Here is a 57,671-nt window from a genome sequence, read left to right on the forward strand (position 1 = left end):
CCTTGCGGCGGCCGGCCGGCGCCGGCTTGATCGCGGCGTCCTGCGCCTTGCCGTCGAGTTGGCCATAGAGCGGGACAATGTCGGTGTCGGCGCCGACCTTGCCGGCCAGCCGTTCGGCGGTGCGCTCGATCTCGCGCTGGCCGGGCAGGAAGGCAAGCACGCTGCCGCTCTCGCCGGCAAGGGCGGCGCGGATCGCCCTGGCCATGGCGTCCTCGATCGGGACGCCGGCCGGCCGTTCGTCGTAGCTTATGTCGACGGGGAAGGCGCGGCCTTCGCTTTCGATCACCGGCGCGCCCGACAGGAGTTTCGCGACACGGGCGCCATCCAGCGTCGCCGACATCACCAGCAGACGCAGGTCCGGCCGCAGTGCGCCCTGCACGTCGAGCGCCAGCGCCAGACCGAAATCGCCGTCGAGCGAGCGCTCGTGGAATTCGTCGAAGATGACTGCCGAGACGCCGGGCAGTTCGGGATCGTCGAGGATCATGCGCGCCAGCACGCCCTCGGTGACGACCAATATGCGGGTCCTGGCCGAGGTGCGGTTTTCCATGCGCATCGCGTAGCCGACCGTGCCGCCCGGCTCCTCATCAAGCAATTGCGCCATGCGGCGGGCCGCGGCGCGGGCGGCGAGCCGGCGCGGCTCGAGCAGCACGATCTTGCCCGCACCCAGCCACGGCGCATCGAGCAGCGCCAACGGCACCAGCGTCGTCTTGCCGGCGCCGGGCGGCGCCACCAGCACGGCGCTGTTGCCAGCGCCAAGCGCTTCGCTGAGCGCCGGGAGCACGGCGGATACCGGAAGCTCCGGCAGGGATCTTTTCGTCATCGCGTCCGCATATCAGCGGTCACGGTCGCCGTGCAACCGGCGCCGGCTCAAAGCCGGGTGCGCGCAAACGGGTTCCAGCGCACGGTGCCCAGCCGCACCTCCTCGCGCACCATGGTCAGCAGGCCGGAACCGCCGACCACCGCAAGGCCGACCAGCGTCAGCCAGTCGGGGTATTCCTGGAAAAACAGCGCGCCGAGGATGACCGCCCAGACGATCTGCGAATAATGCGTCGGCGCGATCCGGTTGGCGGGAGCGTATTTGGCCGCGAGCAGTTGCATGAATTGCCCGCCGGCGGTGAAGGCGCCCGCCATCGCCAGCCAGACGAACTGCATGGCGTTCGGAAGAGTGAACGACGCAGCGGCGCCGGCCCCGTTGAACAGCAGGCCATAGCCGACAAGCACGCCAAGCATCGAGGTGCGCTTCTCCTGCTGGGCGAGCGAGCGCAGCAGGATGACGCTGGTCGCGGCGAGGAAGGCGTTCACGAAGGCGGCCAGATGGCCGAGGTTCAATTCGCGAAAACCCGGCCGCACCACCAGCATCACCCCGGCAAAGCCGGCGACGACGGCCAGCCACCGCCACGGACCGACCTTTTCCTTCAGGATGACGGTGGACAGGATGGTGACCAGCAAGGGCGCCAGGAAGATCAGCGCGTAGACCTCGGCCAGCGGAATGTGGGTGAAGGCATAGACGCTGAGCACGCCGGACGCGATGCCGGCCCAGGCGCGCGCCTGCACCGCCCATGGCCGCTTCATGCGCCAGAAATCGCGCCAGCGTTCACCCGCCGGGCGGGTGAAGAACAGGAAAAAGCCGGCAAACAAGGTAACGAAGAAGCCGATCTCGAAGACGGTGAACTGTCCGCCCAGGCTCTTGATAACGGCATCGCTGCCCGAATAGCTTGCATAGGCGATCAGGGCGAGCAGGATTCCGTTCGGCACGTTTTTCATTTCCGGGAGAGAGTGGTTTGAAAATATTGGCGCTCGGTGCGCATCCGGACGACATCGAGATCTTCATGTTCGGTACGATGGCCGCCTATGCGGCGCAAGGCGCAGAGCTGACTTTTGCCGTGGCCACGGATGGGGCCAAGGGCGGCAAGAGCGATGCCACGGTCCTCGCCGGCGTCCGTCGCGAGGAAGCGACAGCCGCGGCCGCCCTGCTTGGTGCCGCGCCGCGCTTCCTCGACTTTCCCGATGGCGCGCTGGTGGCCGATGCCGCGCTGATCGGCGCGCTGAAAACGCTGATCCGCGAGACCGGGCCGGAGCTGGTGATCACGCACGCCCCCAACGACTATCACGCCGACCACCGCGCCCTGTCGGACGGCGTGCGCATCGCGGCGTCGTTCGCGGTTCCGGTGCTGCATGCCGACACGATGGGCGGCACCGGATTCTCGCCGACGCACTATGTCGACATATCCGCCTACCGGGACATCAAGACACAGGCGATCCGCATGCACCGGTCACAGCGGCCGGAGCAATATGTCGAGAGGGCGCGCATCCAGAATGAATTTCGCGCCGGCCAATGCAACGCCGTCCCCGGTTCTCTGGCCGAGGCTTTTCGCTTCGAGCCGACATTTCCCTTCGCCGACATACGCGCTTTGCTGCCGCCGTCACCGCCCGTGCGGCCGGTGACGCCACAGACGAACGTCGTCGGCGAGGCCGGCTGAGAGGCAGCCGGAGAAACATCCGGCGGTCATTTCCCAACGATTTCAATCATCCGTTTCGTCATGCTGCGACGCAGCAACGAATTCGCTTGCGTTGTTTAGTAAAAATTGCATCACTAAACAAATTACTAAACATCTGCCGCGCTCCGGCGCCGCCATGTTTGGGCCTCTGAGGAGAGAGGTTGAGGGCTCTTGAAACCGTCATCCGGGCGTGTTTCGCAAATGGGAGGAAGGCATGAAATCGAGCTTGAAACTGGCGTTGGGACTGACCTCGGCGATTGCAGCGTCGACAGCCGTCTCGAACGCCGCGCACGCTGAAGACCTGACGCTTTGCTGGGCCGCCTGGGACCCGGCCAACGCGCTTGTCGAACTGTCCAAGGATTTTACCAAGGAAACCGGCATCGGCATGAAATTCGAATTCGTGCCATGGACCAACTATGCCGACCGCTTCCTCAACGAGCTGAACTCGCACGGCAAACTGTGCGACCTGATCATCGGCGACAGCCAGTGGATCGGCGGCGCGGCCGAGAACGGCCACTACGTCAAGCTGAACGACTTCTTCGACAAGGAGAAGATCAGCATGGACGACTTCGTGCCGGCGACCGTCGTCGGTTATTCCGAATGGCCGAAGAACACGCCGAACTACTGGGCGCTGCCGGCCATGGGCGACGTCGTCGGCTGGACCTACCGCAAGGACTGGTTCTCCAAGCCCGAACTGCAGAAGGAATTCAAGGAGAAGTATGGCTGGGATCTCGGCCCGCCGGCCACTTTCGACCAGCTGAAGCAGATCGCCGAGTTCTTCCAGAAGCGGCAGATCGACGGCAAGACCGTCTATGGCGCCTCGATCTACACCGAGCGTGGCTCTGAAGGCATCACCATGGGCGCCATGGATGTGCTCTACAGCTACGGCTTCCAGTATGAGAATCCGAAGAAGCCCTATGAGATGGAAGGCTTCGTCAATTCCGAGAAATCGGTGAAGGGGCTGGAATTCTACAAGGCGCTCTACGATTGCTGCACGCCGCCCGGCGCCTCCAACAGCTATATGGGCGAAGGCGTCGACGCCTTCAAATCCGGCCAGGTGGCCATGCACATGAACTTCGCCTTCACCTGGCCCGGCTTGCAGAAGGACGAGAATGTCGGCGGCGACAAGATCGGCTACTTCGTCAACCCGAAGGGTCCCGACGGCGACCAGTTCGCCCAGCTCGGCGGCCAGGGCATCTCGGTGGTGTCCTATTCCGACAAGCAGGAATCGGCGCTGAAATACATCAAGTGGTTCGCCAACAAGGACGTGCAGGCCAAGTGGTGGTCGCTCGGCGGCTATTCCTGCCTGAACGCCGTGGTGAAGGACCCGAAATTCCCGGCCAGCCAGCCCTACGCGCAGACCTTCCTCGACTCGATGGCGATCGTGAAGGACTTCTGGGCCGAGCCGAGCTACGCGCCGCTGCTGCAGGCCTCGCAGAAGCGCTTCCATGACTATGTCGTCGCCGGCCAGGGTTCGGCCAAGGATGCGCTCGACGGCCTGGTCAAGGACTGGACCCAGGTGTTCCAGGACGACGGCAAGATGTAACCGGCTCCTCCCGAGCTAGGACCGAAGCGTCCCGTGCCACCCTTGGCACGGGACGCAGTTCAGATAAATTCCATCACAGAGACGACCCAAGTGACCGAAGCAGGACTGACCATGCTCAATCGGACCGCGGAGAACGTTGCCCGGGCGACCCCGGAACCGTTGGCCCGCAAGGTCCGGGGCATTAGCGACAAGGGCCTCGCCTGGCTGTTCATCTCGCCGACGATCCTGTTGCTGCTGGCCATCAACATCTTCCCGCTGTTCTGGGCGATCTATCTGTCCTTCACCAACTACCGCGCCAACCGACCGAACGAGGTGGTGAAGAATCTCGGGCTCGCCAACTACCAGCGCATCCTTGGCGACCAGGACATCTGGATCGCGATGCAGACGACGGCGCATTTCGTGTTCTGGACCATCATGTTGCAGACGCTGATCGGCTTCACGCTGGCCTGGCTGATCGACCGGAAGTTCCGCGGCCACGCCTTCTGGACGACGCTGATCCTGGTGCCGATGATGCTGTCGCCGGCGGTGGTCGGCAATTTCTGGCGCTTCCTCTACGAGCCGCAGATCGGCCTGTTCTCCTATGTCATCTCCTTTGTCAGCGGCATTCCGCCGACAAGCATCCAGATGCTCTCCAACGTGTCGCTGGCGCCGTGGTCGATCATCATCGTCGACACCTGGATGTGGACGCCCTACGTGATGCTGATCTGCCTCGCCGGGCTGCGCTCCATCCCCGAATACATCTATGAGGCGGCCGAGGTCGACCGCGCCTCCAACTGGCGGCAATTCTGGTCGATCACCCTGCCGATGGCGCTGCCCTTCATCATGCTGGCGGTGCTGTTTCGCGGCATCGAGAACTTCAAGATGTTCGACATGGTCAATCTGCTCACCGGCGGCGGGCCTGGCTCGACCACCGAGGTCGCCTCGATCACGCTGAAGCGGCAGGCTTTCGAGAGCTGGCGCACCGGCTATTCCTCGGCCTTCGCCATCATCCTCTTCGTGGCGGTATTCGGTCTCGCCAACATCTACGTCAAGGCGCTCAACAAGGTGAAGCAGAGATGAGCCTGACCACTGCCCATTCGGTCGTCGCCCCTTCGGCCAACTCGAAGCGCATCGCCGGTGCGATCATCATCGCCTACGCGCTGATCTCGATCGTGCCGCTCTTGTGGATCTTCGCCACCAGCTTCAAGACGCCGCCGGACTCGATCGCCTATCCGCCCAAGATCGTGTTCCAGCCGAGCATCGAGGGCTATTGCAATCTGTTCACGACACGGACGCGGCAGACGCCGGAATATATCAACTCGCTGGGGCCGGCGACCGGCTTCTGCGACGAGACCGTGCGCAAGCGCAACATGGTGATCGCCGGCCCTTCCAACTTCCTGCCGCGCTTCGTCAATTCGCTGATCATCGCCTTCGGCTCGACCTTCTGCGCGGTCTTTCTCGGCACGCTGTCGGCCTACGGGTTCTCGCGCTTCAAGGTGCCGCTCGCCGACGATCTTCTGTTCTTCATCCTGTCGACGCGCTTCATGCCGCCGATCGCGGTCGCTATCCCGATCTACCTGATGTACCGCGAGCTCGGCCTGTCGGACACCGCACTTGGCATGATCCTGCTCTACACGGCGGTCAACGTGTCGCTGGCGGTGTGGCTCTTGAAAGGCTTCATCGACGAGATCCCGCGCGAATATGAAGAAGCGGCGATGATCGACGGCTACACCAGGCTGCAGGCCTTCTGGCGCACCGTGTTGCCACAGGCGACCACCGGCATCGCCGCGACCGCCATCTTCTGCCTGATCTTCGCTTGGAACGAATATGCCTTCGCCGCGCTGCTGACGTCAGGCTCGGCGCAGACCGCGCCGCCCTTCATCCCGACCATCATCGGCGAAGGCGGCCAGGACTGGCCGGCGGTGGCGGCCGGCACGACGATTTTCCTGGTGCCGATCCTGGTCTTCACCATCCTGCTTCGCAAGCAATTGCTGCGCGGCATCACCTTCGGTGCGGTGCGCAAATGAGCATGACCAATCCCGTTAAACGCAAATCGCGCTGGCCGGTCTGGGCCCGGCGCGGCCTGATGGAAAACATCGCGACGGCACTGATCGCCATCGGCTTCCTGATGCTGTTCCAGCCCTTCGCGCTGTCGCTCTACACCTATTCCTTCATCACCATGCTCGCCGGCACCGTGATGTTCATCGTCGTCTCGAAATTCCCGGAATAATCATGGCCGAGATCCGTGTTCAGCACCTGAGAAAGGCCTTCGGCGATTTCGTCGCCGTGCAGGATTCCAACTTCGTCGTCGAGGATGGTGAGTTCTTCGTCATGCTCGGACCATCCGGCTGCGGCAAGACGACGACACTGCGCATGATCGCCGGGCTCGAGCTGCCGACGGGCGGCGAGATCCTGCTCGGCGGCGAGGACGTCACCATGTTGCGGGCACGCGAGCGCGACATCGCCTTCGTCTTCCAGCTGTTCGCGCTCTATCCGCACATGAATGTGCGCAAGAACATCGGCTTTCCCTTGCTGGCGCAAGGCATGCCGTCGGCCGAGATCCGCACCCGCGTCGAGGAGACGGCGAAACTGCTGCGCATCGACCATCTGCTCAACAAATCCGTCTCCGGCTTTGCCGGCGGCGACCGCCAGCGCGTGGCGCTCGGCCGCGCCATCGTACGGCGGCCGAAGTGCTTCCTGATGGACGAGCCGCTCGGCACGCTCGATACCGAATTCCGCGACCTCATGGTCCACGAGCTGCGCGAGCTGCACAACCGCATCCACGCGACCACCGTCTACGTCACGCACGACCAGATGGAAGCGATGTCGATGGCCGACAAGATCGCCGTCATGAACCACGGCGTCATCGAACAGTTCGGAAGCCCACGCGAAATCTACGACCGTCCGGCGACCATGTTCGTTGCCGACTTCATCGGCTCGCCGCCGATGAATTTTCTGGGCTTTGGCGGCGGGCTCGCCAAGGGCGCGAAGGAGGTCGTCGTCCAGGGCGCGAAGGTCGCGGTGCCGGAGGTGCGCGAGGATGTAGCACCGAGCGACATGGCGCTTGGGATCCGGCCCGAACACATCCGCTTCGACGATGCCTCGAAGCTGCGCGGCGCCATCTATGGAACGGAATATCTCGGCACCACGCAGATCGTCGCCGTGGAGACGGCGGACGGCATCATCAAGGCGCGGGTGCCGGCCGAAATCCGGCTCAATGCCGGCGATCATGTCGGTCTCGCGCTGAACAGCGCGCGGCTGTCGCTGTTCGACAAGGGATCGGGCCGCGCGGTGAGAACCGCGGTCCACGACACCGCCTCTCAAGGGAGAGCGCAGCATGGCTGACGTGCACATCAAGAACGTGACCAAGAGCTTTGGCGAGAACGTCGCTGTCGACGGTCTCGACCTGCATATCGCCGACGGCGAATTCGTCGTGCTGCTCGGGCCGACAGGCGCCGGCAAGACGACGACGCTGCGGCTGATTGCCGGGCTGGAACGGCCGGACAGCGGCACGATCGAAATAGGCGGCCACAACGCCACAATGCTGTCGCCGGCCGAGCGCGACACGGCCTTCGTGTTCCAGCAATACTCGCTCTATCCGCATCTGTCGGTCTACGACAACCTCGCCTTCCCGCTGCGCTCGCCGGCGCGGAAAATCCCGGAGGACCAGATCCGCCGGCGGGTCGAAGAGGTGGCGAAGATGGTGCGCATCCATCACAAGCTCGCCAACCGCTCCACCAAGCTGTCCGGCGGCGAAATGCAGCGCGTCGCCATCGGCCGGGCTCTGGTGCGCAAGCCCGCCATCTATCTGATGGACGAGCCGCTGTCGTCGCTCGACGCCAAGCTGCGGGCGGATTTGCGGCTGGAGTTGAAGCGCATCCAGTCCGAACTCGGAGCCACCATGCTCTATGTCACGCACGACCAGATCGAGGCGATGACCATGGCCGACCGCATCGGCATCCTCGCCGAGGGCGTGCTGGTGCAGATCGGTTCACCGAGAACCATTTACTCGGAGCCGGCAAACCTGCATGTCGCGGCAAGGCTCGGCCAGCCGGCAATCAATCTTCTGCCGACCGGCCTTCTGCCCGATGGGGGCGCGCCGGCCGGGACGAAGACGATCGGCGCGCGCACCGAACATCTGTCGATCGAGAAGGCCGCCAATGCCCACGCCGACGGTGTCGTCGATTGGGTCGAGCATCTCGGCGACCAGAACCACCTGCATGTGACGGTGGGGCCGAAGAAGCTGGTGACGCTGACCGACCCCGACACCGATCTCGCACAGGGCGACAAAGTGGTGATCCGCTACCGCTCGCCGCTCTATTTCGGCGCCGAGGGACAAAGATTGATGTGAACGGGTTTCGGCGTTTCCCGCCAAGGGTACGCCGCTTGTGATTGACGATCGCGAATACGGGACGAATTCGATGAAGCACTTTTTCAACCGCAGGGAAACGATCGTCACCGAGGCGCTGGACGGCCTGTTGCGCACCATCGGCTCGGGTGACCTCGCGCGCCTCGACGGCTATCCCGAGATCAAGGTCGTGCTGCGCGCCGACTGGGACAAGACGAAGGTCAGCGTCGTCTCCGGCGGCGGCGCCGGGCATGAGCCTTCGCATGCCGGCTTTGTCGGCAAGGGCATGCTGACGGCGGCGGTCTCCGGCGAGATCTTCGCCTCGCCGAGCGTCGAAGCGGTGCTTGCGGCGATCCGCGCGGTCACCGGTCCGGCCGGCTGCCTGCTGATCGTCAAGAATTATACGGGCGACCGCCTCAATTTCGGCCTGGCGGCCGAGAAGGCCCGCGCCGAGGGCTTTCGCGTCGAGATGGTAATCGTCGCCGACGACATAGCTTTGCCTGATATCAACCAGCCACGCGGTGTCGCCGGCACCTTGTTCGTGCACAAGATTTCAGGCCATCTGTCCGAGGCCGGCCACGACCTGGCCGATATCGCGGCGGCGGCGCGGGCGGCGGCGAAGGACATCGTTTCGCTCGGCATGTCACTGTCGTCGTGTTCGATCCCCGGCCAGCCGCATGAAGACCGGTTCGGCGAAAATGATGGCGAGCTTGGCCTTGGCATCCATGGCGAGCCCGGCGTCGAGCGCATCGCGGTGCAAAGCGCCGACCGCCTGGTGGCGATCATGGCTGAGCGCCTGGCGCGGCTCGATCCCCAGGCCAGCCATGCCTTGCTGATCAACAATCTCGGCGCGGTGCCGCCGCTCGAAATGTCGCTGATTGCCAATGCGGTGCTGGCCTCGCCGCTGGCCAGGACCGTCAAGCTGACGATCGGTCCAGGCCCGCTGATGACGGCGCTCAACATGAACGGCTTCTCGCTGTCGCTGATCCGGCTCGACGCGGCGCGCGAGGCCGCCTTGCTGGCGCCGGTCGGCCCGCATGCCTGGATGCCGGCCAAGCCGGTCGCGGCGCCTGTCATCGTGCCGATGGCGAAAGCCGTCGGACCAAGTGCGGCGCACAGGGCCAGCCAGGATGCCGGCACCAGGCGCCTGATCGTCACGGTCTGCGAAAGACTGATCTCGCTCGAAGCGACATTGAACGGGCTCGACGCCAAGGCCGGCGACGGCGACACCGGCTCGACGGTGGCGACCGGCGCGCGCAGCGTCCTCGAACGGCTCGACACGCTGCCGCTGGCCAACCCGGCGGCAACCCTGGGCGCGATCGGCGACATACTCAGCGCATCGATGGGCGGCTCCAGCGGCGTTCTGCTGTCGATCTTCTTCACCGCCGCGGCGCAGGCCCTCGGCAGCGGCGCCAGCTTGTCCAAGGCACTGCTTGCCGGGCTTGAGCGGATGACTTTCTACGGCGGCGCAAAGCCTGGCGATCGCACCATGGTCGATGCGCTGGAGCCAGCCCTGAAGGCGCTCGACGCCGACGGTCTGGAAGAGGCAGCGGCGGCCGCCCGGCGCGGCGCCGAGGCCACGGCCGCCATGGAGAAGGCCAAGGCCGGACGATCCGCCTATGTCGGCACCAAATTGCAGGGCGTGGTCGACCCCGGCGCCCATGCGGTGGCCGAGGTGTTCGCGGCCGCCGCCACGCTGCTTGTTTCGGCCTGACGCATGCACCAGTTGTCGAATGACCGTTCTTTCGCTACTGCCGGCAGACTGGAAACTAGGATTTTGGGCGACATGGCGGCGTTGAACCTTGCCAGGCTGATCGCGGTGGCCGCCGATACGATTGCCGCGCACGCCGGGGAATTGACGGCGCTCGACCAGGCGATCGGCGACGGCGACCATGGGCTGAACATGAAGCGCGGCTTCGAGGCCGTGCGGGCCGAGGCTGATGCGTTCGCGGCAAAGCCGCTGCCCGACGCCCTGAAGGCGATCGGCACCAAACTGGTGATGACGGTGGGCGGCGCGTCCGGCCCGCTCTTCGGCACGCTGTTCATGGCGCTAGGCAAGGAGATCACGACGGATCCCGATCGCGCCGGCCTGACGGCTGCCTTCGGCAAGGCGATCGACGCGGTGGCCGCGCGCGGCAAGTCGCAGGTTGGCCAAAAAACCATGCTCGATGTGCTGCAGCCGGTGCGTGACGCCTTGGCCGGCGGCAAGACGGCGGCGGAGATCGCCGACATCGCCGATGCCGCCGCCGAGGCGACCGTGCCGATGAAGGCGCTGCGCGGCCGCGCCTCCTTCCTCGGCGAGCGCTCGATCGGCCATATGGATGCCGGCGCCCGCTCGACCGCGCTGCTGGTGCGCTCGGTGGGGCAAGCGATCGGGGAAAGCGCATGAGCAATGTCGGGATCGTGATCGTGTCGCATTCACCGCTGGTCGCGGAGGGCACGGCCGACATGGTACGCCAGATGGTGGGCGACGAAGTGCCGCTTGCATGGTGCGGCGGAAACGGTCATGGCGGGCTCGGCACCAGTGTCGAGGCGATCATGGGCGCAATCGACAAGGCCTGGTCGGAAGCCGGCGTCGCCATCCTCGTCGATCTCGGCGGCGCCGAGACCAACTCGGAAATGGCGGTGGAGATGATCGGCGAGCCGCGTGCGCAGAAGATCATCGTCTGCAACGCGCCGATCGTCGAGGGCGCGGTGATGGCCGCGACCGAGTCCTCCGGCGGCGCCACGCTGAAGGAAGTGGTGGCGACGGCGCATGAATTGTCGCCGTCGTGAGTGAACGGGATTTCTGAAAAAATGTCCGCAGCCGCCGAAGCGACCGTCCTGATCACCCACGATGTGGGCCTGCATGCGCGTCCGTCGGTGAAGTTCACCAAGCTGGCCAAGACGTTTGCCGCCGATGTGGAAATTGCGCTTGCCGCCAACGGGCCGTGGTTCGACGCCAAGAGCATCGTCAAGGTGATGGCGGCCAAGGCGCCGAAGGGCACGGTGCTGCATATCAGGGCCAGCGGCGCTGGCGCCGAGGATGCGGTCCGCGCGCTGATCGACCTGGTGCAGCGCGATTTCGACGAGGACGCCGGTCATGTCCGCTCGGCGTGAGGCTGGCGCGCGGCTTCGTCGGCCCACAGGGAATGCGAGCCATGCGGATTGAGGGTGTTCCGGCCTCGGCCGGCTATGCCGAGGGGCCGCTGTTCGACCTCGACCGGCCGCCGGCCGTCTACGCAGGCAAAGCCACATCCGCGGAGGAGAAGACATCGCTGCAAGCCGCCATCGGCAAGGCGGTAAAGCGGCTTTCAGCAATGGTCGACACTGTCGACAGCGACGCCGCCGGCATACTCGAATTCCACATCGCCATGCTGGAAGACGACGCGCTGAGCGGGCCGGCCTTCGCATCGATCGCTTCGGGGCGGACCGCCGACATGGCCTGGCGAGAGGCGCTCGATGCCGAGATTGCCGGCTACGAGGCCTCCGACCAGGATTATTTCCGCGCCCGTGCCACGGACCTGCGCGATATCAGGGACCAGGTGCTGCGTGCTCTGACCGAGGACGGCGACAACACAGCGCCGTCCGGTGCCATCCTGTGTGGTGAGGATATCGCGCCGACGCGCTTTCTCGAAACCGATTGGAGCCATGGCGGCGGCATCGCATTGAAGGCGGGCAGCACGGCCAGCCACGTCGCCATGCTGGCACGCTCGCGTGGCGTGCCGATGGTGGTGGGGCTGCGCCAACCGCTTGCCGATCTCGCCGGCGTGGCGCTGCTTGACGCCGAGCACGGCAGCATCGTGCTGGCGCCCTCGCCGGCCGAGATAGGTTCGTTCCGGCAGTCGTCGTCTTCCTTCGCGACCCGCCAGGGCAAGGCGCAAAGGTTTCTGGCGCGGCCGGCGGTGACCAAGGCCGGCACGGCGGTGCGCGTGCAGGTCAACATCGCCGACCCGTCCGATGTCGACGGCATCGACATCGCGACCTGCGACGGGGTCGGCCTGATGCGCACCGAATTCCTGTTCGGCAAGACATTGCCCGATGAAGAGACGCAGTATCGCGCCTATCGCAAGGTGCTGGAATGGGCCGGGGAAAAACCGGTGACGATCCGCACCGTGGATGCCGGCGGCGACAAGCCGGTGCCTGGCTTCACCATCGAGGAAGGCAATCCGTTCCTCGGGCTGCGCGGCATCAGGCTGTCGCTGGCCCGGCTCGACATTTTTCGCGTACAGATCAGGGCATTGCTGCGCGCCGCGCCACACGGCAATCTCAGGGTGATGTTTCCAATGATCGCCGTGGCCGAGGAGTATGAACGCGCAGCCGCCCTGTTCGGCGAGGAACAGGCGGCCCTTGCCGCACGCGGCGTCGCGCACAAAATGCCGCCGCTCGGCATCATGGTCGAGGTGCCTTCAGTCGCCATCGCGCCGGAGGCGTTCGCCGGCGTCGCCTTCTTCTCGATCGGTTCCAACGATTTGACGCAATATGTGATGGCGGCCGCGCGGGACAACGCTGCCGTGGCCCACCTCAATTCGGTCCGCCATCCGGCGGTGCTGCGGCTGATCGGCTCGGTCACCGCCTTTGGACGGGAAAACAACATTCCCGTCAGCCTGTGCGGCGATGCCGGCGGTGATCCGGCCGCGATCCCTTCGCTGCTCGAGGCCAGCCTGCGCGACCTGTCCGTCGCGCCGGCGCAACTCGCCATGGCCAAGGCGGCCATATCTGATGTTTCGGTCTAGGCGCGGCCGGCATGGTTGACATCAAACCCGAACCCGGCTCCGAAGAGGCGATCCGCGCCTACAAGACGATCCTGTCGCAGGTCATCGATCAGCGCCCGTCCGGCATGCGCCAGCGCCTGGCCGACGCGCTCGGCAAGCACCGCAGCTTCGTGACGCAGATTTCAAGCCCGGCCTATACGGTTCCGATACCGTCAAAGCATTTGCCGGCCATTTTTTCCGTCTGCCATTTCAGCCCGGCCGAACGGGATCAGTTCCTCGCCGCCTACCATCAGGCGCATCCGGGGAAAATGTCGATCGCCGCGGGCATGCGCAAGACGCGGCATGTGTCGCTGGTCGTGCCGGATTTCGGCGACGACAAGCAGAATGCGGCGCTCGACCGGGCGATCAACGAATTCATCCAGAAGATCACCAGCATCGCCGGCAAGGGTGGCAGCTGACCATCTTGCCGGGCTGTTTGGGAGGACGCCATGAAGAAATTTATGAACGCGGTGGACACGGTGCTGACCGAGAGCCTCGACGGTTTCGTGGCAGCCCACGCCGATATCCTCGCGCTTGGCGACGAGCACAAATTCGTCCGCCGCAGGACACTGCGGCCGGGCAAGGTGGCGCTGATCTCCGGCGGCGGCTCGGGCCACGAGCCGCTGCATGCCGGCTTTGTCGGCCACGGCATGCTGGATGCCGCCTGCCCCGGCCAGGTGTTCACCTCGCCGACACCGGACCAGATGCTGGCGGCGGCGCAGGCCGTCGACAGCGGTGCCGGCTGCCTGTTCATCGTCAAGAACTACGAGGGCGATGTGATGAACTTCGACATGGCGGCCGAGATGTCGGAAGGCGTGCTGCAGGTGGTGACCAATGACGATGTCGCCGTCGAGAATTCGTCCTACACGACCGGCCGGCGCGGCGTCGCCGGCACGCTGGTGGTGGAAAAGATCGTCGGCGCGGCGGCCGAGCATGGCCTGGCGCTGCCCGTCCTGAAGACGCTGGGCGAGCGCGTCAACGCCGCCACCCGCTCCATGGGCGTGGCGCTGACCAGCGGCACCGTGCCGGCCGCCGGCAAACCGACCTTCGACATAAGCGACGGCGAGATGGAATTCGGCGTCGGCATCCATGGCGAGCCCGGCCGCCGGCGCGACACGTTGAAAAGCGCCGACGCGATCGCCGAGGAGATCTGCACCGCCATTCTGGGCGATCTCGGCGACAAGGCGAAAGGCCCGGCGCTGCTGTTCGTCAACGGCTTCGGCGGCACGCCGCTGATGGAGCTCTACCTGATGTACAACAGCGCGCGCAAAATCTTCGAGAAGCGCGGCGTGACGATAAGCCGGTCGCTGGTCGGCAGCTATGTCACCTCGCTCGACATGGCCGGCTGCTCGATCACGCTCACCATGCTCGACGACGAGACGACCGGCTGGTGGGACGCGCCTGTCCACACGGCGGCGCTGCGCTGGGGCATGTAGCCGTTCGAGTGCAAGGCGATTTCCCTGGAAAGAGCCATAGGGCTTTCGTTGAGATTGTGCACGGCGATCGATGCACCATCACCCGCTCCCAACCGAGATCACCCCAGAAATAGTCGTCACCATAAGGCCTCCGGCAAGCGCGTCGACCCGCCGGGCCGTTGCTTTTCTTCCCCTAAGTAAGGTAAGGACTCCCGGGGTTTTGGGGAGATAGCGTATGCGTTACAACTGGGAGCGGGCTCCGACGACTTTCGAACGTCATCGGAAAGCCCTGGCGGCGGCCATTTTGATCTTCGGTGGCGTAGGCCTCATGCTTGTGGCCCTGCCGATCTAGTGCGGTCGACATTTCGTCCAATGAATACCGTTTGTTAGACGGCTATCGGCCAGTCTCTCAGCGAGGCTGACCGGTCACGGCGATGAAGCGTCGGTCGCGTCCTTCAAAGCCCTGGCTGAAGCGCTGCACCAGCACGACGATCACCGCCGGCTTGCCGGACGGCGTGTATTCATAGGCTTCCGACAGGCTGTAGGAGGTCGGGGCAGTTTCTCGAGCCCGGCACGGCCTTGTCCTCGTGCAGTGTCTTGAACGGCTTGCCGTCCTGTCCCTGCAGCGTCAAGCGGAAGCCGAGCGCCTTGCCCGTCCTGTCCCCTTGAAGGGCCTTGTCACCTTGCTGGCTGTCTTCGAAACTCGGCGAACAATCGGTCGTACTATTGGCCAGGATTTCGTCGAGCTGAATGGTCGAAATCCCGGTCTCATCATAGAGCGGCGAAAGCCACTTTTGCGACACCTGTTCGAGGCGGGAAATGTCGGCATAGGCGACCATCTCGCCCGGGAAAGTGAACTTGTCGGAGGCCGTCTGCTTGCCGCGCGGGGCGATGGCATATTTGGCGAGGATGGGTTTTGCCCTGGCGGTCGCTTGCGCCCTCGCCTGGTCGAGGGTCAGCGTCGCCTCCTCGGATTCGTCGACGACCAGGATCGGCTTGCCGCCGACGAACTCATCGGTGCGCGTGTCGATGATGTCGATCTCGGAATAACCGGACGCCGAGGCGCCCGCATCGAGCTCACCATATTGCTCGAAGGCGAAATAGGCGCCATCGGGCGAGAAGCCGATTATGCGCCTGGCCGCGGCGTCTCCGGCCAGGGCGGAAGCGGTGGAGATCGCGAGCAGCGCACCGATCGCCAGCGCAAACACCGGTTTTGCCGTGATCGACGCTGGATGGCGCACTGCTCAGACCCTCCCCCGAGAAGACCTCACTTCACGATACGGTGCGCCAAGGGTCAAGCCGTGACGGGTTCATACGAAAATCAGGGAAGACAGCGCCGGAAAAAACAGCATAGGCTGTTGGCAAAGACGGCAAATGGTTTCCTGGGGAGGTTACGGATGGCTTCACGCTATCACGAGGTCTATGACGGCTGGAAACGCGACCCGGAACAATTCTGGGCGGACGCGGCCGGCGCCATCGACTGGTATTCGCCCTGGGACAAGGTGTTCGATGCCAGCGCCGGCGTCTATGGCCGCTGGTTTACGGGTGCCACCTGCAACACCTGCTACAACGCCATCGACCGGCATGTCGCCGGCGGGCGCGCCGACCAGATCGCGCTGATTTATGACAGCGCCATCACCGGGACGGTCAAAAAATTCACCTATGCCGAGCTCAAGCGCGAGGTGGTGGCGCTGACCTCGGTGCTGAAGAACCAGGGCATCGCTAAGGGCGACCGTGTCATCATCTACATGCCGATGGTGGCGGAGGCGGCCATCGCCATGCTCGCCTGTTCCCGCATCGGCGCCGTGCATTCGGTCGTCTTCGGCGGCTTTGCCTCGCATGAACTGGCCACCCGCATCGATGATGCCAAACCGAAGCTGATCATTTCGGCCTCCTGCGGCCTGGAACCGGGCCGGGTCGTTGCCTACAAGCCGCTGCTCGACAAGGCGATCGAGATGTCGGGCCACAAGCCGGACGCCTGCCTGATCCTGCAGCGCGACCAGCTGCGCTGCGAACTGAAGGAGCATTTCGACATCGACTATGCCGACGCCGTCGCGCGCGAGCGGGCTGCCGGCGCCAATGTCGACTGCGTGCCGGTGCTGGCCACCGATCCGCTCTACATCATCTACACGTCGGGCACGACCGGCCAGCCCAAGGGCATCGTGCGCGACAATGGTGGCCACATGGTCGCGCTGAAATGGACGATGGAAAACGAGTTCGGCGTCAAGCCGGGCGAAGTGTTCTGGGCGGCATCCGATGTCGGCTGGGTGGTCGGCCATTCCTACATCGTCTACGGACCGCTGCTGCATGGCTGCACCAGCATCCTGTTCGAGGGCAAGCCGATCGGCACGCCCGACGCCGGCACCTACTGGCGGGTGATCTCGGACCATGGCGTGGTCGCGCTGTTCACCGCGCCGACGGCGTTCCGGGCGATCAAGGGGCAGGATCCCAAGGGCGAATTCGTAGCCAAATACGATCTGTCGAAATTCCGCACGCTGTTCCTGGCGGGCGAGCGCGCAGACCCCGAAACCATCAAATGGGCGGAGCAGAAGCTCAGCGTGCCGGTGGTCGACCATTGGTGGCAGACCGAGACCGGTTCTCCGATGACCATCAATCCGGCGGGGCTCGGCCTGCTGCCGGTGAAATACGGTTCGCCTGGCGTGCCGATGCCCGGCTACGACATCCGCGTGCTCGACGATGCCGGCCACGAAGTGCCGCGAGGGACGCTCGGCAATGTCGTGGTCAAACTGCCGCTGCCGGCGGGCTGCCTGCCGACGCTGTGGAACGCCGACCAGCGCTTCCGCCAGGCCTATCTCGACGAGTTCCCCGGCTTCTACAAGACGGCCGACGCCGGCATGATCGACGAGGACGGCTATCTCTATGTGATGGCCCGCACCGACGACATCATCAATGTCGCCGGCCACCGGCTGTCGACCGGCGCCATGGAAGAGGTGCTGGCCGCCCATCCCGATGTCGCCGAATGCGCCGTCGTCGGCATCGCCGATGCGATGAAGGGGCAAATTCCGCTCGGCTTCGTGGTGCTGAACGCCGGTGCCGCGCGCGAGGGCGACGCCATCGAAAAGGAGGTCGTGGCGCTGGTGCGCGAGCGCATCGGCCCGGTCGCCGCCTTCAAGACCGTGGTGACGATCAAGCGCCTGCCCAAGACGCGGTCGGGCAAGATCCTGCGCGGCACCATGCAGAAGATCGCCGACAAGGAGGAATGGACGATGCCGGCGACCATCGACGACCCGGCCATCCTCGACGAGATCACCGCTGCCATGAAGGCGCGCGGGATCGGAGTCTGACAGGCATGCGGGGCGCCCGCGGCGCGCCGCCATTCGCGTATGTTGCGGCGCGGCGACGTTTGTGATCGCCGCATTGCTTGATCGTTTGTTGTGCGGCGCAGCATGACACCCTACACTTGACGCGGGGGGCCATCCGATCGGGATCGCATGGCTCAGCAAAAGATTTCATTCGGCGGTGTGGACATATTGCGATTCCTCGCTGCCGTGCTCGTCATGGTCTACCATTACGGATTCTGGGTCTGGGCCTATCCGGACGGCATCTCGGCACAGGCCACGGGCGGCGTGCCGGCGCAGCCCGTTATAGGCGCCTGGGTCGGGTCCGGCTGGGTCGGCGTCGAGATCTTCTTCGTCATCAGCGGCTTTGTCATCGCCTTCAGCGCCGAGAAATCGACGCCGCTGCGGTTTTTCGAGGCCAGGTTCAAACGGCTGGCACCGGCTGTCTGGATCTGCGCGCCGGTGACCGCCGTGCTGCTTCTTGCCATCGGCCTGAGCTGGCCGACCGACGCGGTGGTCCGGCTGGTCCGTACCGGCCTGTTCGCACCCTATGGTCCCTGGGTGGACAGCGTCTACTGGACACTCGGCATCGAGATCGCCTTCTACGCCGTCGTCTGGGCCTTGCTGCGGCTCGGCCGTTTCCATCTGATGGAGGCGGTCGCCATCGTCATCGGCCTGATCAGCACGCTGTTCTGGTGCCTCTATTATCCGCTCGGCTGGGCGGACTTCGCCGAGACGCGGCTGCTGCAGCTCACTTTGGTGCATCACGGCTGCTTCTTCGCCGTCGGCGTGCTGCTCTGGCTGATGCGGTTCAAGGCACTGACGGCGCCTCGCCTTGGCTTCTGCCTGCTGTTCCTTGGCGGCGGCGTACTTCAGATCGCCAGTTCGGTCGACGTCCACAGCATCAAGGTCAATACCGTGATGCCCTATGCGCCGCCGATCCTGATCTTCCTCTTCGCCATCGCGCTGATGGCATGGTCGCTCCGGCTTGACCTCAGCTGGAGCGGCTGGCGCCGGATCGGCCTGATGACCTACCCGCTCTACCTGATCCACGACGTCGTCGGCGCGGCAATGCTCGGAGCGATGGTGCGTGCCGGAGTGCCTTATCTCCTGTCGATGGCAGTGGTCGCCGCGACCATGATCGCGGCAAGCTGGCTGGTGGCCGCCGAAGCCGAACCGCGCATCCGGCTGCTGCTCGACCACACCGTCTTCCGCTACCGGCTCAAAGCGGCGTAGGCGTCTGGACATCGCCTGCGGCGCGATCAATGGCGTCGGTCAGCCGTTTCCGCTCCTTGTTGATCCACTGGCCTTCCAAGTAGTTTTGGAGAAACGCCTCGGCGAACCCGACAGGGTCCTGCCCGACGATCGCGCGGACCGGGGTTCCGTTCGCCGCGCTCTGGTCGCAAATATCCGCGAGATTCTCCAGCCGTGGCAGCCTCACCGCCACCCTTCTCATGATGTGTGCGGATGTGATTGGCGTCCGGCAGGCCAGCTTGGAAACTTAAAGCGCAATAACGGCTACCGAGTTGACCACCAATTTACCGTTTTCCGGCGGGAGTCCGAAAGATGCCAGAGCGAGCAACTCGCTCGACAGCCTCTCGGCGAATGGAAAGCGTTGCGGCATCCAAAAGTCGCACGACATTTCCAGCCTTGCCTGAGGCAACGCCGGTCCTTTGGCCGTTGCCGTTCCAGACGAATTCCAATTGATCGGAACGACCCGAGACATCCTTGCGCTTCGACATGTCACGCCCCTTTGCCAATTGGTGTCTTTTCCTTATCGGTGAGATCGGCAATCACTTTAGACTCATATTCGGCTGGCGAATCAAGCGCCATTCGAAAGACAGGCACAGCCTTCATATGATCCACTGACACCACGTGTCCGCCCTTCTTTCTCTCCCCAGCTTGCTGGAAAAGCCTGAGATAATTTCTAGGCGCCACCCCATCGAACTGACTAAAAATCACTTTTCCCTTTTGGTCGGGGTCTTCAGTGATGGCGTCCGAGTGGAGTACGGTTGCTAAGCTCTTTCGATATGGCTGGATATACACAACCGATTGGATTCCGGCGGCCACTATGTGACGAGCGCAATTGTGGCACGGATAGGTGTTCGTATAAAGGGTTGATCCAACCAGTGAGTGCTTCCCCTCTCTCGCAACCCCAAGTATTGCATCCATCTCAGCGTGGATTGACCTAGAGAATTCTATTAAATCATCAATTCCGGTACCGTCGAGTATCTCTTCTGCCTTCTTCCTTTTCACGCCATCCTTGACTATCACCGATTTTAGGATGCGGTCGACAATTGTGTCCTTGATAGCATTGCGCCGGATCTCGTTGTGGCAAATCTTTTGCTGCCACTTAAAGCATCGGTGATCACTGTCCTCTATCCGATGCTTATCTTGACTCCAAACTGACTGATCGTCCTCGCGATACAAGCCGCCCCCGAACTTTGGAACGTCATTCCAGCCGACCGATATTAATTCACCGTTTTTCGCAACGATTGCCGCTCCAACCTGCCGAGACATGCACGCTGAGTTCGACGCAGCTGAAGTAGCCTCATACATGGCGGACTCAGCACGAGTGGGCGTTCTAATCCTAGTACCGAATATAATATCGAGAAGTCGTTCTACGCTTGAATGCAGTTCCTCAGGCTTTTTATCATTACAGATAAAGAAATCTGCTTCAACGAATACCTTTCGCGTTTTCTGCCCAAACGTAGGATATTCATTCTGATCTCTATCAAGTATGGCATCAACTTCCTGGTGGCCCGCACCATCGTCTAGCAACCGTTGCCTCCGCAAATTGTCCGGAGCAAACACGCCAAATAGGCAAAGGGTCTCGCCATATATCTGCTTCAGCAGAATAGACTCTTCGGGATTCTTGATAGAATCTATAATGTATGCCCGTCGGCCAGGAAGCGGCAGGCCTTCAGCCGTATACCCCTTCCTCTGCTTACGGAAGAGCACAATCTGCTCGACGGCTTTTTCGGCCAGATAATCACTTCCAAACTCTGAGCGAAGTTTATTTCCAATATCTTGCATTGCGGTAATGTACGCACCCAGTGGTTGCTTATCAGTAGGCGCTCTTCCTACTCTATACGCTTCGGCTTTAATAATTGTACTTGGCTTGATCGTCTGACAGACATCGTACCCGTATTTCTGAGAAAGGAGGTCCGATAGAAATTTTGCTGTAGTCGAGACGCCCGAAGCCACCGGGCCGACCAATGCTATGACAAGCTCTTGCGAAAGCCTATCGCCGATGGTTGTGGCAATTTTCTCGGGCTCGCTGTTGTCTTGCTTTAATACTGTGGCCGATTGGCTCACGATAATATCCCCCACCATGTCCCCTGAGGTTACATAGCATAAGGCTTCTAAGCTGTTAACCGGCTCTGCATTTTCATGGTTTGAAAATCTTCAATTGGATTTTCAGACATCAGGTATGGCAAATCTCGCAGAACACTCGGAACCGCAAGGCCATTGGCGACGGTGTAAAGAGGTGAAGACGAGTCAAAATGGATGGTGGACAAAGCACGAGGGACCCGCTGAGGTCACCTTGTTGACGGCATTAGAATTTTCGCGGTCAAGCGGCGCCTCAATTTCCTGACCGGCGACCTGACACTGATCAGAACCGCCGACAGGCATGGAGATTGAAGCTGCTTGGGCAGCGGCCTACCGCCTAGACCGTCGCCTTGCTGCGCACTTCGGACTTGTCGAGATAGTAGCTCGAATATTTGTCGAAGAATTTCTCCGACGCGCCGAACGATCCGTATTTGGCGAGCTTCTTCAGGTCGACCTTGTTCAGCACCGCGCCGACGATCTTGTTGGCGACATAGGGTTCGGATTCCAGCATCGACCGCACCATGGCGCGCGGCGTGCGGCCCCATTCGGTGACGAGCACGAAACCGTCGACCAACGGCGCGAAGGCCTTGGCGTCGACCACCGGACCGAGCGGCGGCAGGTCGACGACGATATACTCGAACGTCTCCTTGGCGTTCTCGATGAAGCGCCGCATTCCCGCCGAGGACAACAGTTCGCTGGTGTGCGAGAAGTTGCCGCGCAGCACGGCGGGGATGATGGCGAGCTTGGTCTGCCGGTCGATCTTGCCGACGGATTGCCAGGTCTGGCCGTTGACCACGGCCTCCATCAGGCCTTGCTCGGCCTCCATGCCGAGGCTGCGGCTGAGGCCCGGATTGCGCAAGTCACCGTCGATGAGCAGCGTCCTGGCGCCGTTGGCGGCCAGCAGCCCGGCGAGATTGGCCGCGACCGTCGACTTGCCTTCGCCGGGAAGCACCGAGATGACGCCGACGACGCGGCTGCCCTGTCCTTCCATGACGACATCAAAGGCGATCTTGGCGCTGCGCAGCGTCTCGGAGAACATCGACGCCGGCGCGTCGATGCTGACCCGCATGCGCGCCCGTCTTTCGATGGCCGCCGGCGACCTGGCTTTCTTGGCATCCGGCAGAGCCTCTGCCTGCTTGTCCTCCTTGGCGGGCCTGCTGCCGACGGTCGGCAAATAGCCGAGGAATTTGAGGCCGACGCGGTCGCGGACCTCCTCGCCGGTCCGGAAGAACCGCTCGTTGAACTCGTTGAGGCCGCCGAAGCCGGCGCCCATCAGCACGCCGAGCACGAGCGACAGGCCGAGCACGATGACGGTGCGCGGGCTCGAGGCGGAGAGCGGCGTCGAGGCGTCCGAGATGATACGGATCTTGCCGACCGGGAAGGATTGCTGCTGCGCGGCTTCCTCATAGCGGCCGAGGAAGGTCTGATAGAGCGTGGTGAGCGCGGTCGCCTTCTGGTCGAGGTCGCGCAACTGGACCTGCGACTGGTTGTCGATGGAACTCTTGCCCTGAGCGGCGGCAACATTGGCCCTGAGCGCCGTCTCGCGCGCCAGCGCCACCTCATATTCGTTGCGATAGCTTTCGGTGAGCTGCTTCAGCTCGCCGAAAATCTGCTTCGATATATCGGCCTTCTCCTTGGCAAGCGCCACGGCCTGAGGATGGTTGGGTCCGAAATTCGCCTCGACATCCTGCTGCCGCTTGGCGACGGTGAGGTAGCGGGTCTTAAGCGCCGAAATGACCGAACTGCTCGGCTGATCGCTCGAAATGGCGGCATCGTTGAAGGCGTTGTCGGAGCCGCTTTCGACGATCGACTTGTACTGCTGGTAGCGGGCGCTGGCGCGCGCGGTGTCGGCCTGTGCCACGATCAGCTGGGCGTTGAGGTCGGCAAGCTGCTTGTCGCTCATCAGCTGACCATCGCTGTTGGCGGACAGGCCGTGTTCGGCCCTGAATTTCTCGACCGCCAGCGATGCCTGCTGCGAGCTTTCGCGCAGTTCCGTCAGCCGGCCCTGCAGCCAAACCGCCGCGCGCTCGGTGGCGTCGAAGCTGGCATCGAGCTGATCGGCCAGGTAGGCGTCGGCATAGGCCTTGGTGATCGCTTTCGCCAGACCGGGATCCGTCGCCTGGTAGCCAAGCGCGATGACGTAGCTTCGGCCGACACGATCCGCCCGGATCTCGTTCTGCAGCTTGAGGATCGCATAGTCGCGGCGCGACGTGGCGATCAGCGCATCGCGCGTAGCCGGATCAAGCTTGCTGATGTCACCCATGCCCGGCATGGGTGAGCTTGGGTGAACGTACTGGATCAGGCCGCGGATCAGCCCGACGCCCTGGGCGAGCGCGGATTGCGGCGGGTTCATGAACGCGTCGTTCTGGTCGAGCTTGAGCTTGTCGACGACCACCGCGGCGAGCCGCGTCGAGGTCAGGATCTCGATCTGGCTCAGAATTGCGGAATCCGTCTGCATGGTCGTCGACGCCGCCGAGATGTCGTCGACGATCTTGTTCAGGCCCTCGTCGATCAGAACGCTCGAGACCGACACATATTTGGGCGGCGTTGTCTGCAGATAGAGCATGCCCAGGAAAAGACCGATGGCGGCGCACACGGCAACCACCTTGGCCTGCCGCGCAGCCATGCCAAGCAGCCGCTCGATATCGATGAAGTCTTCGCCGTTTCCTGCGTCCGAATTCGGCAATGGCATCCTCTTGTCGAGAGGAAAGTTGGCATAATTCATCGTCGGTCCAATCCCAGAGCCCGTTGCGTTCCCGATCATCGGGTTGAGGCTCTATCTCTTTGTTCGGGCATGATCTTTTCCGTAAACTTTCGGGATCATGACCTGTCTCAGTTTTAAGCATGATCTTTCCGGAAACCGGGATCCACTTTCCGGGATCATGCTTTGGCTTGCAGGCGCCTCAACGATCGGGAGCATTGCCGGGAAGCAACGCAAGCTTCATGCCAGACGACGGGGGCCTGTCGGCCCCTCGCCGCCAGCCATTCGGCAATACTCCCGAAAGATGGGCATTATGCGGCTTCTTCCTGGCGTTCATGCGACCGGACGAACTCCTGAAGCATCTCGAAAACCGGGCCCTTCATGTCGTTGCGCGCCAGCGCGAAGGCGATGTTGGCCTGGATGAAGCCTTCCTTGGATCCGCAGTCGAACATGCGGCCCAGGAAAGGCTGGGCGAAGAACGGCTGGTCCTTCGACAGGCGGACCATGGCATCCGTCAGCTGGATCTCGTTGCCGGCGCCACGCTGCTGATTGCCCAGCAGCGCGAAGATCTCGGGCTGCAGGATGTAGCGGCCATTGATGTAGAAGTTCGACGGCGCGTTGGCCGGGGCCGGCTTTTCGACCATGGCCGTAACCTCGAAACCGCCGCCGATTTCGGCGCCGCGGCCGACAATGCCGTATTTGTTGGTCTCGCTCGGATCGCAGCGTTCGACGGCGATGACGTTGCCGCCGGTGCGCTCATAGAGATCGACGGTTTCGGCCAGGCAGCCGCGCCCGCCGAAGGAGACCATGTCGGGCAAAAGCAGGGCGAAGGGCTCGTTGCCGATGACCTCGCGGGCGCACCAGACGGCGTGGCCCAGGCCCTGCGGCGACTGCTGGCGGATGAAGGAGGTGGCGCCGGCCACCGGCAGCATGCTTTCGAGCGCCTCCAGTTGGGTCTTCTTGCCGGTCTGCTCCAGGGTTCCGATCAATTCCGGATGCAGGTCGAAATAGTCCTCGATGACCGCCTTGTTGCGGCCGGTCACGAACACGATGTGCTCGATACCGGCTTCGAAGGCCTCGTCCACCGCATATTGCACGACTGGCCTGTCGACGACGGGAAGCATCTCCTTCGGCATCGACTTGGTCGCCGGCAGGAACCGTGTTCCAAGCCCCGCCACCGGTATCACGGCTTTCCTGATTTTCTTCATCGCAAATTCCTTCTGAGGAGATCGACTTCAGTCCATTCACAGGCCACGAAAAATCCCTCCATGTGCCTGCATCTTCACCTCCCCGCCCCCACGGCAAACTGTGCCGCTACTCGTCGCAACCGCACGGCGATCGGCATGCCCATATGCCTGACCGCAGCCGGGTCGCTTAGTGCCGTCCGGATCGCCTTGAGCGGGGACCGCGCCTTGATGTGCTGGACCATCGCCAGGAAGGAGGCCGCCTTGCGCAGGCTGCGGCCGCGCCGGGCAAAGGCCGCCTGGGCCGCCTCGTCCATCCGATGGGTTCGAGCGAATACGGCATCCGCGTCGCGCATCGCTTCGACATGGTGAAGCTCGAGCACACGCGAGATGGAGCCACTGCGAATATGGTAGGCGTAGCCGATCTCCGGCTCGACCACGCATTTGCCGCCCTTGGCGAGCGCCTCGGCAAACAGGATGTAGTCCTCGCCGATCCTCAGCTTCTCGTCATAGCGAAGCCGGTTCTCATCGAGGAGCCGGCGCTGGAAGATCGGCTTGAGGTAGCCGAGGTTGAACTTCGATTCGAAGACGATGTTGCCGGCGATGTAGGTGGCCAGCGAAATCTCGCGCAGGCCTTCCAGATACAGCCGCGGGAACATCGCATCCTCGACCACACCGTCCTCGCGGATGACCTGGAGGTTGTCGACGGCAATCTGGGCATCCGCCTTTTCGGCGCGGCTGATCATGGCGGCGAGACGGCCGGGAAAGACGGCATCGTCGGAATCGAGCACCGCGACCCACCTGCCGCGCGCGACGTCGAGCCCGGCATTCCGGGCGCCGCCGGGACCGCGATTCCTGGCAAGCGCCACAACGCGCACGATGTCTCCGGGATAGGCTCGCGCCACGTCGAGCGTGGCGTCGCGCGACTGGTCGTCGACGACGATTATCTCGACGCTGACACCCTTCTGCGCGATGGCGCTGGCAATCGCGCGGTCGAGCGTCGCCTCGGCATTGTAGGCGGCGATGACAAAGGAAACATCGGGGGCTGAAGCATCGGGGGTTGGGGAGACGTCAGGCTGCACGCTTGCCTCCTTCCCCAGGTGAGGATTGACCGTAGAGACGGAGTTCGCGGACGCCGACAAGGCCGCTGACGACACCGACATGCATGATGCCGCGCAGCACGCTGCGGTTCCTGCGCACCGGGCTGGCGACGACGGGCAGTGCCGCTACGAAACAAAAGGCTGCCTTGGCGGAGGCCAAGCCGACATGCTTGATCAGCCCGATGCCACGCGCGGTGCTGCCCAAGAGGTGACCGTGCGTCTGGCCGACACGGAAGCGACGGCGGCCAAGCCAGTCGAACGCGGCCCTTGAGCGCGGCACGACCTCATCCACCCAAGCTTCTCGAGCGAAGGCGATGCGGCCACCGGCCCTGACCATCTGGTCGAAGAATTCGGTGTCTTCACCGCCGGTCTGGCCGCGCGCCAGGCTGAAGCGGCGGCCGCGCAGGCTGTCCGATCCCATGCGCAGCAGGACGTTGCAGGTGTAGCCGGTGCGGATCTCGCCGCGCACCCAGACCGGCAAGGTCGAATGGAAATCGCCGCGCCGCATCCAGTCGGGCGCATCCGGGCGGTAGAGCGCCCGCACCGGGCCGAGCACGGCTGTCGCACCACTGTCTTCGGCCGTCGCCACCAGCTCGGCCAGCCAACGGGCCGAGGCCGTCTCATCGTCGTCTACGAAGGCGAGGAAATCCGCCTCGCTGGCATCGAGGCAAGCGTTGCGGGCGACCGAAATGTTGCGCGCCGGGGCATGCCGGTAGCGGACCGGCAGCGCCAATTCCTGCGACAGCGCCGTCACCAGCGCCTCTGCGCTCGGCGTGTCGTCATTGTCGGCGACGATGACGCTGACATCGAACCCTTCAGGCATGTCCATGGCGGCGAGCGAGCGCAGCGTGTCGGCCAGTTCCGGCCGGCGGAACGTGCACACACCGATGTCGATACTGCGGTTCCTGGACTGAACCACCATCACGCCACCCCGCGTCGCGCGCCGAGGCCGAAAAGCTGCAGCCAGAAGCCGACGGACCAGCCGAAATGCATGACCATGGCCGAGACGCCGGCCAGCGCGATGTCGGCATTGCGCTGGCGAATGGCCGTCACCAGGCCATAGCCCAGGCAGACCGAGGCCCAGATCAGCAGCGGCACGGCCGCGATCCAGTGCACGAAGGAGAAGGCCGCCAGAAGCACCACCGGGAAGACCGCCAGCGGCACCATCTGCCGGACCTTCGGGATGACGCGGTGTTTCAGCACATTCTTGGCGCGGCCGCGGCCATAACCGAGATACTGGAAATAGAGGCCTTTGAGCGAGGCGCGAGGATAGTAGACCATCTGCGTCTTGCCGCTCATCCAGATCTTGTAACCGGCCTGCCGCAGCCGGTAATCGAGCTCGGCATCCTCATTGTGGCTGAAGGTCTCGTCATAGCCGCCGACAGCGCCGAAGGCCGATATCCGCATCAGCGCGTGATGACCGTGGTCGACCCATTCTCCGGCGGAGAGGTGACGATGCTTGGAACCACCGGTGCCGAGTTTCGAATTCTGCGCCGCGGCGACCGATTTCTGCACAGTGCCGCTGCCGCTGGTCAGCATCGAAACCACGACCGAATCGGCTGATGTGGCCAGCGCTTCCTCGAGCAGCCGGTCGCAATAATCGTCGGGATAGCCGCCATGCGCGTCGATGCGGATGAGATACTCCGCGCCTTCACCGAAAGTGCCAACGGCGAGATTGATCGCCGCGCTCTGGATGCGGCGCTTGTTGTGGAGCAGGATGACGCGCGGGTCCTTCGCGGCGATCTCTCCGACAATGGCCAGCGTGCCGTCGGTGCTGCCGCCATCGGCGACGACGATCCGGGCGCCAAGCCTTGCCGCCGCCGGGCAGAGCTGGCCAAGCAGCGCACCGATATGGGCTGCCTCGTTCAGGCAAGGAATCACGATCAGGCTGGAGGGAAGCGCTTGCGTCATTGGGCGATGGTTCATCCTATGCCAGGGCCTCGGCCGCGAGGGGTTCGCGCACGGTGGTCAGGCGGCGCAGTTTTTCGACCAGCGCGCTGCAGTCGCTGCGATCGTAGCTCCACGTCCTCGGATTGCGGGCCAGCACGCGCGCCTTCAGCCTGCCGAAGCGATGCTCGTCCATCGTGCCGAGTGCGGTTTCAAGCGCGTCGGGCGTCGCCTTGGGCAACAGGACGCCGATGTGCTGCCGGCTGAGGAACCGTCCGGTTTCGGTATGGCCCATCGAGATCGGCACCGCCCCGAAGCGGCAGCCTTCATAGAGGCGGTTGGGCAGCAGCCATTCCGAATTCTGCCCCTCCTCGAAGAAATCTATCGCCCAGGAGAAATGCACGTCCTGATAGATCCCCGCCATGTCCTCCGGATTGCGATAGGGTCCGCGAAACGACAGATAAGGTTCGGCATCGACGAAGGCGTGGAAATCCGGGAATTCGGAGAGCGCCGGACGCCCGCGCAGCACGACTTCGAAACGTCCATCCATGCGATGGGTGAAATCGGCCAGAAGCTTGAGCGAACGCCGGCAGCGCAGCGCTCCGAACCAGCCAATTCGCCATGGCGGGGCGGCAGGCGCTTCCACCGGCTCACGCTCGCCGGGCAGGATCGCCGCGGCCTCGAAATATTTGTTCTCGACCAGCTCGACGGGGGCGGCGACCTGGCGGAAGGGCTTGAAATAATTGGCGATGAAGGCGGGCGAACTGGTCACCAGCAGCTTCACGTCGCGCGCCAGATGGCGTTCCGTGGCGCGCAGCGCCTTGCCCAGCATGTCGTCGCGGAGCACAAGGCGGTGGATGTCGAGACATTCATAGACGATCGGCACAGCGGAGCCGAAAGCCGACCTGGCGCGGCGCGCCAGCGCCAGCATTTCCAGATTGCGCGCGATGATGAGATCGGGCCGCGGCATGCCTTTCAACTTCGCGCCGATCGAAACCGTCGCTTTCGCCACCGCCGCCAGACGCTGGGCGAATCGGCCGTCGCGCGTCGCGCCGAGGTCGATCGGCTGCAATCCTTCTATATCGGAAATCGGGGTTGCGGTGCGGCGAAAGCCCGCCAGGGTGACCCGGGCGCCGCCTGTCCTGAGCATTGTGACCCGTCGGCGAACCGCCGGATCGGAAACATCGTGCACCAGGTACAAGACATGCAGCATGAAAACTCGACCGCTGTTTGACCCCACCCACAGGGATGCTAGTACAGCTCTTGCTGCATCGCAACATTTTTGGCGCCGCCATGGACATTTTCTGTTGCACTGCAAAATTATTGCCGTAGTTTGGGGCTGGCGGCGGGCGTGGATTTTCAAGGTACGGAAATCCGCGCAAAAATCAGGAATCCTGAATTTGGAAGCCAACCCATTCGATCCGCCGGAAGGCTCGCTGCGCAAATCCGTCGGGCGCGGCGCGGTGGTGACCGCCATGTCGCAATCGGTGCGGGTCGCGACACAGATCATATCCGTCATCGTGCTGTCGCGGCTGCTGTCGCCGCAGGATTTCGGCGTCGTGGCGATGTGCGCGCCGGTGCTGGCCTTCATCGCGCTGTTCCAGGATTTCGGCCTGACCCAGGCAACGATCCAGAAATCGGGCATCCGCCACGAGGAGGTGAACTACCTCTTCTGGATCAATGTCGCGGTCAGCGCGATCCTTGCCTGCGTGCTCGCGGGCGCGGCACCGCTGGTCGCCGCCTTCTATGGCGAGCCGCGCGTGGCCGGGCTGGTCGCCGCGTTCGGGCTGCAGATCATGGCCTATGGGCTCGGCGCCCAGCACCTGGCGCTTTTGACGCGGCGCATGCAGTTCGGCCGCCTGGCGGTCATCGACGTCGCCAGTGCCGTCGCCGGGTTGGTCGTATCGATCGCCTGGACCTTCATCGACCGCTCCTACTGGGCGCTTTTTGCCGGCACGCTGACCGGCGCGGTGCTGCCGACGCTGTGCTACTGGGCAAGCTCGCGCTGGCGGCCCGGCCTGCCGCGCAAGGTCGCCGGGATCGGCGAGCTGATCAATTTCGGCGCCGGCATTACCGGCTTCAACTTCGCCAATTTCTTCGCCCGCAACCTCGACAATGTGCTGATCGGCAAATACTGGGGCGAGCAGCAACTCGGCCTCTACGACCGCGCCTACAAGCTGCTTCTGTTCCCGCTCAGCCAGATCACCAATCCGCTGTCGAAGGTCATGGTGCCGGCGCTGTCCAGGCTGAAGGACGAACCGGACCGCTACCGCAGCGCCTATCTGCGCGTCATGCCGCTGATCCTTCTGGTGGCGCTGCCCGGCGTCGCCTTTGCCACCGCGATGTCGGATGTGCTGATCCCCTTCGTTCTCGGCGAACAGTGGCGCGCAAGTGCTGCGATCTTCCTGGCGCTCGGCTTTGCCGGGCTGCTGCAGCCGCTCAACAACCCGGCTGGCTGGCTTTTCGTCAGCCAGGGCCGCTCCGGCGACTTCATGCGCTGGGGCATCATCACGGCCGTGACCTCGGTGCTCGCCTTCGCGATCGGCCTGCCCTATGGCGCGCTCGGCGTGGCGATCGCCTATGCGGTCAGCGAATATCTGCGCACGCCGTTCCTGTGGCTCTATGTCGGCAGGAGCGGACCGCTGCAAGCCAGCCATGTGCTGCGCGCCGCAACGCCGTTCGTGCTCGGCGCGCATCTGGCGCTGGCGGCGGTCTGGCTGATCAAGCCGATGCTGCCGCAGCAGCATGTCGTCGCCTTGGCCAGCGGCGCCGTCCTTGCCTACCTCATCACCATTGTCGTCGCGCTGGCCTTCGCATCCGGCCGCGAGGCCTTGCGTGAGGCCGTGAAAATGCTGCCGGCAAGACAGCCGGCGGCAACGCCGCGCGAGGCGCAATAATTTCGGCGCCTTTGCCGGCTAACCCATCCACACGAACATCAGGTCTGATCCATGCACTACCGATCGATCTCCGACATGAACGACACCATCGTCGGCAACCTTCACCGGCTGCCGCGCGACATCGACCTGGTGGTCGGCGTGCCCAGAAGCGGCGTGCTGGCCGCGACGCTGGTCAGCCTTGCGGCGAACATTCCTATGACCGACCTGGATAGCTTCCTGGAAGGCCGGGTCTACACATCAGGCGTCACCAAGCGGCGCGCAGCGCTCGACCGTAAGGTCTCGGACATGCGCAAGGTGCTGGTGATCGACGACAGCGTCGCCGGCGGCAACGCCATGCGCGACGCCCGTGCCCGCATCCAGGCCGCCGGCATCGAGGCCGACTTCACCTATGCCGCCGTGTTCGGCCTGCAGCCGCAGCATCAGGAAATCGACGTCGTCTTCGAGGTCGTGCCGCATCCGCGCATGTTCCAGTGGAATTTCATGCATCACAAATTCCTGGGAGAGTGCTGCGTCGACATAGACGGCGTGCTGTGCCTCGATCCGACCGAGGCGGAAAACGACGATGGTCCGGCCTATGAGAAGTTCCTCAGCGAAGCGCGGCCGCTTCACGCGCCGACCCACAGGATCGGCTGGCTGGTCACCAGCCGGCTGGAGAAATACCGCGCGCTGACCGAGGCGTGGCTGGCCAAGAACGGCATCCTGTACGACCAGCTGATCATGCTCGACCTGCCGAGCAAGGCGGAGCGCCAGCGGCTCGGCGCGCATGGCAGTTTCAAGGCCGATTTCTACCGCAAATCCAATGCCATCCTGTTCATCGAAAGCGAGCATGCGCAGGCGCTGAAGATCACGGAACTGTCGGGCAAGCCGGTGCTGTGCGTCGAAACGCATATGGTGAGCTTCCCCGACGCGCTGTCGCTGCCGGCGCTCGGCCAGGCAGCGCGCAACCTGCCGGCCAGGCTGCGGCAGATCAACTCGCAGCAAGGCCGCAAGGGCGCCGCCAAGGCGCTCGCCCGCGCCCTGCTTGGCGCCCGCGGCTACGAAACGCTGAAAAGCCGGGTCAAGCGCCCGGCTTGATCGGGCGGCCTTCCCGAACGCTGGCTACGCCGCCTGCAGCGCGCGCTGCCGCACCGCCCTGTCCAGGATCGAGAAGAAGGTGACGAACTGGCGATCGGGATCGAGTTCCGGACGCGCCGCGAAGCCGCGCGCCAGACCCGAGACCCGCTCATATTCCTTGTTGTCGTTCCACAGCAGCCTGACGGCCGCGACCCAGTCGATGAGCGGCGCGTCATAGTCGAGCACCGTGCCGCCGGGGCCGATGGCCTCGGGCAGGCCGCCGCGCCGTGAGCCGACGACCGGGATGCCGCTGCAATGGGCCTCGGACGCGACGCGGCCCCAGGCCTCCTCCCATTTCGAGGGCGCAAGCAGGATCCTGGTGCGGCCATAGATCGTCTTCATGTCGTTGGTGCGGCTCTCCAGCGTGACATTGCCGAGCGGCGCGATCGTCTCTTCGATGCGCGCGCGATGATCGTCCTCGAGCTTCCAGCTTTCAACGAACAGGAACGGGATTTCCGGGCAGGCGCCGGCAATGCGCACCGCCAGTTCGAAGCCCTTTTCCTCATAGGGATTGATCAGGGTGACGAACTGGCCCGTGGTCGGCGTGCTGTACTGCGTCGGGTTGATGGTCGGCGGGATGACCGTCGCCTCGATGCCGAATTCCCGTTTGTAGCTGCGCGCGGTGAATTCCGAATTCGCGATGTAGAGTGCGGAACCCAACTCGCGCAAATCACCGCCCAGCTCGTGGAACTCGACATTTCTGAGATAGACGACCAGCGGCACGCCCTCGGCCTGCAGCGCTTTGCCGAGCGGAACCGATTTGTGGCACTGGACCACCGTCACGTCCGGCTTCAGTTTCTTGACGGCAAACCCTGCCGCCTCCCAGGGAAACCATGTCCTGATCACCGGGTAACCGGGAAAGCTGTCGACGACCGCCGGTTGCCGCATGAGCTTCATCTTGGCGCGCGCCTTGAGGCCGAACATGCCGTCGCCGAACAGGGCGGCGAGCACCGATGCCTCATGGCCATGTTCGATCAGCTGCTGCACCAGATGATGCGTGCTGGATTGGACGCCGCCACCGAACTCGGGCGGATAGCCGTTGCCGCTGGCAAAGAGGACTTTCATGATCCTGGCTCCTGGTCTTCTCGCGTTTCAGTCATGCGGCCGATGAAGAGCCGCGTCGAAGGCGCCTCAAGCGCTCTGTGGCGGATGAAGCGTCGCGAACGGATTGGTGCATGAGTTCCATCCGGTGAACCGGATGGGGTCGTCGGGCGAACTGCGCCAGGCATAGTCCGTCAGCATATGGAACTCGGCGACGGCCCAGCGATCGAAATGCCTGAGATCATGCTGCTTCTGCCGCGGCAGCAATCCGCGCGCCTGGCCGAGCTTGGTCTTTTCAAGCAAGGTGACGGCATCGCCCAGCTTTTGGCTCGGAAATATCCAGGGATTGCGGTTGCGGAACTCCAGCACGAACTGCTGCAGATGCTCGATGCGCATGTTCAGCCTGCCGAGATATTTTTCCAGCGTGACGCGAACCAGATCCTCGTCCGAAAACGAGGAGACGGCCGCGTAGGCGACGCCTGTCGAGGCAACGCCGCCCGCCAGGATGGCCAGTGCCGAACGCCGTGTGACTTCGATCATCGGCCCGCTCCTCTCACGCGATCCGGCTCGCCGCCCGCAGCGACAAAGCCGCCGCGGTCAGGCTTGGGTTGGCGCAGGAGCAGCTCGGATAGGTGCTGGTGCCGACGACAACCAGGTTTCTCAACCGGTGATGGATCATGTTGCTGTCGATCACCGAATCGGCCGGGCCGGTGCCCATCCTCAGCGTGCCCTGGACATGCGATTCCGTCGGCCTTATGCCGCGATCAAAAAGCCGTTTGACCGGCAGCGGGGCAAGCAGTCCCGGCAATTTGTCCAGCGCCCGGGCCATGCCCTTGACCGCATAGTCCGACGGCGCCTTGAAGGAGACAAAGGCATTGTCGTCCTCGTCGAGGGTGACGAAATTCTCGTCATCGAGCAGGTTTTCGGTGACCACGACCAGCGGCAGCGTCTGGCGCAGCCGCCCCTTCTCGGCGCGCATCCCGTGCTGCCAGCGGTTTTCGAAATAGACCAGTGCGGCCGCGTGCTCGGACCGGTGCGGACCGTCATAGAGGCCGAAATTCAGGCCTGTCGTGATGGTGCTGCCGTCGAAATTGTCGACGCCGTCGAGATAGACCTCGAAATTCCAGCCATAGGATTCATGCAGGCCGCGCCCGACGAATTCGTCTCCCAGGCCGGAGCGCAGCATGATCGCAGCGCTCTGGATGGCGTTGGCGCCGAGAATGAAGAGGTCGCCGCTGACCTGATACTCCTTGCCGTCATGAACGAAGGTGACCGAACGGACCGTGCCGCCGACCTGATCGAGCCTGCGCACTTCCGCGCCGAGGCAGACCGAAACGTCGGGATGCTCGAAGACATGCATCAGGCCGTTGTTGACAGTGAATTTCGCGTCGACCGGGCACAGCCAGCAGCGCAGGTTGGCACAGCATGAGGTGCGCTGTGCGGTCGGCACCCGGGCGCGGGCGGTCGGCATGACGAAGTGCTGGTCGGGCTGGGCCGCCTTCATCATCCTGTCGGGCGTCGACATGCGATGCGGCGGTTGCGGAAACGGCTTCGAGCGCGGCAGCATCGCCGCCATGTCCGGATCGCCGGAGATCGACATGATCTCTTCGGCATCGCAGTAGAACGGCTCGACATCGTCATAGCTGATCGGCCAGTCATTGCCGATGCCATAGGCGCTTTTCAGCCTGAAGTCGTTGGGATGGAACCTCGGCGTCTGCGCGAACCAGCAGTTGGTCCCGCCACCCAGTCCGATCGTGTAGTTCCACGGCTTGTCGGAGTTGGTCTTGTAGGTCGTCTCGTCGTCGATGTCGGTGTTGGCGTTCTCGCCGAGCTGCCATTCATGCGTGTTGTGCCGACCCCATTCCAGCACCAGGATGCGCGCCTTACGCCGCTTGGCGAACTCGTGCAGGAAGAAGGCCGAACCGAAGCCGGAACCGATCGCGATGAGATCGAAATGATCCTTGGTGATTTGCTCCGGCTTTACGTCCAGCACCATCAGCCACAACTCCTTTCCGCGCCGCGCGCGTGTGCCAAATCCTGCTTGCCTTCCACACTCGCTGTCATGCCGCCATTCTGCCGATCGAGTGGTATTCGATGCCGTAGCGCGCCACGACCTTGGGGTCGTAGAGGTTGCGGCCGTCGAAGATGACCGGTGTGGTCAGCGCGTCCTTCAACGCATCGAAGGACGGGGCGCGGAAACTCTTCCATTCGGTGGCGATGAGCAGCGCATCGGCGCCGCGCAGGGCGGCTTCCTTGGTGCCGCACAGCATCAGGTCGTCGCGCAGGCCATAGATGGCCTGGCATTCCTGCATCGCCTCGGGATCGTAAGCCTGCACGGTCGCGCCGGCGTTCCACAGCGCTTCCATCAGGACACGCGCCGGCGCCTCGCGCATGTCGTCGGTGTTGGGCTTGAAAGCCAGGCCCCAGAGCGCAAAGGTCTTGCCCTTGAGATTGCCCTTGAAATAGCGGTTCACCTTGTCGAACAGCACGGATTTCTGGTCGTTGTTGCGCTCCTCGACGGCACGCAGCAGCTTGGCGTCGAACTTGACGCCCTCGGCGGTCTTGATCAGGGCACGGACGTCCTTGGGAAAGCACGAGCCGCCATAGCCGAGACCCGGATAGATGAAGTGGTAGCCGATGCGCGGATCGCTGCCGATGCCCTTGCGCACCTCCTCGATGTCGGCGCCGAGCTGCTCGGCCAGATTGGCCATCTCGTTCATGAAGCTGATCTTGGTGGCCAGCATGCAGTTGGCGGCGTATTTCGTGAATTCGGCGCTGCGCACGTCCATCACGATCATCTTTTCGTGGTTGCGGTTGAAGGGCGCGTAGAGCTCGCGCATCACCGCCTCGGTCTCCTCGCTCGAAGTACCGACGATGATGCGGTCGGGCTTCATGCAGTCGGCGACGGCCGAGCCTTCCTTGAGAAATTCGGGATTGGAGGCGACGTCGAAGCTCAGGTCCTCGCGCCCTCTCTCCTTCAGCGTCTTGGCGATCCTGGCCTTCACCTTTTCGCAGGTGCCGACCGGCACGGTCGACTTGCCTACGACGATCTTGGCGGTGTCCATCTCGCGGCCGATGGTCTCGGCGACCGCCAGCACATATTTGAGGTCGGCCGAGCCGTCCTCGCCGGGCGGCGTGCCGACCGCGATCATCTGGATTTCACCGTGCCGGACGGCGGCGGCGGCATCGGTGGTGAATTTGATGCGGCCGGCGGCGTGATTCTCCCTGACGATGCTTTCGAGGCCTGGCTCGAAGATCGGGACGAAACCCTGGTTGAGGCGCTCCACCTTGTTTTCATCGATGTCGACGCAAACAACCTGGTGGCCAACCTCGGCAAGCACCGCCGCCTGCACGAGGCCGACATAGCCAATTCCAAACACCGTCAAGTTCATTCGGTTTCATTCCCATCCATGGCCGCGACCCGTTTTCGGTCCGGCCGGTTCAATTCGTCTTTCCCAACTCTTTTACGCTGCATACGAGCGATTCCGGAAACTGGCAGGGGTCGCCGAGCGCGGTGAAGGCGACGCGTTCGACCTGCAGCGAAAGCTTGCGGCCCGGATCCGCGAACGCGCCCATCCAGCCCTTCATGGTGTCGCTGCCCCAAAGGCTGAAGAAGATCTTCTGCGCATGGCTGGGCAGCTTCGCCGGGTCGGTGATGGTGTTCACCAGCTGGCCGTTGACGTACCAGCGCAAACTGTCCTTCTCCCAGACGAAGGCGTAGTCGTTGAAGGCCTTGTCGGTGCCGCCCGGCACCTCGACCAGCTTCTCGTTCTTGCCCTTGCCGTCGATATAGGCGTTGACCTGCACCTTGGAGGTGTCCTTGGTCAGGATCTCGAAGTCGATCTCGTCCCAGGGCTGCTTGTCCGACGGGCCGATATAGGTGAAGAACGCCGCGTTGAGGCCGGAGCCGGCATCGGTCTTCAACCGCGCCTCATAGGTGCCATAACCAAAGCGCTGCTTGGTCTGGACCTCGCCGCAGGCGAACTCGCGATCCTTCAGCTTCTGCTTTTCGAAGCCAAGCGACAGCACACCGTCCGAAAGCTCGACCAGCCCCTTCGACCAGGTGCAATTCTGATGACTGCCGTTGCTCCAGCCATCGGACACATACCAGCGCGACCGATCGAAGCTCTTGAAATCATCGACGAAAGAGGGAGCCGACTGGATATCCTGTGCGTGCGCGGGAGCCGCAAAGAGGCTGCCGAGCGCAGCCAGAAGCAGCCCGCCGATCAAGCCCAGCCGCCGCAGGTCGGCTTGCCGGGTCTCATGCGCGACGCAGGTTGCGCCAATTGCTGTCATGGACGTGGTTTTCGAATCCGAATTCATACCAAACTCACCTTTGCGCTGTGCGTCCCCAACCCAAAGTCGACGTTTGAACCGCTTCCAAACGGGCCAACCTTGGCCTCCTCTTTGCCCCTCCCGAAATCCCTCTGTCTTGCATCATCCCTTTGAGGCTTGCATCGTGCCTTTGAAGTAGTCCCATGCCTTTATCGTCACGCCCGGCCGGTTCCCGCGGGCCTGGTGACATCGACCTCGGCGACCGAATCGGACGCCCTATCCTCGTCGAAGACCCTATCCAGCGAATGACGGAGCTCCTTCATCAGGCCGTCCTGGCGCGACAATGCGGCGATGCGGCGCTCGCAATTCAGGATCGATTGCGTCAGCGCGCTGACTTCGGATGAGCGCCTGTCGGAAGCGGAGCCGTTTTCCATGGCTTCGACGAGAAAGGCCGCGTTGGTGGCCGTCTTGCGGTAGCGGCTCTCCAGGCCGGTCTTCTCGGCCTCGATCTCGGCGGCGATCTGCTCGAACAATTTCGCCAGCCGGTCGAGGCGCGCTATGTCGGCCTGCCGGTCGCGGGCGGGATCCCTTGATCTGAAGCCAAATATCGAGGCCATGGGCTTAAATTCCTGTCATCGCCGGCTTACCTTGCCGACCACTGGCCAATCCCCAAAAGCGGGGCCGAAAAGCTCGTACCGCACCGTCCAACTCCTTTTGACGGGAGAGACGCCGGACCAATCCGATCGGGGGCCAGTTCGGTTGGTCGTTCAATTTGCTGCACCGCAACATAGACTGCCATCGTCGGAGCCGTGAGGCAACCACCCAATTCGTAAACTCATAAATCCGGTGGAAATGGTTTGCGCGAAGTGCCTGCTTCCTAGCGGGTGAAGCAGGCATTCCCCCGCCCTTACCGCTCCTTGCCAGCACTTGTCCCGGCCATCAGGAAACGCAGCGGCGGCACGCGTTTTTGCCCGGACACGAGGCCAACGCGCCGAAACAGCGCCTCCAGCTTGTCGGAGGCCACGCCCTGGACGATGGGGACCAGGTTGGACTGACTTGATAAGGCGTAGGCCGCAGCCGAAGCCAGCCCGCGCTCGGCCTTCACGTCGAGAAAATTGCGCAGCCGGTATTTGTCGCGCACATGCCGCTCGTGCCGCCGCAGCACCGCCTTGGAGCCTTCCGGCAGGCTGTCAATCGCGAGCAGCGCCAGATCGGCGTCTGCCAGTCGCTTCAAATCCTGCGTCTTGTGGCGGCCGCTCAGCGAATCAGCGCGCACGACGGCGCCATAACCGCAGGAACGGATGACCTTGAACCGCGCGCCGTGGGCGACCGCGCGGGCGTAGAGTTCGTAGTCCTCGCCCAGCCGCAGGCTTTCATCGTAGCGCAATCGGTGCCGGTCGAGGAAGGCGCGGCTGATCACCGGCTTCAGGAAGCCAAGCTCGCCTCTTTGCACGCGGCGCCTGGAGATATTGCCTTCGACGAAGCGCTCGAAGTCGAGGAATTCCGGATCGGCGGCAAAATCCGGGGCGACGATCTTGGTCGCATCGCTCGTCGCATCGTCCCTGATGAGCATGATGTTGTCGGCCGCGAAATCCCAGTCGGCGACGGCAAACAGGTTGCGGAACCGGCCCTCGAGAAAGAAGTCGTCGGCATCCAGGATGCTGATGAACGGCGCTGTCGAGCCGGCGATCGCGGCATTGCGGGCGAAGGAGGGACCGCGATTGACGTCGAGGCGCATGACCTCGAGCCGGCCGCTGCCATCGTCGGCGGAGCGGGCTACCTCGGCGGTATTGTCGGTGGAGCCGTCGTCGACGACGACGACCTCCGCGACCTCGGGTTCGCGCAACGCGGACGCGATGGCGACCGCGATCGTGCGCGCCGCATTCTTGGCCGCGATGATCACGCAGACCTCTGATTTCGTCATCGACATGGGTTAGCCTCTTGCACAGGTTCCGATTTGCCCTCGCCCTGTACGTGTTGCAACGCCACCGCCATCACGGGCTGGCCGGCCGCTCGAAGATGCGGCGGCTGATATCCGCCGACGCCGCCCAGCCGGCCTCGGCCAGGTAGCGGACGGGAGCCCTGCCGCACAGTTCCCACAACACCGTTCGCCGCTGCGGCCACCGCAAGGACGACAGCCATGGCGCGATGACCATGTTGAGCAGGTCCTCATTGCCGATGCGCGACAGGATCGGCTTGGCCCGCTCGGACAAAAGCGTGCCTGTGGCGCCCAGCAGCACATCTGCGGCGCGCAGGCCGAGCAGCAGCGTGTCGTCCAACCCCTGGTCCACCGCCGCGTCCAGCACGTGCTGCTGATCGGCTTCGTCGAGACGGTTGGCGCTGGCCCTGATATCGCAGACATAGCCGGCGCAGGGTTCGCGGTTGAACAGGGCCTTGGCGACGCTGATGCAGGACAGCATCAGCGTGTCGGCGGCCGAGGTGAACGGCACTTCGGTGCCGGTGATCTCGACCAGCCGCTTGCGCCGCAGAAACCCGTCGGCATCGCGCGGACTGGGCGAACCGGGCTGCTGGAGCCGATAATGAAGATCGACCGTGGAAGGCCCGTTGCCGCGGATCATGTGTTGTTCGCCAAGGAAGCGGACCCACCAGACGGAGCGTGACTTGCCCGAGACCTCATAGCCGATCGAGCGCAGCGCATCGCGCGCTCTCGAGAACCCTGCCGGAGAAACCAGGATGTCGACATCGCCCGAAGGCTTCATGAAATGGTCGTCATAGAGCAGATGCTGCTGGAAGGGACCTTTGAGAAAGACGAAATCGATCTGCCTGTCGCGCAGCGCCTGATGGATCGCCATCGAATCCATGAGGCAGGCGGCGTTCATCGAAACCGTCCGCCGGCGATAGGTGTCGAGCCATTGGAACAGTTCAGCCGGCCTTTCGCCCGCCGGGGCGCGCGACAGCGCCTTTAGAACGAAGGTGGCGACCTTGTTCAGCCTGGCGATGTCGGCGACGGCCGCGGCGGAAAGGCCAGGCGCCGAGACATCGCCGGTCGAGGCAGCGCCAGAGAAATACAAGCGCAGGCAGGCCTGCACATAGGCAATCTCGCCGGCGCAGTCGGCGGCGCGAAGTCGTTCATAGGAACTTTCCGGCAAGGCCATCGAACCCATGGTCTCCAAAATGCGGTTTGCAGGACGTTTATGCTGCAAGTGCGAAACAAAGCATCCTCAAAAACCTCGACGCCGTAAAGTCTTTCCTTTCGCAGTGCGAAATTTTGCAACCAGAGCGTTTGCCGCCCTCTCTCAAAGCGGCGCAACATAGGGCTGAAATTCCGCCCCAATCGAGGCGCTTCTCTGATCATCCGCAGCAGTTGGCTAACAAGAATCCATCTTTTTAGCCATGCCTAAAAAAGCGCCATCGCTATAGACTTTTTTATGCAAGCAAATTCAATTGCTTAAGGAATCGCCCGTGCTGAAGGCAAATTGCATCTTGCTTCAGCTCGACAGAGGCGGAATCTTGAGCATTTCGGACACGCATGGTGACGGCCGCAACCCGTAATTGATTAACCAGAGGTAAATCACGCTTGACTCATAAATGTTGCCATGCAGCTATTGCATCGCAGCATGAAAGTGCTGACGGCACTCGACAGGCCGTTTCCAGTCCTCATTGGAGAGTAAAATGGAACAGAATGTTGAAAAGCACGAGTACGAAACGCCAAGCCTGACGGTACATGGTTCGATTGAAACCATCACCCAGGGCGGCGGTGGCAGCACGGCAATCGACGCGTCGTTTCCCGCGCACACCCCGATTGGCGACCTGACGTTCTCCTGAGACCAGCCTGATCCTGGAGGAGTGACGTTGGGCCTCCGGGATTTAATACCGTGAATGGAGCCGGGGATGAAAATCCCCGACTTTCCCTTTTTGAACCGACGACGCGTACACCGTGTGTTGCAAACGAGGTTTTGGCATGAACTGGAACCCATCGGAGCACGATTACATAATCGCAACAGGGGATGCCGTGGCTTGCGAATTCGGTGACGGCATCGCGCTTCTCAACCTGAAATCCAATATCTATTACAGCCTCAACGGCGTCGGCGCTTTCATCTGGGAGCTGATCCGGGAGCCGAAGTCGATCGCCGATATCCGCGGCGCCGTGCTTGAGCGCTACAATGTCGACGCCGAGCGCTGCAAGGCCGACGTCGACGCCTTGCTGAAGGGCCTGGCCGAAAACGGACTTGCGAGGCTGCACGATGAGGCACTTGTCTAGGCAGGTTCCGCATAAGGCCATGACCTCGCGGCAGAGACCTGCAACGGACCAGAGACCGAGGCCTGCGAGCCGCCGGCCCGGGCGGGGATTGGCCAGGGTTTTGTCCCTGAGCGGCTCGGAAGCGCTTTTTCTCTGCCACTGCCTGCTGGTGGTCGCGACCGTCCGGCTGGGGCTGACCTTGTTCTCCTACAACCGTGTTCGCGGCATGGTGACCCGGCTCAATGCGCGCCAGTGCGCCAGCATGGGCGAACTGCGGCTCGTCGCCTGGGGAGTTGCCGCAGCCGCACGATTCGTGCCACGCGCCTCTTGCCTTACCCAGGCGCTTTCGGGCCAATATATTCTTGCGCGCCAGGGCAATGCCTCCAACATCCGCATCGGCATCGAACGCGGCACGGGCGAGCAGTTGAAGGCGCATGCCTGGCTGATCAGCGACAACCATGTCGTGCTTGGCGGCTCCGTCGATGGTTTCGCGCATCTGGTCGACCACGGCAGCCGATGAGCGGCGTCGCCGGAATCCTGCTGCGACAGGGACCGCCGGCGGCGGACGGGGCGAGCGACATCCAGCAAATGCTGGCCCGCATGCGCCATCGCGGTCCCGACGGCAATTCGTGGTGGCTGGACAGCGGCACTGCGCTTGGCCACGCCTGGCTCAACACCACGGATGAAGCCGGCCCCGGCCCGCTGACCATGGCCGGCGGCAAGCTCGCCATCACCGCCGATTGCCGGCTGGATAATCGCGACGAGCTGATGGCAAGGCTGGGCATACGCGACAGGACGGTCGCCGACGCGACATTGGTGATGCGCGCCTATCTGCGCTGGGGCGAATCCTGCCCCGTGCATCTGCAAGGCGATTTCGCCTTTGCCATCTGGGACGCCGAGCGGCAGCTGCTGTTCTGCGCGCGCGACCATTTCGGGGTCAAGCCATTCTACTACCACGCCGCGGACCGGCGTTTTGCCTTTGCCTCCGAGATCGGGCCGATGCTTGGGCTTGACGGGGTCGGCGCACGCATCAGCGAGCACCGGATTTCCGGCTTCCTTGCCGGGCTTCCCGACGATCCGCAATCCACCCCCTACAGCGACATTTTCAGCCTCCCGGCACGCCACAGCCTGACCGTCAGCGCGCAACAGGTGGTGCTGCGCCGATACTGGCAGATCGAGCCGTCGGCGCGGCCGCGTCGGTCGGATGCGGCCGAGGAATTCGCCCATCTCTTCGCGCAATCGGTGCGCAACCGCATGCGCGGAAGCCAGGCGGTCGGCGCGATGCTGAGCGGCGGCCTCGATTCCTCGTCGATCGCTTGCGTCGCCGGCCTGCAGAACGCCGCCGAGCGGAAACCAAAGCTGCCGACCTTCTCGCTGGTTTTCGAGAAGGGCTCGCCGATGGACGAGCGGGTCTTCATCGATGCCGTGCTCGATCAGCAGAAGACTGACCCGACATTGATCCCTGTCGGCAACTACGCACCCTTCGCCGAATTCGAACGGGTGCTGGAGGAACAGGAGGGCACCTTCCTGGCGCCGGGCCTGACGCTGACCCGCGGCATCTACCGGACTGCCGGCGCAAAGGGCATCAAGGTGCTGCTTGACGGCCATGGCGGCGACGAGGTCGTCTCACAGGGCCACGGCCATCTGCACGAGCTTGCCAATGGCGGAAGGTGGCTGGACCTTTGGCGCGAGGTCCGCAGCGCCTCCAACACCTATGGCGACAGCACGCTCGGCCTCTATTTCCAGTTCCTGACTCTCTACGGACCGGCCTGGCGCATCGCCAGGGCGAGACAGATGGCCGATCGGGTTCTCAACAGGATACGCAGGCCCACACAGCGCGGCCGCGGCTGGCGCGACCTGATCAATCCGGATCTGGCCAGGCGGACCGAGATCATCGACCGCTTCCACCGGGCCGGATACATGCCGCCCGGCGTCCAGGCCAGCGACGCGCTCAGCCATCGCTGGATCCTGTCCAACGGCTATGTGCCGCACTCTTTCGAGGTGCTCGACAAGGCGGCGGCCAATTTCGGCGTCGAACCGCGCTACCCCTTCTGGGACAAGCCGCTGGTTGAATTCTGCCTGTCGCTGCCGGGCGAGGAAAAGCTCAGCCACGGCTTTGGCCGCTATGTGTTGCGCCGGGCCATGGAGGGCATCCTGCCGGCGGCGGTGCAATGGCGGCGCACCAAGATCGATTTCACCGCCAATCTGGTCAACGGCATGGTGCGCAACCACCGCGACCTCCTGGAACAGCTGCTGGTTTCGGATGCCGGCCGTATCGCGCCCTATGTCAACCTGCCGCAGGTGAGCGCCGCCTATGCGCGGCTGCTCAGCCAACCCGATCAGGCGGCGCCGCTGGATGTCCAGTATGTCTGGCGGTCGGCCTCGCTGTCGCTGTGGCTGCGGCAAGTCCAGCACGCCGGGAGCCCCGCATGATGCCGCGCAACCAGCCGCTCGCCACATACCTCGACGATCCTCCTCCCCATGGCGGGATCATGCGGGAGCGGCGCTACTACCGGGCCTATGGCCTGACCGTGGCGTCCGACGTCGCGCTGCCCGAGCTGGAGCCGGCGGAGCCGGCGGCAGCGGATATCCTGATCACCATCGGTACGATCGACATGCCGAAGCCTTCGTCCGAGGCGGCGACGATCTTCCGCTTCGAGCCTGATCGGCAATATCTGGCATGGGATGCCGTCGGCGCCTTCCTGATCAGCGATGCCGGCCGCATCGACGTCGAGCCGGCGCCGGGCGTCGACGACGCGCTGCTAGCCTTCCCGCTGCTTGGGCCGGTGATGGCGCTGTTGCTGCACCAGCGTGGCCTGCTCGTCCTGCATGCCAGCGCCATTGCAGTGGCCGGCCGGGGCGCCATCTTCACGGGTGACAAGGGCGCCGGCAAATCGACGACGGCAAGCGCGCTGATCCGGGCCGGTCATGAATTGCTTACCGACGATGTCGTGGCGCTCGATCTCGCCAGACCCGACGCGCCGATGATCGTTCCGGGCTTTCCCCAGATTAAGCTTGCGGCTGACGCCGCGGCGGCGATTTCGCTTGGCCAGGCGGAGGTGCGGCCGCAAGTTCATCCGCAGATCGAGAAGATGCAGCATCGCCTGCACGGCGCCTTCTCCGGCGGCACGGTGCCGGCGACCAGGGTCTATGTGCTCGAGCGCGGCGCGACGGCCATGATAACGCCCTTGCCCGGCATTGCCGCCCTGCCGGCGATCATCAAATTCTCCTATGTGACGCGGTTCGGCCGCGCGGCGCTCACCGGCGATTTCGCGGCGCTGCATTTTCGCCAATGTTCAGCAATCGCTAACCATGTCGGCGTGTTCCGGCTGGAAGTTCCAACCGGCCTCGACAGGATTGGCGAGGCGGTGGCGCTGATCGAAAGCGACCTGGCGGCCACGGATTTGACGGCCGGCCGTCGGCAGCGGTGAGCGCAAACATGTCCAAGTCCTCAATCCTCCGCCTGTCGCTGTTTCGCGATGTCGCCGCGTTCGGCGCCGTCATCGCCCAGATCGGCGGGCGGCGGACCTGGACGGCGCTGCTGTTCCTGATCCTCGGCAGCCTGACGGAAGGCATCTCGATCCTGCTGCTTGTGCCGCTGCTGCATCTGGTTGGACGCGCCGACCAGGATTTCGCGGTGCGGTTGCCGAACAATGATTTCGTGCGCTGGCTGGTGCCGGACGGGACGCTGCAGCTGACGACGGTGCTGTGCGCGCTGGTCGGTCTGGTTGCCGTGCAGGCCGCGTTCAACCGCTTCAAGTCGGTCTACATGGCCAGGCTTCTCTTCGATTTCATCAACCGTTTGCGCATGAACCTGTTCGAGAGCATCGGCAAGGCGCGCTGGGGCGTATTCTCGCGCATGCGCAGCTCCGATCTCGACCATGCCCTGACCGGCGACATCGATCGCGTCCAGGGCGCCGCCTTCTCGCTGCTGATGCTGGTGCAGATCGCGGTGCTTCTGGTGGGCTATCTCGTGATCTCGATGTTCATCTCACCGGTCATGACGGCGTTTGCGATCGTCATCGGCATCGTGATGTTCGTGGTGCTGCAGCCGTTTCGCGCACGCGCCACCGCCTTTGGCCGGGTCCTGACCAGCAATCGCCAGGATCAGTACCGGACGGTCTCGGAATTCCTCGGCGGCATCAAGGTGGCCAAGAGCCTGAATGTCGAGGCCAGCTATTTCGCGCAGCTGCAGGCGACGCTGGAAAAGATGAAGGCCGACAACATCGACTATGTCAGCAACAGTTCGATCGGCACCGCGGTGTTCCAGGTGGCGAGCGTCGTGGGCCTCAGCCTGTTCATCTATGTGGCGCTGGTTCGCTTCAACCTGTCGCTGGCTGAAATTGTCGTGCTGCTCCTGGTCTTCATGCGCATCGCGCCGCGCTTCATGGACATGCAGACGCAGGCCCAGCAGGTGCTGATCAACCTGCCCGCCTATACCGCCATGCGCAGCCTGCAGGCGCGTTTCGACGCCGAGCGCGAACCGGGCCATGCCGAATCTGAAAATGCCGGCAAGCTGTCGCTCGACACCGGGCTGAACATTCGCGGCGTCTCCTTCGGCTACGATGACGGCACCGGCAAGACGGTGGTGAGCGACATCACCTTCGGCCTGCCGGCCGGCAAGGTCACGGCCCTGATCGGCCCCTCGGGTTCGGGAAAGAGCACGATCGCCGACATGCTGCTCGGCCTGCTGGAGCCGACCGCCGGCAAGATCCTCGTCGACGGCGTCGAAATCGATGCTGGCAATCGCCGGCGCTGGCGCGACCAGGTGGCCTATGTGCCGCAGGACGTCTTCCTGCTGCATGACACGATCGCTGCGAACCTGCGCCTGGCCGCGCCGCAGGCCAGCGACGACGATCTGTGGACCGCGCTGCGTGCCGCGCATGCCGGCGAATTCGTCGAACGGCTCGACCAGGGGCTCGGCACGGTGGTCGGCGATCGCGGCGTGCGGCTGTCCGGCGGCGAGCGCCAACGCATTGCGCTGGCGCGTGCGCTGCTGCGCAAGCCGTCGCTGCTCATCCTCGATGAGGCGACCAGCGCGCTCGACTGGCAGAACCAGTCGCTGATTGCCCGGTCGATCGACGGATTGCGCGGCGCGATGACCATCCTCACCATCGCGCACCGGCCATCCATGATCGCCTTCGCCGACTGGGTGGTGGCGATGGAAGACGGCCGCGTCGTCGAGGTCGGCCAGTATCAGCGGCTGAAAGCTAAGCCGGCGAGCCGGCTGTCGAGGATGCTGTCGGGGGAACAGTCGGAACCCGAACCCGCGAATGTCGCCTGAGGCCGCGGATATCCTTTGCAGGAACTAATGCAGGCTGCGCCGGGCATTGCCCAGCTTCTTGCCTTCGGCCACGTCGGGCGCGCTCAGCTTTCTCTCGGCTTCGCGCAGCCTGTCAGCCGGGGTCGGCGCACTCCTGGCGATCATGGCATAGACCAGGACGAAATAGCCGGCCTGGATGATCACCGCGCAGATGATGACGCGCAGCAGCGTCGTGCCCAGCGAAGCGCCGCCAAGCCAGGACCAGGCGACGACGATTGCAAGAGCGAAAATCATCCCAACGATGAATTTTGGAAGCGACATACCCAACAGCCCATAAACCGGCTCGGGTTATATCAAACGATAGCCCCACCCGAGCGCCGTCCCTTGTTCTGCGAGCTTGTAAAGGTGCCCGCTATCGGCCGGTTGCTTCCGGCCTTTCAACCTGTCGCCACTCTGACAGGTATAATTTGCAATTCTATTAAGGCGAGCAGGAGGCGGCAAGGGCAACCGCACATATTTTTGATTGAGCTTTCGCGATCGACTCTGCCATGCTGCAACGCACACCACCGCAATTCACTCAACCTGAGGCCACCGACCCGCTTCAGTACAATTTACAATATTGTGTAGTATTTTATGTTAATAGTTGGGAACTTTGCACCTTCCTAAAGCTCTAATATGTACCATTCCAGGCCAGTTAGAACGGCCTGCCCAGGATTCGCCCCAAAAAGGTCCGCATTTTTTTCCGCCTGCCCATTTATTGTCACAAATGTGCTAAGCATCCCGAAAAATGTGCATCGCTAGCTTATTATTTAGTCAATTCATGACGTGACTATTTCAATGGGCCGGGAAATTGTGTGTTGCGCTGCAACATTTTTTTGGTATCGTGTGGTGAACCATTCGTTCAACGCATGGAGTTTCCGCATGAGGGATATTGCCAAGTCGGCCACGGCGGGCTTTTCGCAGGCTGACACCGATTTTCCGCCGCCGATCGGCGGCCTCATCAAGCGCAGCTTCGATATTTTCGGTTCACTGGTTGGTCTGATCGCTCTCAGCCCGCTGTTCATCATGATAGCGCTGCTGGTCAAATTTTCCGACGGTGGATCGATTTTCTACGGCCATCGGCGAATCGGGCGCGGGGGACGGATTTTTCCGTGCCTGAAATTCCGCACCATGGTTCCGGACGGCGACAAGGTGCTGGCCGCCTATCTGGCCACCAATCCGGAGGCCAATGCGGAATGGATAGCGACCCGCAAGTTGAAGAACGATCCGCGCGTCACCCGTGTCGGCGCGGTGCTGCGCAAGCTCAGCCTCGATGAACTGCCGCAGATCATCAACATCCTGCAGGGCGATATGAGCCTTGTCGGCCCTCGCCCGGTGGTGCGCGACGAGCTGGAGATCTACGGCAGCGCCGCCGTCTACTATCTGAAGTCGCGGCCCGGCCTGACCGGCCTGTGGCAGGTCAGCGGCCGCAACGACGTTTCCTATGACAGCCGCGTCGCCTTCGACCGCCACTATGTCGAGAACTGGTCGCTGTTCGGCGACGTGCGAATCATCATCAAGACCGTGCCGGCCGTCTGGATGTCACGCGGCTCTTACTGACCGGCCAGCGGCATCCGGCGGCAAGCTCATCGGGCGATGGGGCTAAAACGGATCGGAACGTTCAGTTGAAAACAGACATGTTCGAAGCCTTTGGCAGCGGCCGTTTTTCCGGCCGCTCTCGGTTTATGGCCACCTGCCTAACGGTGTCGCTCGCTTTTCTTCCACAGATTGCCGCGGCCGAAGACTACCATCTCGGTTCGCAGGACAAGCTCAACATCCGAATCGCCGAATGGCAGACCGTCGAAGGCACGTTCCGCGACTGGTCGGCGGTGAACGGCGAATACACGGTCGGCCCGGGCGGCACGCTGTCGGTGCCTTTCGTGGGCGAGTTGCCGGCGGCCGGCAAGACCACGGCGGAAGTGGCGGCGGCAATCAGCGAGGCGCTGCAGCACAAGCTCGCTCTGTCGGACAAGCCCGAGGCCTCGGTCGAGATGGCGCAATTCCGGCCTTTCTATATTTCGGGCGAAGTGCAGAACCCCGGCCAGTTTCCCTACGTGCCCGAACTGACGGTGCTGAAAGCGATCAGCGTCGCCGGCGGCATGAGGCGCAGCACCGATTACGGCCCCCAGCTCGGCAAGGACCTGGTCACCGCCAAGGGCAATTTCGATATCTCCGACGACCAGCGCGTGCGGCTGCTCGTCAGGCGCGCTCGCATCGACGCCGATCTGGCCGGCAAGACGAGTTTCGAAGCGCCTAAGGAGGTTCAGGACGATCCGCGGCTGCCGACCATTGTCGCCGATGAGATGACGATCCTCACGGCAGACCAGAAGGCGCTGAAGCTGAAGCTCGAGGCGCTCGACGATCTCAAGGGCGTCCTCCAGGCCGAAATCGAATCGCTGCAGAAGAAGATCGTCAACCAGCAGAAGCAGGTCGACCTGGCACAGCAGCAGCTCGCAAGCATCGGTCCGCTGGCGCAGAAGGGCCTGGTCGCCAATGCCAGGCTCCTGGATTCGCAACAGTCCGTCACCGACCTGCAGGGCAAGATCCTCGATTATGAGACAGCCATCCTCACCGCCAAGCAGGCGATCAGCAAGGCGACGCAGGACGCCATCGACGCCCAGAACACGTTGAGCTCGAGCCTCGCCGCAGACCGGCAGCAGACCGAAGCCGACCTGAACGAGGCCGCGCTGAAGGTGAATATGCAGAAAGGCCTGATCGCCCAGGCCAGCGATCCCGCGACGACGGCCGCCATCACCAACGACCAGCAGCCTACCCTGCTCTATTCGCTGGTGCGCAATGTCGACGGCAAGACCAGCGAAATCGCCGCCAAGGAAGACACGCTGGTGCTGCCCGGCGATGTGATCAAGGTCAAGCTGGCGCCGCTGGCCAGCCAGTAGGCCCCGCACTTCGGTGCGATCCAGCGCTTCGATCCATAGCACCAAGAATTCCAACCTCCGCCCGGTCCGCTTGGCGGAGGTTTTGCCATGTGCGATTTCAGGCCGCGAAACGATAAAGCGTGCCGTTCAAGAAGGCATTGGGCAAAGGCCTCAACTGCGGAGAGCGTTAAGCTTCGCCCGCGAGCGACCGCTCAGGCCTGATCTGCGGTCGCCGGACGGCCGGCATGCCGGGGCCATGCCGGCTCGCCCCTTGGCGCATCCGCCGGCTCGAAGGCCGGCGACCAGCGCGTGCGGGTGACCGGCAGCCGCGCCAGCTTGAAGTAGCTGAAATACATCAGGAAGGAGCCCATGATGTAGGGGTTGAGGACCTCGACCTCGACGAAGGAGCGGATGAGCAGCAACACCATAACGCCGAACAGCACCACCGATTCGGCCTGCCATGCCTTGAAGATCACCGTCGAGACATGACCGAAAAGCGTGCGCAGCATGATCAGCGAGATCATCACCGCTCCGGTGAAGCCGAGCTCGACAAGCGCCTCGACATAGGTGTTGTGGAAGTGGAAGCCGGTGCGGGTGGTGATGTAGAATTCATTCCACAGCCGCTCGGCCTCGGCAAAACCCTGCACCCAATAGGCGGCATAGCCGACGCCGAGGATCGGCGAGCGCTGCGCGGCGTTCCAGCCCTGCTCCCACAGATAGGTCCGCCCGGTCAGCGTCGAATCCTTGCCAAAGATGCCAAGCACGAAGTCCATGAGCCCGAGATTGAGGGCGACAAAGGCCACCACGACGATCAGGCCGGCGCCGACCACGAAGATCACCCTGCGATAGCGGCGCGACAAAAGCTTGGTCATGGCAAGAAGCGCGATGAGCGCCAGGACCGCCGGTATCGAGGCCATCGACGTGGCGGAATGCGAAATGACCAGCAGATAGGCCGACAACAGCACGACAGGCACGGTCAGCATGAAACTCAGCCGGCCACGCCGCAGGAAAGCGAGGAACACCACGGAGAAATAGATTCCGAGCGAACCGACGAAGCCGATCTGGTTCTTGGAGGCAAAAGCGCCGACGAAATTGTAGGTGCCGTCAAGGACGTCCTCGGAATAGGCGCCGACCTTGAGCGAATAGAGCATGACGAAGAAGATCCCGACCAGCGCGCCGAGCGTCAGGGTGCGCACGCTGACGGTGCGCGCCGCGACATAGGCACAGGCGATGTGGGACAGGTACTGGACCGCCGTTCTGGCGGTGACGCCGGGCGCCTGCGACCAGAAGATGGAGAAGCAGATATAGGCCGCGAACAGCAGCGGCAGCCAGGCGCTGGAGAGCTGCCGCAGGAAGCGCCGGTAGTCGACCAGGATGAGCGGAAGCCAGACGGCGTAGTAGGCCAGGATCAGCACCTGGCCGAAAATGACGGAATAGGAGAACGCCCAGATCGAAACGGCCACGGCAAAGGCGCCATAGACCGAGTTCTTCTCGGGATCGACCAGCAGGGACTTTGGAATTTTCATCTCAGAGTCCCGGCGACGCGACCCAAGACCAGCAGGCCGCAAGCCGGCCGACATATCCGCAAACAGGGGCGTGCAATAAACGGCATCTCCATTGTGCAGTGCAATATAACCTATCGCACCGCATCCTCAATGGCAAATCCGGTCACCTTGTCTTACAGGCGCGAACGGGGAGAGATCAGCTGGTGACGCCTCGGCCACGCCCACCCGCCAAGCGCTACCACAACGCTCCGCCGGTGATCTGGATGTTTTCCATGGTGATGCCCTTGGCCAGGTCCGAGCACAGGAACACGGCCAGTGCGGCGATCTCCTGCGGCTGCAGCATGCGCTGCTGCGGGTTGCCCTTGGCGATCTCGGCCATCGCTTCCTCGGCCGTGCGCCCCTTGCCCTCGCGCTCGACCACCTGCGCCACGTTGCGGCGCATCAGTTCGGTCTCGACCCAGGTTGGGCTGAGCATGACGCAGGTGATGCCGTGCGCGGCCCCCTCCAGCGCCACGCAGCGGGTAAGGCCGAGCAGACCGGCCTTGGAGGCGCAGTAGGCGGGATTGTCCTTCCAGCCGACGGAGGCCGCGGTCGAGCCGATGTTGACGATGCGGCCCCAGCCGCGCCCGATCATGCCGGGCAGCACCGCACGGGTTGCGCGGAAGGCGCCGGTCAGGTTGGTGTCGAGGATCTTGTCCCAAAGCGCGTCGGAATGGCCGCAGACCGGCTGCTCGGCGGTGGTGCCGGCCGCGTTGACCAGGATGTCGGCAGGGCCGATGGCGGTTTCGGCCTCGGCTACGAACCGGTCGGTGATCTCGCTGTCACGGACGTCGAGGTGAGCAGCATGCACCCTGGTGCCGTGGGCCGACAGGGCCGAGCGTACGCGCTCGATTTCGTCGGCGCCCGGATAATAGGCGGCATCGGATCTGTCGGCGCCGGCAGGCGCGATGTAGGACCCAACGGCGACATTGGCGCCGGCTTCGGCCAAGGCCGTGGCAATGGCGAAGCCCATGCCGGAAAACCCGCCGGTGACGATTGCACCGCGCCCAGCAAGGTTTGTCATCGCGTGCTTCTCCATTGGTTGGGGCAGGCAATCAGGTTCCGGAGTCTTTGTCGACGCGGTTCACCTTCCCCTAAAGCGGTTTGCCCAGCCATTCGCGGTAGAAGCCTTCGAGGTCGGGCTGGAAATCGTGCACGATGGGATAGCCGGGCGCGGCTGCTTCCACCTCGTGCATGGTTCCGCATTCCGGGCAGATGAATTCTCGGATCTCCATCCACTGCGGATCGGGGATATCGCTGTTGGGGTAGATCTCGCGCAGCGTCTCCTCGGTGTTGCGCACGATGATCGCGGCCTTCAGCTTCCAGTTCTTGCGATAGTCGCCGAAGGAATGGCCGCACTCGCAGCGTGTCACCCGCTCGTCGCCGCTCTGGCAGATGAACAGATGATCCGAGACCGGCAGCAGGATCGGGTCCTTCCAGCCGACACGGTCCTGCAGCACCGCGACATATTTGAAGAAACGGTCGTCGTCCTTGTAGGCGCTCATGACGCGGCGCGTCTGCGGCCAGGGCAGCGTGCCCGCGACCAGATCGGCGATGACTTCCTTGCTATACGAGGTCATGGCTTTACTCCCGGCATGAAGATCGATTTGGCGTCGACGTTCCAGAAATCACTGAACTCCCTGGTGAAGCGCGACGACAGTTTTATCGCGCTGGCATACATTTTCGTCACCTCGGGGGCGAAATCGGCCTTCTCGACACGGCTGCGTTCGCTGGCGATCCACTCGGCTACCGGCCTTGCCTGGGCCAACCGCCTGGCTCGCATTTCGGCGCGGTGACGCTTCGTGGCCTCGATGTTGGCGACGGGGTAACCTTCCTCGTCCTCATCCAGCATGATGCCGAAGATGCCTTCTGCCGCTTCCTTGGTCAGATAGCCGTTCTCGACATCCATGGCCGTCTTGAGCGGGTCGCGCTCCAGCACGTCGCCATAGCCGCCGCCGCCATTGTAGGAGTGGGTGAAGACGTCGCCGGTCTTGTGCGGCGCGGTGATGTAGGGGCCTTCCATGGTCACATGCTCGCCCTGCAGCCGCAGTTCGAGTTCCGAGCGATGCGGGTTGGTGCCGGTGTGATGCGCGAGCGGCGCCCGCTTTTCGGCGAGTTCGAAGATGTTGGAGTTGCGCACGGCGCGGTGCTTCTGGCAGGTCGGCGCCGGATAGCCGCCGCACATGCCGCCATTGTCGAACACGCGCGAGGAATGCTCTGATGTAACCAGCCTGAGATGGTCGGTCTTCGAAACCAGCCAGGTCGAGATGAAGGAGCAGCCGCCGCGATATTTGCCGGCGCCGCCGGAATTGGGAACGATCGAGCGGCCGATATAGACCATCGGCATGTTCTGCTCCCAGATCTCGATGTTGCCCATGTCGGATTCCGGGTTCCAGCCGACATAGGCGGTGTCGAGCCCATCCTTGATCGCCAGCGCGCCGGAGCCGGCTGCCGCGCATTCGAAATGCGCCATGCCGAACAGCTTGCCATACTGGCTGGTGCCTCCCATCTCGATCATCGGGCTGTTGACCTGGCCGACGAAGGCTTCCTCGACAAAGCCGCGGCCGATGAAGGCGCGTGACAACAGCCGCTGGAACACGCCGTAGGCCGGCAAAAGCAAGGCCCATGAGGTGGCGGTCGCCACCATCTCATTGTCCGGGTTGGTCCAGGTGCCGTGCGGCAATTTCAGCTCGGTCGCCATCCAGGCGCCGTCATTGACCAGGCCCTCGAAATTCATGTGCTGGGTCAAGGTGACGAACATGCCGCCATCCATGCCGGCGGGCGTGCAGTTCATCGAATGGTAGCCCCAGGGCTGCGTGCCCTCGAAGTCCATGATGATCTTGCCGTCGGTGGTGATCTCCATCTCGATCGGCATGTTGTAGAGCCAGTCGGGATCACCGAGCGGCTGATAGCCCGGTTTGCCCGCGGTGACATGGCCGTAGAAGGTATGGCCGCGATAGATGCCGGGCACGGTGAGCTGGCGGGTGCGGGCGAGCTGGGCGCGGCGGCCTTCCTCGATGAATTCCTTCGACACCCGCATCCAGTAGTCGAGGCCGATCTCGTCGATCAGCGCCTTGACGCTTTCGCGCATGTCGATGCAGGAGGCGACCTTGGCCTTCTCGTCGAGCACCCAGTAGATCGGCATGCGCAGATTGCGCTCGCAGCGGATGACATAGTCGCGGCGGATCTCGTCATTCTCGCCGACCTTTTCGGCACAGACGAACAGGCCTTCGGTGAAGCGCTCCTGCGCCAGCGCCACGTCGCCGCCGGGCGTGATGCCGCCGGCCTCGAGTTCGTGACAGACCGCGCCCGCCCAGCCGACCAGCTTGCCGGAGTGGAAGATGGGCACCACATCCATCACGTCGGGCACCTGCACGGTGCCGATGAAGGCATCGTTGTTGGCGAAGATGTCGCCGTCGCGGATGCAAGGGTTTTCCTCGTAGCCGTTGCGGATCATCCATTTGATGAAGCGGCTCATCGTGTGCACATGCACCATGATGCCGTTGGAGAGCGCGATCGCATCGCCTTCCGGCGTGTAGATGGCGACGACCATTTCGCCGACCTCGCGCACACCGGGCGAAGCCGAGATGCGCCGGGCCATTTCGCGTGCCGAGACGCAATAGGCGCGCAGCTTGGTGTGCAGCGTCTCGAATTTCAGCGGATCCTGGTTGCGCAGCTGCAATTCGGTGATGCCATCATAGCAGCCGGTCTCCTCCATGAGCCGTTCGGATTCGATCAGCCGTTCGCGGATGCGCAGCGCGGAGGCGGGTTTGTCCAGCATGGTAACAGCCCTTCTCAAGCGTGGGTGTAGTGGAGCAGCGTCCATTCATCGACATGGACACGGTCCTGCGGATGAACGACGAGCGTGGTGGCGGGATGTTCGATGATGGCCGGGCCGATGACCTCGTGACCGGGCTGCAACAGATCCATCTCGTAGAGATTGGCCTTGTGCCAGCGGCCGCCAATATAGGCCTCGCGCACGCCTTTGTGGGCGGACGCCGGATCCGACTTGCCGAGCGGGCGCTTCAAGAGCACCGGCTTGACCTTGTCGGCGGTGGCGATGAGGCCGAGCTCGGTGATCGAGAAGCCGGCTTCGCCGTAGCGCGAAACGCGGTGGTTGACCTTGGCGTAGACCGTCTCGAACTCGTCGATGACCCTGCGCATGTCGTCGGGTGATTGAATAGCCGATAGCGGCGCCATCACCTCGACGTCCTCGAGCTGGCCGGTGTAGCGCATCATCAGGAACGGCACGGTCTTGATCTTGTCGCGTGCGTGGCCGTCCACGATCATCTCGTCGACCGCTGCCTTGGTGAGATCGTCCCAGACAGCGGTGACCTTCTTGCCGAAAGCGAGCAGCTCCTCATCGCTCGCCCGCGCACCGATGTCGTGCTGCGTCGACACCGAATGCCGGCGCATGAAATCGGCTGTTGTGCAGCCGAAGGCCGAGAAGGCGGCGGCGAACTGGAAGGTGATAATGTCCTTGAAGCCGATGCCCCTGGAGCAGCCGGCGAGATGCAGCGGACCAGAGCCGCCGTAAGAGAGCAGCGTGAACTCGGAAGGGTGGATGCCCTGGCCGGAGATGACGCGGCGCAACGCGTTGTTGGCGTCGGCCTCCTGCATGTCGATCATGCCTTCGGCGGCTTCCTCGACACCGACGCCGAGCAGGCGCGAGCATTTTTCCTCGAAGGCGGCTCTCGCCTTCTCGACCTGCAGCACGACCTTGCCGCCGAGGAAATAGTGCGGGTTGAGGCGGCCGAGGATGGCGTCGCAATCGGCGATGGTCGGCTCGGTGCCGCCCTTGGCGAAGCAGATCGGGCCGGGATCGGAACCGGCGCTTTCCGGTCCGAGCGAGACTTTCTTGGTCAGCGGGTCGACCTTGAGAATCATGCCGGCGCCGGCGCCGATCGTGTCGAGATGCAGCGTCGGCACGTTGAGCTTGAAGCGGTCCATCAACGGCTCGTTCTCGATCCGGGTCTGGCCACGGGTGATGACGCCCATATCGAAGGAGGTGCCGCCCATATCCGAGCAGATCAGCGAGTCGTTGCCGATCAGCTTGCCGACATAGGCCGCGCCCAGAATGCCGCCGATCGGACCGGAGATCATGGTTTCGTGCAGGCGCGGATGGTTGATCGAGGTCAGGCCGCCGAAGGAGAGCAGCGTCTGCACGCCATATTTGAAGCCGTATCTCCTGGAGACGTCCTCGATGCCCTTGAGCTGCTTGCGGCCGCGCGAGGTGGCATAGGCCTCGATCAGCACCGAGTTCAGCCGCGACTGCTCGCGAATGACCGGACGCACCTCATGGCTGGTGTAGACGAGGATGTCGGTGCCGGCCTTGGCGATCTCCTCGCGGCAGATCTCGGCGATGCGCTTCTCGTGCACGGGATTGACGTGCGAGAAGATGGTCATGATGCAGATGCCCTCGACCTTGTCGGCAATCAGCTTCCTGGCGGCGGCCGCGACCTCATGCTCGTAGAGCGGCAGGATGATGTCGCCGAACTGGTCGATGCGCTCGGTGACGCCATGGGTGCGGCGCCGCGGCACCAGCGGATCGGGATGCTGATGCGTCACCGCGTGCAGCCGGTCGGCATAGGAATAGTCCGCCCAGGCCTGCAGGCCGCGGCCCATCAGGATCATGTCTTCGAGGCCCTTGGTGGTGATCAGGCCGAGCCGGCGGCCGGTGCGCGACAACAGCGTGTTGAGCATGCCGGTGCCGGAATAGAGCACGACGTTGACGCCGGAGAACAGCTGCTCCAGCGAAATGCCCCCGGCATCGGCCGCGTCCTCCGCCGAGGCGAGGAAACCTTCGGCCTCGTTCTTCGGCGTGGTCGCCGACTTGCCGATCTTGAAGTGGCCGTCCTGGTCGACAAGGATCGTGTCGGTCATGGTGCCGCCGGCGTCGATGCCGATGACGATGGGGTTGGTAGTGATCTGGTCCACGGGTCGCCTTCCCTCTTCGAGAATGACCGCAGGCTAGATTCTCGGGGCCGGATCGCGCCATATGCCTAAAGACACAATGACGGGCAGGCGCGGTTCGCCGAGAAGAGGACATGCGCATGGGTAATATCTGGGCGCCGCTCGCCAAGGCGATCGCAGCCACCGGCACCGATCGGCACGTCGACTGCCTGATCGACCTGATCGGCGCCGACATCGAGCATGACCTCGTCACGGTGACGCGTTATTCGACGACCCAGACACCGGAATTCGTCAAGCACCGGCGTTTCTCGGACGAGATGGTCAAGCGTTATCTCGACAATTACTACGTCTTCGACCCGTTCTACGCCTCGTGGCGTCGCGAGCGCCGACTGGGCATCATGCCGCTGAAGCGGCTTGCCGATGACGAGGCCAAGCGAGGCCAGTACATAGCCGGCTTCCTGACGCAATCAGAAATCTGCGACGAGG

51 protein-coding genes and 1 pseudogene (2 of these 52 running past the window's edge) are annotated in these 57,671 nt (G+C 63.4%); 27 read left to right on the forward strand and 25 right to left on the reverse strand.

Going from position 1 to position 57,671, the window contains the following annotated elements:
- Window positions 1–820: the 5' end (the start) of an ATP-dependent helicase HrpB gene (hrpB, locus tag JG746_RS01035; protein WP_202356494.1), read on the reverse strand. 1,775 nt of this gene lie to the left of the window's left edge; the window shows 820 of its 2,595 coding nt (coding positions 1–820); its start codon is at window positions 818–820; its stop codon lies beyond the left edge, outside the window.
- A gap of 47 nt (window positions 821–867) precedes the next feature.
- Window positions 868–1,755 carry an EamA family transporter gene (locus JG746_RS01040; RefSeq protein ID WP_202356495.1) on the reverse strand — a complete coding sequence of 296 codons (888 nt, stop codon included), beginning with the start codon at window positions 1,753–1,755 and terminating at the stop codon, window positions 868–870.
- Window positions 1,756–1,781: 26 nt separating this feature from the next.
- Between JG746_RS01040 and JG746_RS01045 the strand changes: the two genes are divergently transcribed.
- The 14 genes from JG746_RS01045 (at window position 1,782) to dhaK (ending at window position 14,540) form a co-directional block, all read left to right on the forward strand.
- Window positions 1,782–2,480, forward strand: a complete 699-nt coding sequence (locus tag JG746_RS01045; RefSeq protein WP_202356496.1) for a PIG-L deacetylase family protein — start codon at window positions 1,782–1,784, stop codon at window positions 2,478–2,480.
- A 232-nt stretch (window positions 2,481–2,712) separates the two neighbouring features.
- A complete protein-coding gene (locus JG746_RS01050; RefSeq protein ID WP_202356497.1) occupies window positions 2,713–4,044 on the forward strand; it encodes an ABC transporter substrate-binding protein in 1,332 nt (443 codons plus the stop codon).
- Between the two features lie 111 nt (window positions 4,045–4,155).
- Complete coding sequence (locus tag JG746_RS01055) at window positions 4,156–5,103, forward strand: carbohydrate ABC transporter permease (RefSeq protein ID WP_202356498.1); 948 nt, start codon at window positions 4,156–4,158, stop codon at window positions 5,101–5,103.
- Window positions 5,100–6,050: a carbohydrate ABC transporter permease gene (locus JG746_RS01060; protein ID WP_183455750.1), complete on the forward strand. Its 951-nt coding sequence runs from the start codon at window positions 5,100–5,102 to the stop codon at window positions 6,048–6,050. Before JG746_RS01055 ends, JG746_RS01060 begins: the two co-directional genes overlap by 4 nt.
- Entirely contained in the window at window positions 6,047–6,253 is a 207-nt protein-coding gene (locus JG746_RS01065; RefSeq protein WP_202356499.1) for a hypothetical protein, read from the forward strand. Before JG746_RS01060 ends, JG746_RS01065 begins: the two co-directional genes overlap by 4 nt.
- 2 nt (window positions 6,254–6,255) lie before the next feature.
- Window positions 6,256–7,368, forward strand: a complete 1,113-nt coding sequence (locus JG746_RS01070; protein ID WP_202356500.1) for an ABC transporter ATP-binding protein — start codon at window positions 6,256–6,258, stop codon at window positions 7,366–7,368.
- The gene (locus JG746_RS01075) at window positions 7,361–8,374 is read left to right on the forward strand and encodes an ABC transporter ATP-binding protein (protein ID WP_202356501.1); all 1,014 of its coding nucleotides are present in this window, start codon (window positions 7,361–7,363) and stop codon (window positions 8,372–8,374) included. Before JG746_RS01070 ends, JG746_RS01075 begins: the two co-directional genes overlap by 8 nt.
- A 70-nt stretch (window positions 8,375–8,444) precedes the next feature.
- Window positions 8,445–10,085: a dihydroxyacetone kinase subunit DhaK gene (locus tag JG746_RS01080; RefSeq protein WP_202356502.1), complete on the forward strand. Its 1,641-nt coding sequence runs from the start codon at window positions 8,445–8,447 to the stop codon at window positions 10,083–10,085.
- A gap of 72 nt (window positions 10,086–10,157) precedes the next feature.
- Entirely contained in the window at window positions 10,158–10,760 is a 603-nt protein-coding gene (dhaL, locus tag JG746_RS01085) for a dihydroxyacetone kinase subunit DhaL (protein ID WP_202356503.1), read from the forward strand.
- Window positions 10,757–11,146, forward strand: coding sequence for a dihydroxyacetone kinase phosphoryl donor subunit DhaM (gene dhaM, locus JG746_RS01090; RefSeq protein ID WP_202356504.1), 390 nt, complete (start codon window positions 10,757–10,759; stop codon window positions 11,144–11,146). Before dhaL ends, dhaM begins: the two co-directional genes overlap by 4 nt.
- Before the next feature lie 21 nt (window positions 11,147–11,167).
- Entirely contained in the window at window positions 11,168–11,470 is a 303-nt protein-coding gene (locus JG746_RS01095) for an HPr family phosphocarrier protein (RefSeq protein ID WP_202356505.1), read from the forward strand.
- Window positions 11,471–11,511: 41 nt separating this feature from the next.
- On the forward strand, window positions 11,512–13,086 hold the full coding sequence (gene ptsP, locus JG746_RS01100; RefSeq protein WP_202356506.1) for a phosphoenolpyruvate--protein phosphotransferase: 1,575 nt from the start codon (window positions 11,512–11,514) through the stop codon (window positions 13,084–13,086).
- 11 nt (window positions 13,087–13,097) lie between these two features.
- Window positions 13,098–13,523: a hypothetical protein gene (locus JG746_RS01105; protein WP_019862863.1), complete on the forward strand. Its 426-nt coding sequence runs from the start codon at window positions 13,098–13,100 to the stop codon at window positions 13,521–13,523.
- A gap of 30 nt (window positions 13,524–13,553) precedes the next feature.
- Window positions 13,554–14,540, forward strand: coding sequence for a dihydroxyacetone kinase subunit DhaK (gene dhaK / locus JG746_RS01110; protein ID WP_202356507.1), 987 nt, complete (start codon window positions 13,554–13,556; stop codon window positions 14,538–14,540).
- Between the two features lie 388 nt (window positions 14,541–14,928).
- Here dhaK and JG746_RS01115 read toward each other — a convergent pair.
- Window positions 14,929–15,760: pseudogene (locus tag JG746_RS01115) on the reverse strand (DUF2259 domain-containing protein).
- 156 nt (window positions 15,761–15,916) lie between these two features.
- Between JG746_RS01115 and JG746_RS01120 the strand changes: the two are divergent.
- Both JG746_RS01120 and JG746_RS01125 read left to right on the forward strand, forming a co-directional pair.
- Window positions 15,917–17,824 (forward strand): propionyl-CoA synthetase, encoded by a 1,908-nt coding sequence (locus JG746_RS01120; protein ID WP_202356508.1) that lies wholly within the window; start codon window positions 15,917–15,919, stop codon window positions 17,822–17,824.
- A gap of 147 nt (window positions 17,825–17,971) precedes the next feature.
- Entirely contained in the window at window positions 17,972–19,054 is a 1,083-nt protein-coding gene (locus JG746_RS01125; RefSeq protein ID WP_202356509.1) for an acyltransferase family protein, read from the forward strand.
- Here JG746_RS01125 and JG746_RS01130 read toward each other — a convergent pair.
- The 8 genes from JG746_RS01130 to JG746_RS01165 form a co-directional block, all read right to left on the reverse strand.
- The gene (locus tag JG746_RS01130) at window positions 19,041–19,259 is read right to left on the reverse strand and encodes a hypothetical protein (RefSeq protein ID WP_244730630.1); all 219 of its coding nucleotides are present in this window, start codon (window positions 19,257–19,259) and stop codon (window positions 19,041–19,043) included. The genes JG746_RS01125 and JG746_RS01130 overlap by 14 nt on opposite strands.
- Window positions 19,260–19,561: 302 nt before the next feature.
- Complete coding sequence (locus JG746_RS01135) at window positions 19,562–21,136, reverse strand: anti-phage dCTP deaminase (protein WP_202356511.1); 1,575 nt, start codon at window positions 21,134–21,136, stop codon at window positions 19,562–19,564.
- Window positions 21,137–21,488: 352 nt separating this feature from the next.
- Window positions 21,489–23,876, reverse strand: a complete 2,388-nt coding sequence (locus JG746_RS01140; RefSeq protein WP_202356512.1) for a polysaccharide biosynthesis tyrosine autokinase — start codon at window positions 23,874–23,876, stop codon at window positions 21,489–21,491.
- 287 nt (window positions 23,877–24,163) lie between these two features.
- Window positions 24,164–25,060: a UTP--glucose-1-phosphate uridylyltransferase gene (locus JG746_RS01145; RefSeq protein WP_019862855.1), complete on the reverse strand. Its 897-nt coding sequence runs from the start codon at window positions 25,058–25,060 to the stop codon at window positions 24,164–24,166.
- Between the two features lie 74 nt (window positions 25,061–25,134).
- Window positions 25,135–26,118 carry a glycosyltransferase family 2 protein gene (locus JG746_RS01150; protein WP_202356513.1) on the reverse strand — a complete coding sequence of 328 codons (984 nt, stop codon included), beginning with the start codon at window positions 26,116–26,118 and terminating at the stop codon, window positions 25,135–25,137.
- Complete coding sequence (locus tag JG746_RS01155) at window positions 26,108–27,058, reverse strand: glycosyltransferase (protein WP_202356514.1); 951 nt, start codon at window positions 27,056–27,058, stop codon at window positions 26,108–26,110. Before JG746_RS01155 ends, JG746_RS01150 begins: the two co-directional genes overlap by 11 nt.
- Entirely contained in the window at window positions 27,058–28,047 is a 990-nt protein-coding gene (locus tag JG746_RS01160) for a glycosyltransferase family 2 protein (RefSeq protein ID WP_202356515.1), read from the reverse strand. Before JG746_RS01160 ends, JG746_RS01155 begins: the two co-directional genes overlap by 1 nt.
- A 16-nt stretch (window positions 28,048–28,063) precedes the next feature.
- The gene (locus tag JG746_RS01165) at window positions 28,064–29,236 is read right to left on the reverse strand and encodes a glycosyl transferase family 1 (protein ID WP_202356516.1); all 1,173 of its coding nucleotides are present in this window, start codon (window positions 29,234–29,236) and stop codon (window positions 28,064–28,066) included.
- 187 nt (window positions 29,237–29,423) lie between these two features.
- Here JG746_RS01165 and JG746_RS01170 point away from each other — a divergent pair, with 187 nt between their 5' ends.
- Both JG746_RS01170 and JG746_RS01175 read left to right on the forward strand, forming a co-directional pair.
- Complete coding sequence (locus JG746_RS01170) at window positions 29,424–30,920, forward strand: lipopolysaccharide biosynthesis protein (protein ID WP_202356517.1); 1,497 nt, start codon at window positions 29,424–29,426, stop codon at window positions 30,918–30,920.
- Window positions 30,921–30,971: 51 nt separating this feature from the next.
- Window positions 30,972–31,994, forward strand: coding sequence for a phosphoribosyltransferase family protein (locus JG746_RS01175; RefSeq protein ID WP_202356518.1), 1,023 nt, complete (start codon window positions 30,972–30,974; stop codon window positions 31,992–31,994).
- A gap of 24 nt (window positions 31,995–32,018) precedes the next feature.
- On the opposite strand, the gene JG746_RS01180 is transcribed toward JG746_RS01175, so the two are convergent.
- The 8 genes from JG746_RS01180 to JG746_RS01215 form a co-directional block, all read right to left on the reverse strand.
- Window positions 32,019–33,098 (reverse strand): glycosyltransferase, encoded by a 1,080-nt coding sequence (locus tag JG746_RS01180; RefSeq protein ID WP_202356519.1) that lies wholly within the window; start codon window positions 33,096–33,098, stop codon window positions 32,019–32,021.
- Between the two features lie 66 nt (window positions 33,099–33,164).
- The gene (locus JG746_RS01185; RefSeq protein WP_202356520.1) at window positions 33,165–33,614 is read right to left on the reverse strand and encodes a hypothetical protein; all 450 of its coding nucleotides are present in this window, start codon (window positions 33,612–33,614) and stop codon (window positions 33,165–33,167) included.
- A 13-nt stretch (window positions 33,615–33,627) separates the two neighbouring features.
- The gene (locus JG746_RS01190; RefSeq protein ID WP_202356521.1) at window positions 33,628–35,070 is read right to left on the reverse strand and encodes a GMC oxidoreductase; all 1,443 of its coding nucleotides are present in this window, start codon (window positions 35,068–35,070) and stop codon (window positions 33,628–33,630) included.
- Window positions 35,071–35,134: 64 nt separating this feature from the next.
- Window positions 35,135–36,466: a UDP-glucose dehydrogenase family protein gene (locus JG746_RS01195; protein WP_202356522.1), complete on the reverse strand. Its 1,332-nt coding sequence runs from the start codon at window positions 36,464–36,466 to the stop codon at window positions 35,135–35,137.
- Between the two features lie 49 nt (window positions 36,467–36,515).
- Window positions 36,516–37,397, reverse strand: coding sequence for an endo-1,3-1,4-beta-glycanase ExoK (exoK, locus tag JG746_RS01200; protein ID WP_202356523.1), 882 nt, complete (start codon window positions 37,395–37,397; stop codon window positions 36,516–36,518).
- A gap of 167 nt (window positions 37,398–37,564) precedes the next feature.
- Window positions 37,565–37,966, reverse strand: coding sequence for a hypothetical protein (locus JG746_RS01205; RefSeq protein ID WP_202356524.1), 402 nt, complete (start codon window positions 37,964–37,966; stop codon window positions 37,565–37,567).
- Between the two features lie 290 nt (window positions 37,967–38,256).
- Window positions 38,257–39,279 (reverse strand): glycosyltransferase family 2 protein, encoded by a 1,023-nt coding sequence (locus JG746_RS01210; RefSeq protein WP_202356525.1) that lies wholly within the window; start codon window positions 39,277–39,279, stop codon window positions 38,257–38,259.
- 64 nt (window positions 39,280–39,343) lie between these two features.
- A complete protein-coding gene (locus tag JG746_RS01215; RefSeq protein ID WP_202356526.1) occupies window positions 39,344–40,465 on the reverse strand; it encodes a nucleotidyltransferase family protein in 1,122 nt (373 codons plus the stop codon).
- Between the two features lie 517 nt (window positions 40,466–40,982).
- Between JG746_RS01215 and JG746_RS01220 the strand changes: the two genes are divergently transcribed.
- The 6 genes from JG746_RS01220 (at window position 40,983) to JG746_RS01245 (ending at window position 46,834) form a co-directional block, all read left to right on the forward strand.
- Window positions 40,983–41,135, forward strand: a complete 153-nt coding sequence (locus JG746_RS01220) for a lasso peptide (RefSeq protein ID WP_010913078.1) — start codon at window positions 40,983–40,985, stop codon at window positions 41,133–41,135.
- Window positions 41,136–41,271: 136 nt separating this feature from the next.
- Window positions 41,272–41,571, forward strand: a complete 300-nt coding sequence (locus JG746_RS01225) for a PqqD family protein (protein ID WP_202356527.1) — start codon at window positions 41,272–41,274, stop codon at window positions 41,569–41,571.
- Between the two features lie 100 nt (window positions 41,572–41,671).
- Window positions 41,672–42,070 (forward strand): lasso peptide biosynthesis B2 protein, encoded by a 399-nt coding sequence (locus tag JG746_RS01230; RefSeq protein ID WP_244730631.1) that lies wholly within the window; start codon window positions 41,672–41,674, stop codon window positions 42,068–42,070.
- Window positions 42,067–43,983 (forward strand): lasso peptide isopeptide bond-forming cyclase, encoded by a 1,917-nt coding sequence (locus tag JG746_RS01235; RefSeq protein WP_202356529.1) that lies wholly within the window; start codon window positions 42,067–42,069, stop codon window positions 43,981–43,983. The genes JG746_RS01230 and JG746_RS01235 overlap by 4 nt, the downstream gene beginning before the upstream one ends.
- Window positions 43,980–44,981: a serine kinase gene (locus JG746_RS01240; RefSeq protein ID WP_202356530.1), complete on the forward strand. Its 1,002-nt coding sequence runs from the start codon at window positions 43,980–43,982 to the stop codon at window positions 44,979–44,981. The genes JG746_RS01235 and JG746_RS01240 overlap by 4 nt, the downstream gene beginning before the upstream one ends.
- A gap of 8 nt (window positions 44,982–44,989) precedes the next feature.
- Entirely contained in the window at window positions 44,990–46,834 is a 1,845-nt protein-coding gene (locus JG746_RS01245; RefSeq protein ID WP_202356531.1) for an ABC transporter ATP-binding protein, read from the forward strand.
- A 24-nt stretch (window positions 46,835–46,858) separates the two neighbouring features.
- On the opposite strand, the gene JG746_RS01250 is transcribed toward JG746_RS01245, so the two are convergent.
- Window positions 46,859–47,134, reverse strand: a complete 276-nt coding sequence (locus JG746_RS01250; RefSeq protein WP_202356532.1) for an exopolysaccharide production repressor exox — start codon at window positions 47,132–47,134, stop codon at window positions 46,859–46,861.
- A gap of 600 nt (window positions 47,135–47,734) precedes the next feature.
- On the opposite strand from JG746_RS01250, the gene JG746_RS01255 reads away from it, so the two are divergent.
- On the forward strand, window positions 47,735–48,412 hold the full coding sequence (locus JG746_RS01255) for a sugar transferase (protein ID WP_202356533.1): 678 nt from the start codon (window positions 47,735–47,737) through the stop codon (window positions 48,410–48,412).
- 77 nt (window positions 48,413–48,489) lie between these two features.
- On the forward strand, window positions 48,490–49,749 hold the full coding sequence (locus JG746_RS01260; protein ID WP_202356534.1) for a polysaccharide biosynthesis/export family protein: 1,260 nt from the start codon (window positions 48,490–48,492) through the stop codon (window positions 49,747–49,749).
- A 191-nt stretch (window positions 49,750–49,940) separates the two neighbouring features.
- Here JG746_RS01260 and JG746_RS01265 read toward each other — a convergent pair whose 3' ends face one another.
- The 5 genes from JG746_RS01265 to JG746_RS01285 all read right to left on the reverse strand — a co-directional run bounded on the left by JG746_RS01265 (window position 49,941) and on the right by JG746_RS01285 (window position 57,209).
- Entirely contained in the window at window positions 49,941–51,254 is a 1,314-nt protein-coding gene (locus JG746_RS01265; protein WP_202356535.1) for an O-antigen ligase family protein, read from the reverse strand.
- A gap of 214 nt (window positions 51,255–51,468) precedes the next feature.
- Window positions 51,469–52,296: an SDR family NAD(P)-dependent oxidoreductase gene (locus JG746_RS01270; RefSeq protein ID WP_202356536.1), complete on the reverse strand. Its 828-nt coding sequence runs from the start codon at window positions 52,294–52,296 to the stop codon at window positions 51,469–51,471.
- 70 nt (window positions 52,297–52,366) lie between these two features.
- Window positions 52,367–52,852, reverse strand: a complete 486-nt coding sequence (locus JG746_RS01275) for an acetone carboxylase subunit gamma (RefSeq protein WP_202356537.1) — start codon at window positions 52,850–52,852, stop codon at window positions 52,367–52,369.
- Window positions 52,849–55,053, reverse strand: coding sequence for a hydantoinase B/oxoprolinase family protein (locus tag JG746_RS01280; RefSeq protein ID WP_202356538.1), 2,205 nt, complete (start codon window positions 55,051–55,053; stop codon window positions 52,849–52,851). Before JG746_RS01280 ends, JG746_RS01275 begins: the two co-directional genes overlap by 4 nt.
- A 14-nt stretch (window positions 55,054–55,067) precedes the next feature.
- A complete protein-coding gene (locus JG746_RS01285; RefSeq protein WP_202356539.1) occupies window positions 55,068–57,209 on the reverse strand; it encodes a hydantoinase/oxoprolinase family protein in 2,142 nt (713 codons plus the stop codon).
- A 110-nt stretch (window positions 57,210–57,319) separates the two neighbouring features.
- Here JG746_RS01285 and JG746_RS01290 point away from each other — a divergent pair, with 110 nt between their 5' ends.
- A protein-coding gene (locus JG746_RS01290) for a helix-turn-helix transcriptional regulator (RefSeq protein ID WP_202356540.1) crosses the window boundary here: on the forward strand, window positions 57,320–57,671 show its beginning. Its footprint extends 428 nt past the window's final position; 352 of the gene's 780 nt are visible here — the first part of the coding sequence; the start codon lies at window positions 57,320–57,322; its stop codon lies off the right edge, out of view.

The organism is Mesorhizobium sp. 113-3-3, from assembly GCF_016756495.1.
In the GTDB taxonomy this organism is placed as follows: Bacteria; Pseudomonadota; Alphaproteobacteria; order Rhizobiales; family Rhizobiaceae; genus Mesorhizobium.

Bases quoted from the DNA above. Each gene is read 5' to 3' on its own strand.
- JG746_RS01280 (WP_202356538.1), bottom strand. From the start codon at position 55,053: ATGCTGGACAAACCCGCCTCCGCGCTGCGCATCCGCGAACGGCTGATC.
- JG746_RS01225 (WP_202356527.1), top strand. From the start codon at position 41,272: ATGAACTGGAACCCATCGGAGCACGATTACATAATCGCAACAGGGGAT.
- JG746_RS01095 (WP_202356505.1), top strand. From the start codon at position 11,168: ATGTCCGCAGCCGCCGAAGCGACCGTCCTGATCACCCACGATGTGGGC.
- JG746_RS01255 (WP_202356533.1), top strand. From the start codon at position 47,735: ATGAGGGATATTGCCAAGTCGGCCACGGCGGGCTTTTCGCAGGCTGAC.
- JG746_RS01055 (WP_202356498.1), top strand. From the start codon at position 4,156: ATGCTCAATCGGACCGCGGAGAACGTTGCCCGGGCGACCCCGGAACCG.
- JG746_RS01145 (WP_019862855.1), bottom strand. From the start codon at position 25,060: ATGAAGAAAATCAGGAAAGCCGTGATACCGGTGGCGGGGCTTGGAACA.
- JG746_RS01275 (WP_202356537.1), bottom strand. From the start codon at position 52,852: ATGACCTCGTATAGCAAGGAAGTCATCGCCGATCTGGTCGCGGGCACG.
- JG746_RS01165 (WP_202356516.1), bottom strand. From the start codon at position 29,236: ATGCTGCATGTCTTGTACCTGGTGCACGATGTTTCCGATCCGGCGGTT.
- JG746_RS01065 (WP_202356499.1), top strand. From the start codon at position 6,047: ATGAGCATGACCAATCCCGTTAAACGCAAATCGCGCTGGCCGGTCTGG.
- JG746_RS01195 (WP_202356522.1), bottom strand. From the start codon at position 36,466: ATGAACTTGACGGTGTTTGGAATTGGCTATGTCGGCCTCGTGCAGGCG.
- JG746_RS01175 (WP_202356518.1), top strand. From the start codon at position 30,972: ATGCACTACCGATCGATCTCCGACATGAACGACACCATCGTCGGCAAC.
- JG746_RS01260 (WP_202356534.1), top strand. From the start codon at position 48,490: ATGTTCGAAGCCTTTGGCAGCGGCCGTTTTTCCGGCCGCTCTCGGTTT.
- JG746_RS01250 (WP_202356532.1), bottom strand. From the start codon at position 47,134: ATGTCGCTTCCAAAATTCATCGTTGGGATGATTTTCGCTCTTGCAATC.
- JG746_RS01235 (WP_202356529.1), top strand. From the start codon at position 42,067: ATGAGCGGCGTCGCCGGAATCCTGCTGCGACAGGGACCGCCGGCGGCG.
- JG746_RS01080 (WP_202356502.1), top strand. From the start codon at position 8,445: ATGAAGCACTTTTTCAACCGCAGGGAAACGATCGTCACCGAGGCGCTG.
- JG746_RS01180 (WP_202356519.1), bottom strand. From the start codon at position 33,098: ATGAAAGTCCTCTTTGCCAGCGGCAACGGCTATCCGCCCGAGTTCGGT.
- JG746_RS01210 (WP_202356525.1), bottom strand. From the start codon at position 39,279: ATGTCGATGACGAAATCAGAGGTCTGCGTGATCATCGCGGCCAAGAAT.
- JG746_RS01160 (WP_202356515.1), bottom strand. From the start codon at position 28,047: ATGACGCAAGCGCTTCCCTCCAGCCTGATCGTGATTCCTTGCCTGAAC.
- JG746_RS01120 (WP_202356508.1), top strand. From the start codon at position 15,917: ATGGCTTCACGCTATCACGAGGTCTATGACGGCTGGAAACGCGACCCG.
- JG746_RS01070 (WP_202356500.1), top strand. From the start codon at position 6,256: ATGGCCGAGATCCGTGTTCAGCACCTGAGAAAGGCCTTCGGCGATTTC.
- ptsP (WP_202356506.1), top strand. From the start codon at position 11,512: ATGCGGATTGAGGGTGTTCCGGCCTCGGCCGGCTATGCCGAGGGGCCG.
- JG746_RS01075 (WP_202356501.1), top strand. From the start codon at position 7,361: ATGGCTGACGTGCACATCAAGAACGTGACCAAGAGCTTTGGCGAGAAC.
- JG746_RS01265 (WP_202356535.1), bottom strand. From the start codon at position 51,254: ATGAAAATTCCAAAGTCCCTGCTGGTCGATCCCGAGAAGAACTCGGTC.
- dhaM (WP_202356504.1), top strand. From the start codon at position 10,757: ATGAGCAATGTCGGGATCGTGATCGTGTCGCATTCACCGCTGGTCGCG.
- JG746_RS01240 (WP_202356530.1), top strand. From the start codon at position 43,980: ATGATGCCGCGCAACCAGCCGCTCGCCACATACCTCGACGATCCTCCT.
- JG746_RS01125 (WP_202356509.1), top strand. From the start codon at position 17,972: ATGGCTCAGCAAAAGATTTCATTCGGCGGTGTGGACATATTGCGATTC.
- exoK (WP_202356523.1), bottom strand. From the start codon at position 37,397: ATGAATTCGGATTCGAAAACCACGTCCATGACAGCAATTGGCGCAACC.
- JG746_RS01190 (WP_202356521.1), bottom strand. From the start codon at position 35,070: ATGGTGCTGGACGTAAAGCCGGAGCAAATCACCAAGGATCATTTCGAT.
- JG746_RS01220 (WP_010913078.1), top strand. From the start codon at position 40,983: ATGGAACAGAATGTTGAAAAGCACGAGTACGAAACGCCAAGCCTGACG.
- JG746_RS01155 (WP_202356514.1), bottom strand. From the start codon at position 27,058: ATGGTGGTTCAGTCCAGGAACCGCAGTATCGACATCGGTGTGTGCACG.
- JG746_RS01050 (WP_202356497.1), top strand. From the start codon at position 2,713: ATGAAATCGAGCTTGAAACTGGCGTTGGGACTGACCTCGGCGATTGCA.
- JG746_RS01205 (WP_202356524.1), bottom strand. From the start codon at position 37,966: ATGGCCTCGATATTTGGCTTCAGATCAAGGGATCCCGCCCGCGACCGG.
- JG746_RS01105 (WP_019862863.1), top strand. From the start codon at position 13,098: ATGGTTGACATCAAACCCGAACCCGGCTCCGAAGAGGCGATCCGCGCC.
- dhaK (WP_202356507.1), top strand. From the start codon at position 13,554: ATGAAGAAATTTATGAACGCGGTGGACACGGTGCTGACCGAGAGCCTC.
- JG746_RS01060 (WP_183455750.1), top strand. From the start codon at position 5,100: ATGAGCCTGACCACTGCCCATTCGGTCGTCGCCCCTTCGGCCAACTCG.
- JG746_RS01270 (WP_202356536.1), bottom strand. From the start codon at position 52,296: ATGACAAACCTTGCTGGGCGCGGTGCAATCGTCACCGGCGGGTTTTCC.
- JG746_RS01185 (WP_202356520.1), bottom strand. From the start codon at position 33,614: ATGATCGAAGTCACACGGCGTTCGGCACTGGCCATCCTGGCGGGCGGC.
- JG746_RS01140 (WP_202356512.1), bottom strand. From the start codon at position 23,876: ATGAATTATGCCAACTTTCCTCTCGACAAGAGGATGCCATTGCCGAAT.
- dhaL (WP_202356503.1), top strand. From the start codon at position 10,158: ATGGCGGCGTTGAACCTTGCCAGGCTGATCGCGGTGGCCGCCGATACG.
- JG746_RS01215 (WP_202356526.1), bottom strand. From the start codon at position 40,465: ATGGCCTTGCCGGAAAGTTCCTATGAACGACTTCGCGCCGCCGACTGC.
- JG746_RS01245 (WP_202356531.1), top strand. From the start codon at position 44,990: ATGTCCAAGTCCTCAATCCTCCGCCTGTCGCTGTTTCGCGATGTCGCC.